This is a genomic window from Streptomyces sp. NPDC057307 (genome assembly GCF_042667665.1).
Classification (GTDB): Bacteria; Actinomycetota; Actinomycetes; order Streptomycetales; family Streptomycetaceae; genus Streptomyces.
Map to the genome: position 1 here is coordinate 1 of NZ_JBHUZM010000037.1, position 57,671 is coordinate 57,671.

The window sequence follows — 57,671 nt, forward strand, 5'->3', positions numbered from 1 at the left end:
GTCCGGGCCCGGCCGCCGTTTGTCCGGGCCGGGGTGGGATGCCCGGGTCCGTCCGGTGGCCGGTTCGTCCTCAGGCGCCGGACGGGCTGGTGGGGCCGCCGGGCGGGTCGCAGTGTGGCTGGCCGGTGCTGGGGTTGTCCTCAGGCGCCGGACGGGCTGGCAATGCCCGCCGGATGGGCTGGTGGGGCGCTGGGGTGGGTTGGGACGGGTCCCCCGGTGGGCGGGTGTCCTCAAACGCCGGACGGGCTGGCAATGCCCGCCGGGCGGGCCTGTGGGGCCCGTCCGGCGGCTGGGGGCAGGACCGCGTCGTTAGGTCGGGCGGCGGCGGGGGGACACCTCCACCGCCGCGCAGCGCCAGCGGAGGTCCGGGGACTGTTCCAGGCGGAACGCCATCGCGCGGACCTGGTCTCCCGCCGCGATGACCGCCCACGCCTCGACCACTCCCGGGCGGGGGTGGAAGCCCCGGCAGGTGCGGATCACCGGGGTCGTGTTGCGGGCGCGGAGCGGGGTTTTCGGGGCCAGGTGGACGAGTTGGTCGTACGCCTCGCCGATCGTCTGGCCCAGCATCGAGTGGACCGGGCGCAGGCCGCTGAGGACGGCGAGGAGTTGTTCCGCGAAGCGCTCGTGCGGTTGGAGCCAGGGCTGGCGGCGCTGGGAGACCACTCGGCCCGGCCTGCGCGGGTCGCGCCTGGCCGGTGGCCGGGTGGTGGCGACCGTCCGCGCCGCCGCCCTGTCGTACGTCCTGCTGGTCTCTGTGTCGCTCACGCAGATCGCCCCCGTTCCGCAGGCCCGGCCGCATTCGCATTACCGAGCGGTAACTTGTGTTGGGGATCTTCTACGGGGCATCCGCGGCGCCCGCAAGGGCCGGATCCGCCGGCGCCGCGTGTGTCGGGTGTCACCTGTCCGAGTGGCCGGGCAGGCCGGACCAGGGCAGCAGGCGTCACTCTGTGTATCCGAGTGGACGTTGAACGGCTCCGCAGTGTCACCCCGACGAGGGACCGGCCGGATACGGCGCACGTATCCTGGAACCGCTCTTCCGACTACGAAAGCGGTCATCGCATGCGCGTCTACGTCCCTCTGACCCTTCCCGGTCTCGCCGAGGCGCACAAGACGGGCGAGTTGGGTCCTGGGCCGCTGACCGCCTATGCCGTGACGCCCGGACTGCGCGAGTGGTATCTCTCCGACGACATCGAGGAGTTGGAGTACGCGGCCCTCAACCGCGCCGCCGCCGCCTCGCTCCGGCTGATCGCCGGCGATCCGTCCGCCGCGCGGCGCCGGGTCGTGGTCGCCGTCGACGTACCGGACAAGGACGCCGCCGCCGACCCCGACCGCGGGGTGGACTCCGCCGGGCTCGGCGAGGTGCGGATCGCCGCGGCCGTCCCCCTCGCCAAGGCCGCCGCCGTGCACATCGACGCGGACGACGCCGAGGGCGACGTGTCCGCCGCCGCCGCGGCGCTGGGCGCCGCCGACCACGGCGACGACGACGCGCAGTTCACGGTGGACGGCGCCGAGGACCACGAGCTGCTCTGGTTCGGGGTCCAGGAGATCCCGGGCATCGTCGCGTAAGGCGTCGCGTAACGCGCCGTCACGCAAGCCGTCGTCACGCAAGCCGTCGTCACGCAAGCCGTCGTCACGCAAGCCGTCGTCACGCAAGCCCTCGGCGCGCGGAATTCCGCGGCGCGTTGTCAGACCCGGCCGGTAACGTTTCCGGCATGGGGAAGCACGACGCACATCTGGTCTGGGACTGGAACGGGACTCTGCTCGACGACTTCAGCGCGGTCATCGGGGCCACCAACGCCTGCTTCGCGGAGATCGGTCTGGAGCCGATCACCGCCGAGCGGTACCGGGATCTGTACTGCATGCCGATCCCGGTCTTCTACGAGCGTCTGATGGGCCGCCTCCCCACGGACGCCGAATGGCTGATCATGGACGAGACCTTCCACCGGCACTACGTCGAGCGGCGCGTCGGGTGCGTGCTGACCGAGGGTGCCGAGGAGCTGCTGGCGCAGTGGACGCTGGCCGGCCGCAGCCAGTCGATTCTCAGCATGTACGAGCACGACCAACTGGTCCCTGTCGTACGGGGCTACGGGATTCACCAGCACTTCGTCCGGGTCGACGGACGGACAGGCCCCTCCGGCGGCACGAAGGCCGTGCACATGGAGCGCCATCTGGCCGCGCTCGCCAAGGAGGGCCGGATAGACCCGGCCCATACGGTGGTGATCGGTGACGCGGTCGACGACGCCCTGGCCGCCGCTCACGTCGGGGCCCGTGCGGTGCTCTACACCGGCGGATCGCACAGCCGTAAGAGCCTGGAGGAGGTGGGGGTCCCCGTCGTGGACAGTCTCACCGAGGCCGTCGATCTCGCGCAGAGCATCGCGCGCTGACCGCCGTCTCCACAGCGCCCCCGCCACGGGTCACTTGTCACTGGCCGGACCGGCAAATTTCTCGCCCTTCTTTTGTACATATGCGGTTCATGACGGGTCCGGGGTGCGGCGGGATAGCCTGGGGCCGTGATCAGTGCGATACGTCGCGGGAGCAGCGAAGCTCCCGGCCCGCGCCCGGAGTGCCACAGCGCCCCGGGCCTCGCTGATCCCCACAATCCGGCGCGGCCGTCAAGTTTGGCCAATAACGTCCCGGACATCTCTCATCGCGGCATAGCGTCGACTCAGACCGGAGACCCCGCGTCGTGGCGTTGTGTCGCTTCTTTCATCGACGTCACGCAATGGCGCGCGACAGGAGCCAGAGGACATGCAGACCAAGCTGGACGAAGCCAAGGCCGAGCTGCTCGCACGGGCGGCCCGGGTCGCTGAGAACAGCCCAGCCGGGGGGGCTGGGGGTCTGGGGGGCACCTCCCGGAACAACTCGGCCGCGACGGCGACCGACGACGAGACGTACGACGAGAAGCGCTCCGACAATCCCGACAAAGAGACGCTGCTCGCCTTTCTCCACAAGTACTACCTGCACACCGCCCCGGACGACCTCGCCGACCGCGATCCGGTCGACATCTACGGTGCGGCGCTCTCCCACTACCGGCTGGCGGAGGACCGTCCGCAGGGCACGGCCAGCGTGCGGGTCCACACGCCGTCCGTCGAGGAGAACGGCTGGACCTGCACCCACACGGTCGTCGAGGTCGTCACCGACGACATGCCGTTCCTGGTCGACTCGGTCACCAACGAACTCTCCCGGCAGAACCGCGGCATCCACGCCGTCATCCACCCGCAGATCCTGGTGCGCCGCGATATCACCGGCAAGCTCATCGAGGTCCTTCCCGAGAGCCGGGTCGACGGCGCCGAGCTGACCCACGACACCCTGATCGAGTCCTGGATCCACGTCGAGATCGACCGTGAGACCGACCGGTCCGATCTCAAGCAGATCACCTCCGACCTGCTGCGCGTCCTGTCCGACGCCCGCGAGGCCGTCGAGGACTGGGACAAGATGCGCGAGTCCGCGCTGCGCATCGCCGACGAACTGCCCAGCGAGCCGACCGCCGACGACCTGCGCGACCAGGAGGTCGAGGAGGCGCGCGAGCTGCTGCGCTGGCTCGCCGAGAACCACTTCACCTTCCTCGGCTACCGCGAGTACGAGCTGACCGGCGACGACGCCCTGACCGCCGTGCCCGGCACCGGCCTCGGCATCCTGCGCGCCGACCCGCGGCACACCGACGACGAGGCCCACCCGGTGAGCCCGTCGTTCAACCGGCTGCCGGCCGACGCGCGCGCCAAGGCCCGCGAGCACAAGCTGCTCATCCTGACGAAGGCCAACAGCCGCTCGACCGTGCACCGCCCGAGCTATCTCGACTACGTCGGCGTGAAGAAGTTCGACGACAAGGGCAACGTCGTCGGCGAGCGCCGCTTCCTGGGCCTCTTCTCCTCGGCGGCGTACACCGAGTCCGTACGCCGCGTGCCCGTCGTACGCCGCAAGGTCGCCGAGGTCCTGGAGGGCGCCGGCTTCTCGCCGAACAGCCACGACGGCCGGGACCTGATGCAGATCCTGGAGACGTACCCGCGCGACGAGCTGTTCCAGACGCCCGTCGAGCAACTGCGCTCCATCGTCACCAGCGTCCTGTACCTCCAGGAGCGGCGCCGGCTGCGCCTCTACCTCCGTCAGGACGAGTACGGGCGCTACTACTCCGCCCTCATCTACCTGCCGCGCGACCGCTACACCACCGGCGTCCGGCTGCGGCTGATCGACATCCTCAAGGAGGAACTCGGCGGCACCAGCGTCGACTTCACGGCCTGGAACACCGAATCCATCCTCTCCCGGCTCCACTTCGTCGTACGCGTGCCGCAGGGCACCGAGCTGGCCGGGCTCACCGACCCGGACGTCGACCGCATCGAGGCGCGGCTCGTCGAGGCCGCCCGCTCCTGGGCCGACGGCTTCGGTGAGGCGCTCAACGCCGAGCTGGGCGAGGAGCGCGCCGCCGAACTGCTGCGCCGCTACGGCAACGCCTTCCCCGAGGGCTACAAGGCCGACCACTCGCCGCGCGCCGCCGTCGCCGACCTCGTACGCGTCGAGGAACTGAGCCGCGAGGAGAAGGACTTCGCGCTCTCCCTCTACGAGCCGGTCGGCGCCGGCCCCGGCGAGCGCCGCTTCAAGATCTACCGCACCGGCGAGCAGGTCTCCCTGTCCGCCGTCCTGCCGGTGCTCCAGCAGCTCGGCGTCGAGGTCGTGGACGAGCGGCCGTACGAGCTGCGCTGCGCGGACCGCGCCCAAGCCTGGATCTACGACTTCGGACTGCGCATGCCGCGCGGCGAGAACGGTCACACCAAGGACGACCATCTCGCCGAGGACGCCCGCGAGCGCTTCCAGGACGCCTTCGCGGCCGTCTGGACGGGCGAGGCGGAGAACGACGGCTTCAACTCCCTCGTGCTGCGCGCCGGGCTCAACTGGCGCGAGGCGATGGTGCTGCGCGCCTACGCGAAGTACCTGCGTCAGGCCGGGGCGACCTTCAGCCAGGACTACATGGAGGACACCCTCCGTAACAACGTTCACACCACCCGGCTGCTGATCTCCCTCTTCGAGGCCCGGATGGCGCCCAACCGCCAGCGCGCCGGTACGGAGCTGATCGAAGGGCTCCTCGAAGAGCTGACCGGCGCCCTCGACCAGGTCGCCAGCCTCGACGAGGACCGCATCCTGCGGTCGTTCCTCACCGTCATCAAGGCCACGCTGCGGACCAACTTCTTCCAGAGCGCCAGCGAGGGAAGGGCCACCAGGGGCCGGAGCGCGGGCAAGGGGCACGACCGGAAGGTCGGGACGGGCCGGGAGAGCACGGTCGACAAGCACCACAGCTACGTGTCGATGAAGTTCGACCCGCAGGCCATCCCCGATCTGCCCGCGCCCCGCCCGGCGTACGAGATCTGGGTCTACTCGCCGCAGGTCGAGGGCGTGCACCTGCGCTTCGGCAAGGTCGCCCGCGGCGGTCTGCGCTGGTCCGACCGGCGCGAGGACTTCCGTACGGAGATCCTCGGCCTGGTCAAGGCGCAGATGGTCAAGAACACGGTGATCGTGCCCGTCGGCGCCAAGGGCGGCTTCGTCGCCAAGCACCTCCCCGACCCGGCCGTCGACCGTGACGCCTGGCTCGCCGAGGGCATCGCCTCCTACAAGACGTTCATCTCCGCCCTGCTCGACATCACCGACAACTTGGTGGCGGGCGAGGTCGTGCACCCGGCCGATGTGGTGCGGCACGACGAGGACGACACCTACCTGGTCGTCGCCGCCGACAAGGGCACCGCCAGCTTCTCCGACATCGCCAACGAGGTCGCGATCGCCTACGACTTCTGGCTCGGCGACGCCTTCGCCTCCGGCGGCTCCGCCGGTTACGACCACAAGGGCATGGGCATCACGGCGCGCGGCGCCTGGGAGTCCGTCAAGCGGCACTTCCGCGAGCTGGGCCACGACACCCAGACCGAGGACTTCACCGTCGCCGGGGTCGGCGACATGTCGGGCGACGTCTTCGGCAACGGCATGCTGCTCTCCGAGCACATCCGGCTGGTCGCCGCCTTCGACCACCGGCACATCTTCATCGACCCGAACCCGGACGCGGCCACCTCGTTCGCCGAGCGCCGCCGCCTCTTCGACCTGCCGCGCAGCTCCTGGGCCGACTACGACAAGTCGCTGCTGTCCCAGGGCGGCGGGATCCACCCCCGTAGCGCGAAGTCGATCCCGGTCAACGCGCACGTGCGCCAGGCACTGGGGATCGACGCGGGCGTGGCCAAGCTGACGCCGGCCGATCTGATGCGGGCGATCCTCAAGGCCCCGGTCGACCTGATGTGGAACGGCGGCATCGGTACGTACATCAAGTCGTCCGGCGAGTCGAACGCGGACGTGGGCGACAAGGCAAACGACGCCATCCGTATCAACGGCGAGGACCTGCGGGCCAAGGTCGTCGGCGAGGGCGGAAACCTGGGCGCGACGCAGCTCGGCCGTATCGAGTTCGCGCGGCGAGGGGCCGACGGCCAGGGCGGCAAGATCAACACCGACGCCATCGACAACAGCGCCGGCGTGGACACCTCCGACCACGAGGTGAACATCAAGATCCTGCTCAACAGCCTCGTGACGGAAGGCGACATGACCGTCAAGCAGCGCAACAAGCTGCTGGCGGCCATGACCGACGAGATCGGCACGCTGGTCCTGCGCAACAACTACGCGCAGAACACGGCACTCGCCAACGCGGTTCTCCAGGCCCCGTCCCTGCTCCACGCCCACCAGCGGTTCATGCGCCGCCTGGAGCGGGACGGCAACCTCGACAGGGCGCTCGAATTCCTGCCGACCGACCGCCAGATCCGGGAGCTGCTCAACTCGGGCAAGGGGCTGTCCCAGCCCGAACTCGCCGTCCTGCTCGCGTACACGAAGATCACCGTCGCCGACGAGCTGATCTCCACAGAGCTGCCCGACGACCCGTATCTGCGCAAGCTGCTGTACGCGTACTTCCCCGCGCAGCTCCGCGAGAAGTTCGCCGAGCAGATCGAGGGGCACGCGCTGCGCCGCGAGATCATCACGACGGTGCTGGTCAACGACACCGTGAACGCGGGAGGTTCGACCTTCCTGCACCGGCTGCGCGAGGAGACCGGGGCGTCGATCGAGGAGATCGTACGGGCGCAGACAGCCGCCCGGGAGATCTTCGGTCTCGGCGCGGTCTGGGACGCGGTCGAGGCGCTGGACAACACCGTCGGCGCCGACGTCCAGACCCGGATCCGGCTCCACTCGCGGCGCCTGGTCGAGCGCGGCACCCGCTGGCTGCTCGGCAACCGGCCGCAGCCGGTGGAGATCGCGGGGACGGTCGACTTCTTCGCCGAAGGCGTGGAACAGGTGTGGCAGCAGCTGCCGCAACTGCTGCGCGGCGCGGACCTGGAGTGGTACCAGAACATCGTGGAGGAGCTCTCCGCGGTGGGCGTGCCCGATGTGCTGGCGCTGCGGGTCGCCGGATTCTCCGCGGCGTTCCCGGCGCTCGACATCGTGCAGATCGCCGACCGTACGGGCAAGGAGCCGCTGGCCGTCGCCGAGGTGTACTACGACCTCGGGGACCGGCTGCGGATCACGCAGCTGATGGACCGGATCATCGAGTTGCCGAGGGCCGACCGCTGGCAGTCCATGGCCCGCGCGTCGATCCGCGAGGACCTGTACGCGGCGCACGCCGCCCTGACGTCGGACGTGCTGTCGGTCGGCAACGGCACGTCGACGCCGGAGGAGCGCTTCAAGGCGTGGGAGCAGAAGAACGCGGCGATTCTGGGGCGTTCACGCGCCACGCTGGAGGAGATCCAGAGCTCGGACTCCTTCGACCTGGCGAATCTGTCGGTGGCGATGCGGACGATGCGGACGTTGCTGCGGACGCACGCGTAGCGGGCCGGCCGGCTGGGGGCTTTGTCCTCAGGCGCCGGACGGGCTGGGGTTGTGTCCTCAAGCGCCGGACGGGCTCAGAGGCCGGGTCCTGGTGGTGAGGGCGGGTCGGTCGGCCGGGGTCCGTCCGGCGGCCGGTTCGTCCTCAAGCGTCGGACGGGCTGGAGTGGGCCGCCGGCCGGTCGGCCGGGGTCCGTCCGGCGGCCGGTTCGTCCTCAAGCGCCGGACGGGCTGGAGTGGGCCCGCCGGGCGGTTGGAACGGGGCGGGCCGGTGGTGGGGTGTCCTCAAGCGCCGGACGGGCTGGCAATGCCCGCCCGGCGGTGGCCCTCAGGCCTTGCGCTTCTTCGGGGTTGCCGTGAACTCCTCGTACGCCGCTACTACTTCCGCCGCCGGGCCGTCCATTCGGAGGGTTCCCGACTCCAGCCAGATCGCCCGGTCGCAGGTCTCGGTGATCGTCTTGTTGCTGTGGCTGACCAGGAAGACCGTGCCCGCCTCCTCGCGCAGCTCGGCGATGCGCTCCTTGCTGCGCTTCTGGAACTTGGCGTCCCCCGTGGACAGCGCCTCGTCGATGAGCAGCACGTCATGTGTCTTGGCCGCCGCGATCGAGAAGCGGAGCCGCGCGCCCATGCCGGAGGAGTACGTGCGCATCGGCAGGGTGATGAAGTCGCCCTTCTCGTTGATCCCGGAGAACTCGACGATGTCGGCGTAACGGCTCTTGACCTGTGCGCGCGTCATGCCCATCGCGAGCCCGCCGAGTATCACGTTGCGCTCGCCCGTCAGATCGCTCATCAGCGCCGCGTTGACGCCGAGGAGTGAGGGCTGGCCGCGGGTGTAGACCTTGCCCTCGCTCGGCGGCAGCAGCCCGGCGACCGCCTTGAGAAGGGTCGACTTCCCCGAGCCGTTGGAGCCGATGAGACCGATGGCCTCGCCCTTGTACGCGACGAAGCTCACGCCCCGTACGGCGTGCACTTCGCGCGCTCCCGGGCTCTGCCGGCGCGAGACGATCCGGCTGAGCGCCGAGGTGGCGCTGCCTTTGCCGCCCTTGGTGCCGTGCACCTTGTAGGTGATGTGGACGCCGTCGACGACGACGGTCGGAACACCCTCGGTCTCAGCCACGGCCGTACTTCTCCTCCGCCTGCCAGAAGAACAGGAATCCGCCGGCCCCGGCGAGCACCGCCCAGCCGGTGGCGACCAGCCAGACGTGGGGCGGGAGTTGACCGGCGGTGAAACTGTCGATGAGCGCGAAGCGCATCAGGTCGATGTAGACGGCCGCCGGATTGCATTCGAGCGCCAGCCGGACCAGGTGCGGGACGTCCTGGTTCTTGAAGACCGTGTCGAGGCTCCACATCACACCGGACGCGTACATCCAGGTGCGCAGCAGGAACGGCATCAGCTGCGCGATGTCGGGCGTCGACGCGGTCAGCCTCGCGACGATCATCGCGAGCCCGGTGTTGAACACCGTCTGGAGCGCGAGGGCGGGCACGGCCAGCAGCCAGGCGGGCCTCGGGTACTGCTCGAAGACGGTCAGGATCACGGCCAGCGCGCCCAGCGAGAACAGCAGCTGTTGCAGCTGCTGGAGGGCGAACGCGAGCGGCAGCGAGGCGCGCGGGAAGTGCAGGGCGCGTACGAGACCGAGATTGCCGGAGATGGCACGGGTCCCGGCGTTGATGGTCCCGGCGGTGAACGTCCAGATGAAGACGCCGGTGACCAGGAACGGTACGAAGTCCGGCACTCCGTGCTTGGTGTTGAGCAGGACGCCGAAGATGAAGTAGTAGACCGTCGCGTTGAGCAGCGGAGTCATGATCTGCCAGAGCTGGCCGAGCTTCGCCTTGCTGTACTGCGAGGTGAGCCGGGCGGTGGCGAAGGCCGTGACGAAGTGGCGGCGGGAGTGCAGCCCGCGCAGATACGCGGGGAGCGAGGGCCGGGCGCCGCTCTCGCTCAGACCGTGCCGGGCGGCGAAGGCACGCAGGTCCTGGGGGAGCGGGGCCGGCCTGGCCGATGGGGCTGTGTCGGGGGCCCGGACCGGGGCGGGGGGTGCGGTCGTCTGGCTCACAGAGGTCGCTTTCGACGAGGGACATCGAACGGAGGCGGCGGGGAGGTAGGGAGGTGGCGAACGACGGAACGGGACCGTTTCGTCGTAACGAAGAGGTTAGAGCGCAAAGACGTCGCAACGCAACCGTTTCGTCGTGACGTGCATGACGCTATGCTCGTCGCCATGCCCACGGACCCCCGCCTCTCACGCCGCGCCCCAGCGGGAGCCGCAGTGCTCCGTGAGGACGTGACCGACGCCATCCGCTCCGCCGTCTTCGAGGAACTGGCCGCCGTCGGCTTCGCGCGGATGTCCATCGAGGGCATCGCCCGCCGGGCCGGTGTCGGCAAGACAGCCGTCTACCGGCGCTGGAAGTCCAAACTGGCGCTGGTGCTCGACCTGGTCTCCGCCGTCGCGGCCCAGGGGCTGCCCGTACCCGCGACCGGTTCGCTGTACGGAGACGTACGCGCCCTGCTCGAAGTGGCGTCGCACGCCCTGCGTCACCCGCTGGCCTCCCGCGTCATCCCCGACCTGCTGGTGGAGGCCGCCCGGCACCCGGAGATCTCCGAGGCGATCAAGTCGGCGCTGCTCGACCGGGAGCACGGCATCGCCGCCGTGGTCGTACGCGAGGCGGTCGCCCGCGGCGAACTGCCCGAGGACGCCGATCCCGACCGTGCGCTCGACCTCATCGCGGGCCCGCTCTACTGGCGTCTCGTCGTCGTACGGGGCGACCTGCCCGCCGGCTATCTGGACGACCTCGCCGCCACGGCGGTCACCGCGCTGACCCGCGACCGCGGCGTCTGACCCGTCCGGCCGCCTCTCGGACCGAGCCGTACGCATGGGCATACACCCGTGTCCACGCGCACCGTTCCGGCTTCTCGCAGCCGCCGTACGGGTGACATGGCCCCGGTCTCCGTAGCCCTGGTGGATGAATCTTCGTTGCCCGTGTGGGGGAGACCAGGGCAGGTCCCTCCGCGAAGCCGAGCCGAAGGACGGGCGCCCCATGAGTGTCGCTTCCACACCAGATTCAGGGCGGCACCCAGGACGCGGCCGCGGCCGGGTCGTCATGCTCGTCGACAACGCCGTCAACGGCGACTCCCGCGTACAGAAGGCCGCCCGCTCCATGGCCGACGCCGGCTGGGACGTGGTGCTGCTCGGCCAGTCCCCGGACCGCGACCGGCACCGCTGGACCATCGGCGACGCCGAAGTCCGGCTGGTCCCCGTCGTGATGACCCTCGCCAAACGCCGCAGGGACTACCGCAGAGTCGTCCTGCCCCGCCTCTTCGCCTACCGGCGCGGCGGCATCGCGCACCACCGCAAGCAGTGGGTCAAAGCCTGGCGCGCCGATCTGCTGGCCCGCAGGTCCGCCGAGGGGCGGCGGTTCCTGATCCGGCGTACGGCGGCCCGTATCCTGGCCCGCTGGGTCGGCTTCCGGCACCGCCAACTCGCCCTGGTGGAGGGCAGACGCAACCCGGACTCGCTGCCCGAGCGGCTCCGTACGGCCATGTGGCGGGCCCTGCTCGGCGACCGCTGCTGGCGCAGGCTGGAGCCGTACCTGTGGGACTACGAGTTCGCCTTCGGCCCCGTCGTCGACGCCCTCGAACCCGATCTCGTCCACGCCAACGACTTCCGGATGATCGGCGTCGGCGCGCGCGCCGTGCACCGCGCGCGGGGCAGGGGCCGGAGCGTGAAGCTGGTCTGGGACGCGCACGAGTATCTGCCGGGCATCAAGCCCCGTGCCGGGTACCGGCGTTGGATGCCCGCCCATGTCGCGCACGAACGGGAGTACGGGCGGTGCGCGGACGCCGTCGTCACCGTCTCCCAGACCCTGGCCGAGCTGCTGCACAAGGAACACCGGCTGCCCCGGGTGCCCGCCGTCGTGCTCAACGCCCCCGGCGGCGGCCCGCCCGCCGACCGCGCCGACGAACCCGTCCCGGATCTGCGGCAGTTGTGCGGCATCGACGCCGCCACGCCGCTCCTCGTCTACAGCGGCGCCCTCGCCCCGCAGCGCGGGCTCGCCACGCTCATCGAGTCGCTGCCCCAACTGCCGGGCGCGCACGCGGCGCTGGTCGTTCCCGCGCCCGACGGATGGGTCGTACGCAGGGTGCTCGACCACGCCGCCGAACTCGGGGTCGCCGACCGCGTCCACCCGCTGCCGTACGTCCCGCACTGGCAGATCGTGCCCTTCCTCGCCACTGCCGACATCGGCGTCATCCCGATCCACCACTGGCCGAACCATGAACTCGCCCTGATCACCAAGTTCATGGAGTACGCGCACGCCAAGCTGCCCATCGTCGTCAGCGACGTGCGCACCATGGCGGAGAAGGTGCGCGAGACCGGGCAGGGCGAGGTGTTCCGCGCGGAGGACACGGCCGACTTCGTACGGGCGGCGCGCGCCGTCCTCGCCGATCCGGCCGCCTACCGCAAGGCGTACGACAGTCCCGGACTGCTGGAGCAGTGGACCTGGGACGCGCAGGCCGACGTCCTCGACTCGGTCTATCAGGGCCTGTTGACGGCCCCGGCGGAGGCGACCGCCGCCGCGACGGCCCCACGGGGCGAACCGGCCACCGAGGACGAGGAGCCGGAGCCTGGCGACCCGGCGGGTGCCACGGCGACCTGACCGGACAAGCGCGTGACCACGTGCGTGACCACGTGACCATACGGCCGTACGGGCGTTGATGTCCTCGAACGTCGGGAGACGTCACCGGCGTCGGGGAGCGCCGCGCCCAACGAGCCGGATTGGAAAGTGAGTCACCGTGCACAGGTCCGCGTACGAGCAGATGGAGCTCTGCGTCAAGGAGTACATGCCCGCGTCCGGCCGCCATCGGGTGGTCGACCTGGGCTCGCGCATCTCGCCCAAGCAGTCCCTCACCCATCGTGGTCTGCTCGACGGTCGCGATGTCGAGTACATCGGCGTCGATGTGCTCGACGGTCCGAACGTCGACATCGTGATGCCCAAGCCGTACCGCATTCCGGTACGGTCGCGCACCGCCGACTTCGTGCTGTCGGGGCAGGCGTTCGAGCACATCCCGTTCTTCTGGGCGTCGATGATGGAGATCGCCCGCGTCTTGCGGCCCGGTGGCCTGGCGTTCGTCACCGCCCCCTCACGCGGCCATGTGCACGACGCGCAGGACTGCTGGCGGTACTACCCCGACGGGTTCCGGGCCATGGCCGCCTTCACCGGGCTCGAACTGGCCGAGGCGTACACGGACTTCCCGCCGATGAAGGGGATCCGCTTCGACTACGCCGCCATCGACGGCAAGCGCGCCTACTGGGGCGACTCGGTCGGCGTGTTCCGCAGGCCGAGTCGGCCGCGGCGGCGGCTGTGGGAGTACGCCGTACGGGAGCTGACCGTGCGTTACGCGAACCGGGTGGGCGGCGTCGACGGCATCCCGCTGCCCGAGCCGGTCGAGGGGCGCGACCGGTGCGGCCGAGGGGCGCCCACCGCCGCGCCCGCCGCCGTACCCGCAGCACCCGCCGCCGTACCCGCCGCCGTGCCCGCCGCCCCCGTCGTGCCTGCTCCGGCCACGGAGGCACAGCCCGGAGCCGTACAGCCCGTAACAGCTGAGTTGCACACGAAAGAGGCATAAACCAACGGGAGTTGACGAAAGGTGACATCGGCGGAGTTCTCCGCGTACCGTCCGTCGGCATGGCATGGCGAAGCGCAGTGAACGGCGCACTCGAAAAGCTCACCGGATATCAGCTCAGGCGGATCCCCGTCCCCGCCCCGCGGTCGGCGACGCCGACAACGCCGGCGCCCCCCGTCGTACCGACGCCGGAACCGCCGGCCGCGGAGCCGACGCCCAAGCCCAAGCCGAAACCGAAGCCGGCGGCGCTCCCCGCCGACTACGACGACGGGGCGAAGGAGATCATCCGCGCGGTCAAGCCGTTCACGATGACCTCCCCGGAGCGGCTCAACGCCTTCATCCTGGCGACCCGCCATGTCGTACGGCACAACATCCCCGGTGACATCGTCGAGTGCGGGGTCTGGCGCGGCGGCTCGATGCAGGCGTGCGCCAAGACGCTCCTCGCGCTCGGCGAGACCGACCGCGACCTGCACCTCTTCGACACCTTCGAGGGCATGCCGCCGCCCACCGCCGAGGACCTGCGGCGCGACGGCAAGTCCGCCGAGGACCTGCTCGCGGCACAGGGCAAGGACCGGCCGATCTGGGCGATCGCCTCGCTGGAGGACGTGCAGGCGGGCTTCGAGCAGGTGCCGTACCCCGGCGAGCGGGTGCACTACGTGCAGGGCCTGGTCGAGGACACCGTGCCGCAGCAGGCACCCGAGCAGATCTCCATCCTGCGCCTCGACACCGACTGGTACGCCTCCACCAAGCACGAACTGGAGTTTCTCTACCCCCGGTTGGTGAGCGGCGGTGTGCTGCTCATCGACGACTACGGCTACTGGCAGGGCTCCCGCCAGGCCGTGGACGAGTTCCTGGAGAAGACGGGCGAACGGCTGCTCATGCTGCGCATGGACGAGGGCCGGATCGCGGTCAAGCCCTGAATCCAGCCCCGCCGTTCAGTAGTTCGGAAGTTCGGAAGTTCGGAAGTTCGGAAGGACCGTGCACCGCGCATGACCCCCCGCCTCACCGTCGTCGTGCCCATCTACAACGTGGAGGACTATCTCGACGACTGTCTCCGCTCACTGGCCGGACAGACCATGGCCGACTCCGAGATCGTCATGGTGGACGACGGTTCCACGGACGGGAGCGCACGGATCGCGAGACGGTTCGCCGATCGGGACGAGCGGTTCCGGCTGGTCGAGCAGGAGAACGCCGGGCTCGGCGCGGCACGCAACACCGGAGTCCGGTACGCCCGGGGGGAGTTCCTCACCTTCGTCGACAGTGACGACGTGGTGCCGGACGACGCGTACGAGCGGATGCTCGCCGCGCTCGACGCCTCGGGCTCCGACTTCGCCACCGGCAATGTGCTCAGGCTCGGTCCCGGCGGCGCGCTCGTGCAGGCGCCGATGTTCCGCAAGCCGATGGCGACGGAGCGCTCCGGGACCAGGATCACCCGTGACTGGGTGCTGCTCGGGGACCGTATCGCCTGCAACAAGGTCTTCCGGAAAGCCTTCTGGGACCGGCACTCCTTCGCCTTCCCGTCCGGGGTGCTGTACGAGGACATCGCCGTCGTGCTGCCCGCGTACTTCCTGGCGGGCGGCGTGGACGTGCTGTCCGGGCCCGTCTACCACTGGCGGACCAGGGACGGCTCGATCACCGCGAAGCGCGCCGTGCCGAAGGGGATCCGGGACCGGGTCACCGCCGTGTCGTCCGTCAGCGACTTCCTCGCCGAGCGACGGCTGGTTCAGGGGCAGGCGCCCGCGGGCGGCGACAGCGAGGTCAACTGGGGCGACGCACAACGCCGTTACCACCAGCACGTCCTCTCCGGCGATCTGTGGCTGTTCATCGAGGCGCTGCCCGACGGCGACGCCGACTTCCACGCCGCCTTCCTCGACCACGCCAACACCTTCGCCGCGACGGTCGACCAGGGCGTCTTCGACGCCCTGCCGCTGCATCTGCGCGTCAAGTGGCATCTCATCCGTGAGCGCCGGATGCCCGAACTCCTCGCGCTGCTGGCCCACGAGAAGGCCGACCCCGGCGCCTTCGGTGTCCGTGGACTGCGCAGGTCCCGCGCCGAGTACCCGGTGCTCACCGGCGGTCTGCCCCGGGCCGTCGCCACCCTCAAGCCCAAGGAACTGCCGGTGACCTCGCATCTCACCGAGGCCGTATGGCGTGACGGGCGACTGCACCTCAAGGGCTACGCGTACGTACGCAACGTGCCGGCCGACGCGCGCCGCAGGTCCGTCAAGACGGCGTGGCTGCGCGCCGGGAAGCGGCGTGTGCTGCCGCTGCGGACGCGCACCGTGCGGATGCCGGCGGCGACGTACGAGTCCAAGCAGGGCCTGCACATCTACGACTGGGCCGGGTTCGAGACCGTCGTCGACCCGCGTCGGCTGGTGAAGGCGCGGGGCTCCCGCTCCGTCCGTACCGTCTGGAAGCTGGAGATGGGGGTGTTCGGAGCGGGACGGCTGCGCCGGGCGCCGCTGCGGCTGACGGGCACGGCCGCGGCACCCGCCGTGCCCGCCGTGCACTACGTGGACGACACCACGCGCGTCGTCCCCACGCTCTCCGGCAACAAGCTCGAACTGCGCGTCGAGCCCGTACGCGCGCTGCTCACCGACCACTTGGGGACCGGCGGCGCCGTACGGATCGAGGGTCTGCTCCAGGCCACGGGCAGCTCCACGAGCAGCCCGCCGAGCGCGCTGGCCGTCCAGAACTGGTACACCAAGGACGTCCACGAGGTCCCCCTGAAGCTCGCGGACGGCGCCTTCAGCGCCGACATCCCCCTCACCGTCTTCGGCGACCCCACGGCGCGCCGGCGATCCACCGTGCCCTGGGGTGTCCATCTCGTACGGGCCAACGGCAGCCGCTTCGCCGTGGCGGCCCGTGGCGCGGTCCGGCCCGGACACTACGGCCTGGGCGACGGGCGGGAGTTGTACGTCACCGCCAACGCGGCGGGCGACCTGGTCCTCAGCGACCAGACCGAGCAGCCGGTGGTCGACGCGCTCGACTGGACGCCGGACGGCGAGTTGATCCTGGAGGGCAGCCAACCCGCCCTCCGGTCGGCCGAGTTGGTGTTGCGGCACAGCGGCCACCACGAGGAGAACGTCTTTCCGGTCGACACGCTCGCCGACGGCCGGTTCCGTACGGCCCTGCTGCCCGGCGCCGTCGAAGGACTGAACGGCACCCGCCAACTGGCCGAGGGCCGCTGGCTGTTGTACGTCCGCGAGCCCGGCGAGAGCGACCCGGAGCGCTACACCGCCGTACGCGTCCAGCCCTCGCGGCACCAGACGCTGCCGCTCGTACGGGCCCTGGACGAAAGGGAGTTCACCCTCGACCGGCACCGTCAGGACATGCTCCAGTTGCACTCCGGGTCCGTGCTCCCGGAGCAGGACCGCGGCGCGTACCGGCAACAGCGTCTGCGCCGCGTCTACGCGAGCGCCCGCACCGCCGGACCGCTGCGCGACGCCGTGCTCTACAACAGCTTCGACGGCAGGCAGTACTCCGACTCGCCACGCGCCGTCCACGAGGAACTCGTGCGCCGCCGGGCCCCGGTGGAGCATCTGTGGGTGGTACGCGACCGGCAGGTGACCCTGCCGCGCGGCGTCCGCGCCGTCGAACTGCACAGCGCCGACTGGTACGAGGCGCTGGCCCGCAGCCGATGCGTCGTCAGCAACACCCATCTGCCTCAGTGGTTCGAGCGGGCGGACGGGCAGTATGTCGTCCAGACCTGGCACGGCACCCCGCTCAAGCGCATCGGCCGCGACCTCACGGGCAGCGCCCACGCGGACGAGGCGTACATCGCGACCCTGCCCGGCCGGGCCGCGCAGTGGAGCGTGCTCGTCTCGCCCAACAGCTTCTCCACGCCGATCATGCGCCGCGCCTTCGGCTACGAGGGCACGGTCCTGGAGTCCGGCTATCCGCGCAACGACCTGCTGCACGCGTCCGACCGGGACAAGGTCGCCGACGCGCTGCGCGAACACCTGGAGATCCCCGAGGGCAAGCGCGTGATCCTGTATGCGCCGACCTGGCGCGAGGACCAGCCCAAGAAGGGCGGCCGCTACGGGCTCGACCTCCAACTCGACCTGGAACAGGCGGCGGAGGAGCTGGCGGACGACCATGTCCTGCTCGTCCGCCGGCACTACCTCGTCGGCGGTACGGTCCCGGGCGCCGGGCGCGGCGCGACCGGCTTCGTACGGGACGTGTCCCGCTACCCGGACGTCGCCGAGCTGATGCTGATCAGCGACGCCCTGGTCACGGACTACTCGTCGCTGATGTTCGACTTCGCGCAGACGGGCCGCCCGATGTACTTCCACGCGTACGACCTGGAGCACTACCGGGACACGCTGCGCGGCTTCTACTTCGACTTCGAGTCGGCGGCGCCCGGACCGCTCGTCACCGACACCGCCGCGCTGGTGGCGGCGCTGCGGGCGCCGAGATCCCGGGTGCCCACCCCCGCGTACGACCGGTTCCGGGAGAGCTTCTGCGACCTGGACGACGGCACCGCCGCCGGCCGGGTCGCGGACCTGATGCCCGTGGGGGGCGGCGCATGAGCGCGGTGGAGATCAGCTGCGTCGTCACCGCGGGACCGGATCCCCAGGCGCTGCGCAGGTCCGTCGAGTCCGTCGTCGCGCAGACCATGCGCGCCACCGAGGCGGTGGTGGTGCTCGGCCTGACCGTCACGAGGCCGGTCGGCAACGCGGAGTCCGTCACGGGACCCGCCGGGGCAGGACCGGCGGCCGAGGGCCGGCGGGTTGGTGAGGGCTCCGACGCCGACGCCGACGCCGACGCCGAGTCCGAGTCCGTCGCCGACGACGTACGCGCCGTGGCCGACGAACTCGCCGCGCTCGATCCGGCGCGCGTCAGGATCGTCACGTCCGGCGCCGAGACCCCCACCACGGCCCTGCTGCGCAACCACGGCCTGGACCAGGCACGCGGCCGGTACGTCATCGTCCTCGGCGAGGGCGAACGCCTCCAGCGGGACGCCTGCCGCAATCTGTGGGAGGCCGCCGAACGCTCCGGCGCCGAACTCGCCGCCGGACGCTGGACCCGCCGCGTAGGCCGCCGCGCCAAGGAGCAGCCCCCGGCCCGGCTCGTCGAGAGCGAACTGTACGCGCGCTGCCGCACCCTCGACGCGCCGGCCGAGGCCCCCGAACTCGTTGTCGCCGACGCCCTGGTGACCGGATTCTGTGTACGCACCGCCCTCCTTGAGCGGGTGGGACTGCGCTATGCCGAGGACCTGGACCGCAGCGAGATCCTGTTCGGCGCCGAACTGGCCGCCGCCGCGCGGCGGATCGCGCTCGTCCCCAACCTGATCGTCAGCGGCCGGCCCCCCGACGACCCGGCCGCCACGTTGGAGGGACAGCTCGCCGCACACGTACGGGTCGCCGAACTGCCCCTGTTCCAGGGCGATTCGGTGCTGCGCGCGGCCCGCGACCGCGCGTTCCTCGCCGACCAACTTGTTCCGCTCGCACGGCAGTTCCCGAAGCTGGACCCTGACGAGCGCGCCCGCGCCGCCGCCCTGGTCGCCGCGCTGCCCGCAGCTCGGACCGACCCGGACCTACGGCTCGACCTGCCGCCCCTGGAACGGGTCTGCCTCCAACTCCTCGTGGACGACGACGCGGAGGGCGTACTGGCCGCCGGTTACGCGCTCGGCAGGCCGGGCACCGTCGCCTCGGCGCTGACCGAGCGGGACGGCAGGGTGTACTGGCGGGCGACGCTGCCCGACGACCCGAGGGAACGGGCGGCGCTCGACGTCACGGAGCTGGGCCACCAGTACCGGTCGCCGGCGGACACCCCGTTGCTGAACCACCTCACCCACTGCGGACAGGAGGGCGACCGGCTCGTCCTCGAAGGACAGCTCCCCGCGCCGCTCCAACTGCTCGACGGCGAAGCCCCGTTGACGGCCACCCTGGAGTTTCTGGCACGCGGCAGCGACGGGCGGCTCGTCTTCCGTACCCCCGTGGACGAGGTGTGGCGCGAGGCCGACACCGTCCGCTGGCGCGCCTCCGTCGAGATCGGCGCGCTGCTGCGCGTCGGCGGCGCCCGGGACCGCGTCTGCGACCCCCGCCTCGCCCTGCACACACCCACCGGCACCACCACCGGGCCGCTGTTCCTGGAGCGGCACCGGGTCGACGCGGCGGGCAGTTACCCGGCACGGCCGCGCCGGGGCCGGCTGTTCGGCGACAGCTGGAAGCCGTACGTCACGGTGAAGCACCACCTCGCGCTCCAGTTGGAGGCGCGGCGCCGCCCCGGCCGTCTCGCGGCGGCGGCCGTCAACTACCTCACCCACTTCCGACCGGCCCGCAAGGCGAAGAGGCTGGCCAAGGGCCTGCGCCGGCGCTTCGACCGGCTCTCCGCCCGCTCCGTCAAGACGCGCGTGTACAACCGGCTGCTCATCCGGCTGCCCGTCCGCAAGGGCTCGGTGGTCTTCGAGAGCCACATGGGCAAGTGTTACGGCGACAGCCCCCGCGCCATCCACGAGGAACTGCGCGCGCAGGGCCGCCGCCGGGTGCGCAGCACCTGGTCGTACGCGACATCCGCCGACGGCTTCCCGGCGGACGCGCGGCTGGTCCGGCGGCTGTCCTGGCGCTATCTGTGGGCGCTGGCCCGCGCCCAGTACTGGGTCGACAACCAGGGCTTCCCGCTCGACCTGAAGAAGCCCCCCCGCACCACCTATCTGCAGACCTGGCACGGCTCCGCGTACAAGCGCATGGGCTTCGCCGAGAGCCGGATCAAGGCGCAGAACGCCCCCGAGCGCGACAAGTTGAGCGCCGCGCTCGCCCGCTTCGACCACTTCCTCGTACGGTCCGAACACGACGTGGCGACCCTGGCACGGGACTACCGGCAGCCCGCCGAATCCCTGGTGGCGTGCGGCTATCCGCGCAACGACCGCCTCGTGCGCGCCCGTGCCACCGACGAGAGCCAGGGGCGCTTCCCGCGCCCGGCGCTCGCGGCGGACCTCGGGATTCCCGACCACCGCAAGGTGGTGCTGTACGCGCCGACCTTCCGGGGGATGCCGAAGAAGGGCCGTACGACGCGACTGCCGCTCGACGTGAGGCAGTTCGCGGCGCGGTTCGGCGACGAGTACGTCCTGCTCGTACGGGCCCACTATCTGGAGTCCGCCGCCGTGCCCGTCTGCCCGCCCGGCACGGTGATCGATGTGTCCGGCCACCACGACGTCAGCGAACTGCTCTGCCTCGCCGACGCGTTGATCACGGACTACTCCTCCATCATGTTCGACTACGCCCTGCTGGACCGGCCGATGGTCTTCTTCACGCCGGACCTGGACGCGTACGTGGCGGAGCGCGGCAGCTACTTCGACCTGCGGGCCGAGGCGCCCGGTCCCGTGGTCGCGACCGAGGTCGAACTGCTGCGGGCCATGGACGAGTTGAAGCAGTCCGACGCCGCGCACCGGGCGGACCGCGCCCGCTTCGCCGAGAAGTTCGGCGGCTACGAGAGCGGCCAGGCCGCGCGTACCGCCGTGGACGTGCTCTTCGCAGGAAGGCCCCACCGATGACCACGATCGCACCCCCCGCCGTCGAACCCCGCGAGCTGATCCTCCTCGCCAACGCCACCGACGTCCTCGGTGGCGTCACCGCCTGGACGCACCAGATGGCCCGTCTCTTCGGCGACCACGGCCACCGGGTCCAGGTCGTCGGCATCCACGAGGCCGAGCTGAAGCTCACCCTCCCCGAACCGCCCGCCTATCCGGTGACAGCGCTCTACCCCTCCCACCCGGCGACCCCCTGGCGCGCGCGCCCGCCGTTCGGCTACTTCGACCTCGCCGCGCGGCGCCGCGAGGCGGCCAGGGTGAAGGACAAGCGGCGGGCCGTCGCGCGTCTCTCGGAGATCTTCCGGGCGGCCGGGCCCGGCGCGCTGGTGATCGTCACCCAGGTGTGGCCCATGGAGTGGGTCCTGGAGGCGGACACCACGGGGGTGCGGCTGATCGGGATGAGCCACGAGTCGTACGAGTACAGCAAGCGGTGCCACCGTTTCCGCTGGATCAAGAACAGCTATCCGCTCGTCGACCGGTGGCTCACCCTCACCCAGGAGGACGCGGACGCCTGGATCGCCGAGGGCTTCGACAACGTCGGCGCCATGCCCAACGCGCTCGGCGCCCTGCCCGAACTCCCCTCCCCCCGCACGGAGAAGACCGTGGCCAGCATCGGCCGCCTGGACGACCAGAAGGGCATCGATCTGCTCCTGGAGACCTGGTCCCTGATGACCGGTGAACGGCCCGACTGGCGGCTGCGGATCTACGGCGCCGGCCAGGACGGCGCCGCGCTGAAGAAGCGCTGCACCGCGCTGGGACTGGACGGCTCGGTCGAGTGGATGGGCCCCACCGACGACGTGGTGGGCGCGCTGGCCGACAGCTCGGTCTTCGTCCAGTCCTCGCGGGGCGAAGGGTTCCCGCTGGCCCTCATGGAGGCCATGGCGAGCGGCGTACCGTGCGCGGCGTTCGACTGCGCGCCGGGCGTCCGGGAGATCGTCACGGACGGTGAGGACGGCCTCCTCGCCCCTCCGGGCGACACGGACGCGCTGGCCGACCGGCTGCTGCGGCTGACGGGCAACCCCCGGCTGCGGGACACCCTGGGGGACCGGGCGCGGATGAACGTCCAGCGGTACTCGGAGGCCGAGATCCTGCGGCGCTGGCACGAGTTGTTCGCGCTGCTGGACCGCTGAGGGCCTCAGCGGCCGGCCAGGGCGCCGTCGAGCAGAGGGATCAGACGGTCCCAGTGGCGCCGCAGCCCGGAGGCGCTGAACGCGTCGGTGTCGGCCATGGTGAAGCCGTGGACGGTGCCGGGGTAGATCTCGGTGGTGTGGTCGACACCCGCCGCCGCTTCGAGGGCCCGGTCGAGCGTGCTGATGTCCTCGGGCGACATGTCGTTCTCCGAGAGGCCGACATGTACGCGGGCCGTGAGCGCGTCGAAGTGGCGGTGCGGGCTGTCGGGCGCGTCGGTGACCAGGAAGCCGGGGTGGAAGACGGCGACGGCGGCCACCTGACCGGGGTGGGCCGTGGCGGTACGCATCGCCCAGAGGCCGCCCATGCAGTAACCGGTCACGGCGACCGGTCCCGCGGCGACCTCGGGCCGGGCGGTGAGGAACGCGAGGTAGGCGTCGGCGTCGCGCAGGACCCGTTCGGTGGTGTGCGCGAGCATGAAGGGCATCAACCGCTCGATGATCGCGGGCCGGACGTCCTCTCCGATGTGCGCGGGGAGTTCGACCACCGGTCCCGGGCCGTGCCGGTAGTAGACGTTGGGGACGAGCACGTAGTACCCGTGCCCGGCCAGTTCGCGGGCCATCTCCTCCAGTATGGGCCGCATGCCGAAGGCGTCCATGTACAGGAGCACCCCCGGGTGCCGCTCGCCGTCGTCGGGGAAGGCGGCGAAAGCGTCGGCCTGGCCGTCCGGGGTGGGAATCCGCACTGTCGTGGTGGGAATGGTGGATCTTCCTTTCGTGGAGTTCACGCCGGTGGCGTTAGTGACGCTAACGTCCACGGCGCGAGTGAACGTACATTGTTAGTCGGACTAACGCAACAGGTGGAGGGGAAGCCATGAACAGTGACGACAGGCTGCGTCGGCGGGCGAGCCGGCTGCTGTCGCAGGTGACCACGCGGTCGGACCGGCTGATCAACGAGGGTCTCGCCCAGGCCGACGCGCGCAAGTGGCACTACGCCGTGCTCGCCTCACTGGAGGACTTCGGACCGGCCAGCCAGGCCGCTCTCAGCGAGCGCACCGGCATCTACCGCAGCGACATGGTCGGCGTGCTCAACGAACTGGCCACACGCCAACTCGTCGAGCGCACACCGGACCCCGACGACCAGCGCCGCAACATCATCACGCTCTCCACCGCGGGCCGCCGCCAACTTCGCCGCCTCGACAAGGTCCTGGACACCCTCCACGACGAACTGCTCGCCCCCCTGACCCCGACCGAACGGGCCCAGCTCGTAGGCTTGTTGACCCGCCTGCTGGACCACCTCGACGCGCCGGAGAACTGACGGGCGGGCCGGCTCAGCGGCCCGCGTCCGACATGTTCCGCCCGTGGCGCTGTTGTGGCAGCGTCAGTGGGGACGGGGCCGGGGTGCGGTCCTCCAGGGGGACCGGGGTCGGGAGGCCCGTCGTTTCGCCCAGGAAGACGCGGCGGACCACCCGCTCGGCCGCCAGGCCGTCGTCGTACGGGCAGAAGCGTGCCCGGAAGGCCGCGCGGAGTTGGGCCGAGCGGGAGCCGCGCCAGTGGTCCGTGGTGAAGATGTCGATCAGGTCGTCCTCGTCGCGCGCCACCGCGCCCGGTGGGAAGGCGCGGACGTCGAAGTAGGTGCCGCGGGCCGCCTCGTACGCGTCCCAGTCGTCGATGTGGATGACGACGGGCCGGTCCAGATTCACGTAGTCGAACATCAGCGACGAGTAGTCCGTGATGAGCGCGTCGGCGGCCAGGCACAGCGACTCGACCCGGTGGTGGCCCGAGACGTCGATGATGCGCGGGTGCGGGGTGTGCGGCAGGGGGGCCTCGTACGTGTGGTGGGCGCGGGTCAGCACCACGAAGCGCGGGCCCAGCGCCTGGGCGAGCCGTTCCAGGTCCAGCGGGACGTACGGGGTGCGCCGGTAGTCGCGCTGGGTGGGCGCGTACAGGACCGCCGTGAAGCCCTCCGGGATGCCCAGGGACTCCCGCAGCCGGGCGACGTCCGCCGAAGTGGCGCGCTGGAACACGTCGTTGCGCGGATAGCCGTATTCGAGCGCCGTGTGGCCGGCCGGATACGCCTTCTCCCAGACGAGGGTGGAGTGCCGGTTCGCGGAGAGGGAGAAGTCCCACTGGTCGACGCCCGCGAGGAGCCGGTCGAACTCGGTGCGGCGGGCGGCGGCCGGATGGTCCTGGAGGTCGAGGCCCATGGACTTGAGCGGGGTGCCGTGGTGCGTCTGGAGGAGGATCTGCTGGGGGCGCTTGACCAGGCGCCGGTCGAAGTTGACGTTGTTCACGAGGTACTTGTCGCGGGCGAGCGCCGTCCAGTAGCCGAAGCTGCCGGGGCGCAGCTTGCGGGTGGCGGTGGGCACGGTGTGGTGGTACTCGGCGCGGCCGATCCACGACGTGCCGATGTGCGGGGCGAGTTCGCGCACCTTCTCCTCGATGGCCGCCGGGTTGCAGGCGTAACCCCGGCCGTCGTACGCCGCGAAGACCGCCCTGTTCTCCCGTACCGGCAGGCACCGTTGGATCCTGTAGTGCAGCTGCAGCGCCCCGGCGCGCACGGCCCGGCCCAGGGCGGTGGCGGCCCGGCGGGCGCCGATCTGCGCGCGCTGCGCCGTCCACAGGGCGCGGTACGTGCGGTGGGCGCCGAACCGCAGCAGGGTGTGGCGCAGCCGGGCCCGCAGCAGCGGCGCGGAGCCCGGGGTGCGGTGGCGGCGGTGGTGGGCGCGGGCCCGGCGGAAGAACTCGGGGCGGCTGCGGCGCGGCAACCGCCCCCGTACGGCGACGAGTTTGGAGAAGTGGTCGAGCATCCGCCGGAACAGCACGGGCCGCCAGTCGTCCAGCGCGGGCCGTGAGTCGATGAACGCGAAGACCCGGTCGTACTGGTCGAAGATGTCGAAGTGCTTGCGGCTGGTGGTGGAGAGGATGTTGCCCTGGCGCCGCTGCCGGTAGTGCACGCAGACGCGGTCGAGCGTCGTGATCGAGTCCGCGGCCATCAGGACGGGGAAGGTCCAGGGCGTGTCCTCGTAGTAGCCGGGCGGGAAGGTGAAGTTCTGGCGGGCGATGTACTCGCGGCTGTACGCCTTGTTCCAGACGACCATCAGCACCCTCAACAGGTCGGGCCTGTCGGTGAGTCGGAAGGACGCGGGGCCGCTCTCGTCGAGCAGGTCGGCGAGGATGTTCCGCACGACCTCGCCGGACCAGTACGTACGGGCGTAGTCGTAGACCAGGACGTCGGGGCCGTCCGTCTCCTTGAGCCGGTCGGCGATGGTCTGGAGCGCGCCGGGGGTGAGGGTGTCGTCGCCGTCGAGGAAGATCAGGTAGTCACCGGTGGCTCGGGCCATTCCGGCGTTACGGGCGGGGCCGAGGCCCTCGTTCTCCGCCAGGTGCACGGCGACCACGCGCCGGTCGGTCGCGGCGACCTCGTCGATGATCGTCCCGCAGGCGTCGGGTGATCCGTCGTCCACGGCGACGAGTTCGAAATCCTCGTAGGTCTGGTCGAGCACCGACCGCAGACACTCCTGCAAGTACGCCTGGACCTTGTACGCGGGGACGATGATGCTGAACCGGGCCATGGCTCGGGAACGGCCGATGGAGTGACCGGGTTACGCCAGACGTGGCATACGGGGGACAAATGCGCCGGGCGGGCCGGTAGTTGAACCGGCCCGCCCCTTTTGGCGTACTTTCCCGTCGAACGGGTGCCCGAAACGGCCCTACTTGACCGCCCCCGCCATGACCCCCGTGACGAACTGCCGCTGGAACAGGAAGAAGACGGCCAGCGGGATGATCATCGACAGGAAGGCGCCGGGCGCCAGCACATCGATGTTGTTGCCGAACTGCCGTACCTGCTGCTGGAGCGCGACCGTGATCGGCGGATTCTCGGAGTCCGCGAAGATCAGGGCCACCAGCATGTCGTTCCAGACCCAGAGGAACTGGAAGATGCCGAGCGAGGCGATCGCGGGACCGCCGAGCGGCATCACGACCCGGGTGAACAGCCGGATCTCGCCCGCGCCGTCGAGCCGGGCCGCCTCCAGGAGTTCCCGTGGGATCTCCGCGAAGAAGTTCCTGAGAAGGAAGATCGCGAAGGGGAGTCCGAAGGCGACGTGGAACATGACCACGCCGAAGGTCGTCTCGAAGATCCCGATCTCACCGAAGAGTTCGGAGACCGGGATGAGCGCGACCTGGACCGGGACCACCAGCAGACCGACGACGAGCATGAACCACCAGTCGCGACCGGGGAAGTCCATCCACGCGAAGGCGTAACCGGCGAGCGAGCCGATCACCACGACCAGCACGGTCGACGGGACCGTGATCATCACCGTGGACCAGAGGGAGTTGGTGATGATGTCGTTGGAGAGCAGCTCCGAGTAGTTCTCGGTGGTGAGCTGCGCCGGCTTGGTGAAGACCTCCCACCAGCCGCTCGCCGCGATGTCCGCGCCGCCGCGCAGCGAGGAGATCAGCAGACCGATCGTCGGCATCATCCAGAACAGGGCGACCAGGATGAGGAAGACCTGGACGACTCCGCTGCCGGCCTTCGCCGCTATCCGGGCCGGCAGGGACTGCTTCGCCTTGACCGTCGTGTCGGCCGGCGGCGGCTGCTTCGCCTTGACCGCTGTGTCGGTGGTAGTCATCGGCGGTTCTCCTTCTGCATCCGGCGAATGTTGAAGAGCATCACCGGGATCACGAGCAGCAGGAGGAATACGGCGATCGCGCTGCCCACGCCGACGTTGGCGTCCGTGCCGAACGACGAGCGGTAGAGCTGGAGCGCCAGCACGTTCGCGTCGTCCTGGGACGAGCCTGGCGCGATGATCAGTACCAGGTCGAAGATCTTCAGCACATTGATCATCAGGGTGACCATGACGACGGCCAGGACCGGTGCGAGCAGCGGGACGGTGATCCGGCGGAACACGTCCCACTCGTTCGCGCCGTCGACCCGCGCGGCCTCCAGGAGTTCACGCGGCATGCTGGCCAGACCGGCGCCGATCAGCACCATCGCGAAGCCCGCCCACATCCACAGATAGCTGCCGATGATCGCGGGGGTGACGAGGGACGGGCCGAGCCAGTCCACGCCGTTGTACGGCTCCTTGAAGTTGCTCTCGGGCAGCTGGAGTACGGCTCCGTCGGCCGAGGCCGGCAGGGTGAACGTACCGTCGGAGGCGGCGCTGGCCGAGGCGACGACCTTGCCGTCCTTGACCGCCTCGATCTTGAGGCCGCCGAGACCCAGCTCCTTGGCGTCGACGACGTTGGGCTTGCCGCCGCCGCCCTTGGTGAAGTCCAGCCACGCGGTGCCGGTGATCTCGCCGCCGCCGCTCGGGGCCGCCTTCGCCGGTTCGGCGTCGGACGGCATCTTCCCCGGCGGTACGCCGACCAGCGGCAGCAGCACCGGAGTGCCCGCCGAGACCGGCGCCTTGGTGACGAACGAGCCCTTGGCGTCGCCCGCCTTCAGCGGATGCACCGGCAGCGGGCGTGCCTTCGGGTATCCGGCCGATTCGGAGAACGTGTCGTGCACGCCCACGGCGACGGCGTTGGCGATGCCGCGCTCCGGGGCCTGCTCGTACACGAGCCGGAAGATGATGCCCGACGCGAGCATCGAGATCGCCATCGGCATGAAGACGATCAGCTTGAACGCCGTTCCCCAGCGCACCCGTTCGGTGAGTACGGCGAAGATCAGACCGAGCGCGGTGGCGACCGTGGGGGCCACCACCACCCAGATCAAGTTGTTCTTGATCGCGGTCCGGATGGTGTCCTCGGTGAATATCTCCACGTAGTTGTCGAAGCCCGCGAAGTTGTCGCCGGACTGGTCGAGGAACGACCTGTAGACGGAGAACCCGATCGGGTAGACCACGAGCGCGCCCAGCAGGACCAGCGCGGGCAGCAGGAACGCCACCGCGAGGCCCTTGCGTGTGCCTGTCACGCTCTTGCGCTTCGTCCCCTTGGCGGGGGGCGGGGGCGCCGACACCTTGGTGCCGGTGCCCCCTGTTGTCGCCGACGTCACCGCGTCAGCTCTTGTAAGCCTTGGCGGCGTCCGACTCCAGCTGCTGCTGGGCGCCCTTGACGTCCTTCGGGTTCTTCAGGAAGTCCTGGAGGGCCTTCCACTCGCCCTTGCCGGGCGTACCGCCGAACGACTGCGGCATCTGGTCCGACATGTCGAAGCGGAAGTCGTCACCGGCGTCGATGAGCGCCTTGGCGATGTCACGCTGCACGTCGCTCGGGTACGCCTTGCCGTCCAGGGCCTTGTTCGGCGAGATGAACCCGCCGGCCTCCGCCCAGATCTGCGCGGCGTCCGTGGAGGCCAGGAAGGTCAGCAGCGCCTGGGCGCCCTTGCTGTCCGTGAGTGCCACGGCCGCGTCGCCGCCGGTGACCACGGGGGAGTCGGCGCCAACGGCCGGGAACGGGAAGATCTTCGCGTCCGTGCCGACCTTGGCACCGGCCTCGGTGACGTTCACACCGGCGAAGTCCGCGGCGAACACCATGGCGGCCTTCGGGACGTCACCACCGGTGAAGGTCTGGGTGACGGAGGCGGGGAACTCGGTCTGGAGCGCGCCGTCCGCGCCGCCGGCGACCAGGGTGGGCTTGCCCCACAGCTCGGCGAGCGTCGTCAGGGCGGTGGCCACCGACGGGTCGGTCCACTTGATCTCGTGCTTGGCCAGCTGGTCGTACTTCTCCGGACCGGCCTGCGACAGATAGACGTTCTCGAACCAGTCGGTGAGCGTCCAGCCGTCGGCGCCGCCGACGGAGACCGGGACGACGCCCGACGCCGAGATCGTCTCGGCGGTCGTCAGCAGGTCCTTCCAGGTCTTGGGCTCGGCCGCGCCGGCGTTCTCGAAGGCCGTGTTGTTGTACCAGACCAGCGACTTGTTGGCGGCCTTGAAGTACACGCCGTACTGCTCGCCGTCGACCGCGCCGAGGTCCTGCCAGCCCTTGCCGTAGTTCTTCGACAGCTGGGCCTTCGCCTCGGCGCCGACGGGCTTGGCCCACTTCTTCTCCACGGCCTGCGTGATCGCGCCGACCTGCGGGAGCATCGCCACGTCGGGCGGGCTGCCGCCGGCGATCTTCGTGCCGAGGAAGTTGACGATCGGGTCCTGCGCGGGGACGAACGTGACCGTCGCACCGGTCCGCTTCTCGAACTCGTCCAGGACCTTGGTGAAGTTGGCCTGCTCGGGGCCGGTCCACACCGCGGCGACCTGGATCTTCTCGCCGTCCAGTTTGGGCAGTTCGACCGTGGTCGCGGGCTTCTTGCTCTCGCTCCCACCGTCCGACTTGTCCTCGGAGTCGCCACCACAGCCGGTGAGCACCACGGCGCCGACGACGACGGCCGCCACCGCCGCTCTGTGTGACCCTCGTGCCGCTGAGCGTGCTCCGGCTCCAAATGCCCTGCGGCCATTAAGAGTTGTACGCATGACTGCCCCGTCTCTCCATCGAGCGTGCGGATCTTGACGCATGTTTACGCATGCGGACCGGCGCCCCGAGCGAGCTGACGACGCCGTCCTTGTCCCGTGCGGTAAGTCCTACGCGCAGTGACCGTAGGTCGCAATACTGTCTTGGGCTTCAATTCGAAGATCGTGATGGGCTCGTGACGTCGTTTACGGACGTAGGGGTAATTTCAGAGATGTGAAGGCATGGCGACCTGCCGAGGTCTGGACCAGAACACGCTCCGACCTCAGGATGTCCGCTTTCGGCCACGAGACGGCCACCGGGTGACCACGCGGCGATCGGTCGGCGATCGACCGGCGAGCGACCGGCGGCCGGCCGGGCGACGGTTACCGTCAGACACGACCCAGGGGTCCCACGGGCATCGCCGACACCGAACGGGCCGCCCTTTCCAGGGCACTTGCGAGCAGGGCCAGATCCGTCGGCCCGTTGCCCAGCTCGCGCACCGGCCGACGGGCCGGCGGATCGCCCATCCGCTCCCACTCCAGCGGGACGACCGTGGGCCGCAGCGTCGCCGTACGCGGGATACGGCCGGTGACCCGGCCGCCCTGGAACGGCGTCACACGGCCGTCCGGATGCCCGAGCCTGCCGCGGCCCGGCAGCGGATCGTCCGGGGCGGGCGCGACCGGCGGCAGGTCCAGCACCACCCGGAGACGGGTCCGGCCCGCCAGCTCCGTCTCCGACGTCCGCTCGGGGCGGGCGGACGTGGCGACCAGATGGACACCGAGCCGCTCGCCGTCGCGCGCGATCGCCTCCAGGGCCCGTACGACCGAACCGGCCGCCGGGCGGCCCGGACTGCCCAGCGCGGGCGCGACCAGGGCGTCGTAGTCGTCGACGAGGACGATGAGCCGCGGGAGGACCGGGCCCGGTCCGGGCTCGCCGCGTGTACGGGAGGAGGTCTGGCGCAGCCTGAGAGTGCTGCCGCCCGACGTGCCGCCCGCGGCGGTGCTGTTCGCGCCTGAGCCGCCCGCGCCGCCCCCGCCACCGGTGGGTTGCTGCTGCTGCTGCGCCGCGTCGGCGCCCTGCGCGGTCCCCGGTCCCGCCACCTGCTGCTCGGCGCGCTCACGACGCGCACCACGCTGCTCGGCGGGGCTCGGCGCGCGCTGGCCCACCATCCGCTCCGCGACCTCACGTCTGTTGTGCCACTCGGCGAAGTCCAGCCGCCCCAGCACCTCCGCGCGCCGCTTCAGCTCCGCCCCCAGCGCCTGCGCGAACTCCCGCATCCGGATCGGGTCCGACGCCACCAAGTGCTCGGTCACATGCGGCAGTTCCGTACAGGCCAGCAGCCCCTCGCCGCGCTCACCGCCCGCGCCGTCCACCAGGAGCAGCCCCAGCCTGTCCGGGCGGCCGCCCGCGGCCAGGGACGCCGCGACCGCGCGCAGCAGCTCCGAACGGCCGCTGCCCGGCGGCCCCTCGATCAGCAGATGCGGGCCCTCCTCCACCAGATCCACCGTCACCGGGCCGTGCGGCCCCGTGCCGAGCACCGTGGTGCTCCCCGCCGCCGACGCCCAGCGGGCCATCAGCGACGCGGGAGTCGCCCGCGCCAGTCCCAACTCGTCCAGCAGCCTGGCCGAACGCGGCAGCGCCGCGGCCTGCCGGCTCCGGCCCGAGGAGGCCGCGCTGCCGGCTTCCGTACGGAGGGGGGCCAGCGCCCGGCCGAAACGGTCGGCCCACGCCGGGGACACCGCGTCCACCGTCGCGACCGTGCCGTGCCCGGCGGGCTCTCCCACCGCCGTACGGAGCAGCCGCAGCGCCGTCGCCACATCGCCGCTCAGCAGGGCCACCGCCCCGCACTCCCGGAAGGCGAGCGAGGCCGCGCACGCCGTCTCGTACGTCGCGGCGACCGGCGAGACGGGCGAGGCCGCCTCCGTCTCGGCGAGACAGATCACATGGACACCGGCCACGGAACCGGCGCCCGCCAGCCGCGCGGTGGTCTCGCGCAGCGCGGCCGAGCCGGGATCGCCGTCCACGACCACCAGGGTGGCCGCCCCCTCGTACCGGCCGGCGGCCTCGGCGACGGACCTGCTGTCGGCCGACGCCCACCCCGTACCGAGCGGCCCGTCGTCCAGCCGGCGCGTCAGCTCGCCCAGCCGGGCGGTGGCCTGGTCCCGGTCGTAGGCGAGGAGCAGCCGGCAGTCCTGACCGTGGGCCGGCCGCACGTGCGGCAGCCAGCCGAGCCAGCCCCACTCGCGCTTGCGCTGCTCCACGTTTCTGTTCCGGTCCGCGCTGACCAGCACGATCTCCAGATCGGCGGGGGAGTGCAGCGCGGCGAGCTGCGCCACGGCCGACCTGGCGAGGCCGGTCAGCCGCTCCCTGGGGCCCGCGAGACCGAGCGAACCGGCCTCACGCAGGCTCACGGTCACGGGGACCGACGGCAGCGGACCGGACCCGTCGGGCGACGGGCGCTCCGTCGTGCCCAGCCGTAGGACGAGCGATTCGGGGTGGCCGGGGCCGCGCTCCCAGAGCCGGGGGCCGGGGCCGAGAGCCGTCATCAGTACGGAGGCGGGGTCGGGCCAGGTCTCGTCGCGGGGCGTGTGACTCCGGGGGCGCGAGGCGGCCGCCGGGACGCCCTCGTCGCCTTCGGGGAACTCCTCGTCGCGTGTGCCGGCCAGCCGGCGGGCCCAGGCGCCTATGCCACCGCGCCGTCTGCCGGGTCCTTCGGGCAGCTCCGTGCCGCGCATGGGCGTGCCCTGGCGGCGGGAGCCCGGCGTACGGCTGTGTCCCTGCGGGCCGTCGTCGGCCGCGCCGAGTGCGTCGTCACGGTCGGCCCGGTCGTGCGCGGGACGCCCGCCGCCGCCGGGCACCGGCGCGTACAGGGCGTCGCCGTACCGGGTGTCGGCGTCCGAGCGGGGGGTGCGCGGATCGGGCACGCGCGGTGTGACGGCGGGGCCGCCGTGACCGCCCTGGGTGTACGCGTGGACCGTCCGGCCGCCGGGGGTGCCCGACCCGTACGCCCCGGAGTCCTGGCCGGACCGCGGGCCGCTGTACGTCCCCGGTCCCGCCGCCGCGCCGGACGCCGCGTCGGCCCCCGCGCCTTCGCCCGTGGCGCCCCTGCCGCTTCCTGCCCGGCCGCTTCCCGCCGTACCGCCCGTACCGTCTCCGCGCGTGATCCGCAGATGCCCCTCGCCGTCCGGCGCGGTCGCCAGGGTCTCCGTCCGGCCGCCGGAGGTGAGCCGCAGCGCGGACTCGCCGAGCCGCAGCAGGGCGCCCGCCGGGAGCGGGACCGGCCGGGACCCGACCCGTACGCCTTCGAGCGTCGTGCCGTTCGTGGAATGCAGGTCCGCCACCGAGACATGACCGTCATCGGCCACCGTCACCGAGCAGTGCAGCCGCGAGACGTCCGGATCGTCGAGCGGTACGTCGGCGTCGGCCGAGCGGCCGATCCTGACCTGTCCGCCGTGCAGCAGATGCACCCCGCCCGCGTCCGGACCCGCGACCACATGGAGCTGGGCCGGGACGTCGTCGGTGGGCGCGTCGTCCTCGCCGGGGACCTGGAGGGAGAGCACGGCGCCGTCCACCAGCGGTGGCTCGCCCAGGGTGCGGCGCTGCGCGTCCAGCCGCTCCCGTCCCGCGTACAGCACGACGGCGCCCGAGACGTCGGGGCCGGCGACGGCCGTGGCCAGGGCGGAGGCGACGGTGGCGAGCGCCGTCCCCGCCGGGGCGGTGACGAGCACGTCGCACGCGCGCCCCGCGGGATGGCCGCTGCGCGGCGCGAGGACGGTCAGCCGGATCTGCATCGCCGTCAGCGGTCCCTTCTGCGCGGGGTGCCCGGCAGGGGTGCTGCCCTGTGTCAATCCCCCCACCCGGCACCGACACATCGTCCGGTACAGGTCGGCACGGACGGTGAGCGAACGACCCCACACACCGAGTGCTGGATGGCATCTTCGCACCTGCCACCGACAACACGCCCACGGACCACGGGTAAGTGATCTTGAATGGTCGGCTGTGGGTGCAAAAGTGCATGGTTGGGAGCGGGTTGGGATCATCCGTGGACCCCGTGGGTACACGTGGTTGGCAACCATCCGTAAGAGGCGCGCGTCTTCCTCTCGAACATGACCGCGACGGGAACCGGCGCGCGGCCTCTAAAGTAGGTCGGACACCCGGGCAGTCCCGGGGGCCATGCAAGGACCACCAGCAGCAGGGAGCGCATGACGTGCGGCCGGTAGGCAGCAAGTACCTCCTGGAGGAGCCCATCGGGCGCGGTGCCACGGGCACCGTCTGGCGCGCCCGTCAGCGGGAGACCGCCGGTGCCGAGGCCGCGGTGGCCGGGCAGCCCGGCGAGACCGTCGCGATCAAGGTCCTCAAGGAGGAGCTGGCGAACGACGCGGACGTGGTGATGCGCTTCCTGCGCGAGCGTTCCGTCCTGCTCCGCCTCACGCACCCCAACATCGTGCGGACCCGTGACCTGGTCGTCGAGGGTGACCTCCTCGCCCTCGTCATGGATCTCGTCGAGGGCCCCGACCTGCACCACTACCTGCGGCAGAACGGCCCCTTCAGCCCGGTCGCGGCCTCCCTGCTCACGGCCCAGATCGCGGACGCGCTGGCCGCCAGCCACGCCGACGGCGTCGTACACCGTGACCTGAAGCCCGCCAACGTCCTCCTGAAGGACGACGGCGACCAGCTGCACCCGATGCTGACGGACTTCGGCATCGCCCGGCTCGCCGACTCCCCGGGACTGACACGGACACACGAGTTCGTCGGCACGCCCGCCTACGTGGCGCCGGAGTCCGCCGAAGGACGCCCGCAGACCTCCGCCGTCGACATCTACGGCGCCGGCATCCTGCTGTACGAACTGGTCACCGGCCGCCCGCCGTTCGCGGGCGGAACGGCCCTCGAAGTGCTCCACCGCCATCTCAGCGAGGAGCCCCGCCGCCCGTCCAACGTCCCCGAACCGCTGTGGACGGTCATGGAGCGCTGCCTCCGTAAGGAGCCGGCCGAGCGGCCCAGCGCCGTGAATCTCGCGCGCGGCCTGCGCACCGTCGCCTCCGGCATCGGCGTGCACTCGAACTCCGCCCAGGTCAACGCGGCGATGGGGGTGGGCGCCCTGCTGGCGCCCGACCCGTCGCCCACCACCGTGCCCGGTGAGCCCGGCGCCGCCGACCCGACCCAGGTCCTGCCGAGCAACGCGGGATCGTACGACCCGGGCGCCGCCACCAGCGTCCTGCCGACGAACGCGCCGCACCCGCCCGGCTCGGCCGACCCGACGTCGGTCATGCCGGTCGGCGCCGGCGGTCCGGGCGGTCCCGGCCCCGACGGCGGTCCCCGGCCCGAGGACCCGCACCCCTGGCAGAACCAGCTCAGGGCCGCGCGCGACCGCAACGAGCAGACCCAGGTCCAGTATCTGGACCCGAGCCAGGACCCGCTCAGGCGCAGGCCCCAGCGGCCCCAGGGCCAGCAGCCCCCGCCGCCCCAGCAGCAGCGCCGGCAGCAGGCCCCGCCGCCGCAGCCGTACCCGCCTCAGCCCCACCAGCCCCAGCAGCAGCGGTACGCGCCGCCCCCGCAGCAGCAACAGCAGCGGTACGCGCCGGCCCCCCAGCAGCCGCAGCAGCCCCAGCCACCCGCACCGCGCCAGCCCCGGCAGGGCAGCGCCAACCCGATGCGGATCCCCGGCCTCGGCTGTCTCAAGGGCTGTCTCTTCACGATCGTCCTGCTCGTCGTCGCCAGCTGGCTCATCTGGGAGCTGACCCCGCTCCAGGACTGGATCGGCGAGGGCAAGAGCTACTGGAGCGCGATCAAGGACACGTACAACACCGTGTCGGACTGGGTCTCGGACCTCGGCGGTTCGGACTCCGGAACGAACCCCGGATCCGGCACCGGAAACAACTGACACCGACTGACACCGACGGCCGATGGGGGCTCGTACCGGCGTCGGTGCTGATCAGTCGCTTCTGTCGCTTTGTCGATTCCTGCGGGACCAATTCCCCCGCAGAAGTGAACGTCGCCGCGGTATCGGGCATTGAACACCCCGATACGCGCGTACTTTGATGGGCAAAGCCAGCCGCTGAGGGAGCAGTCTTGGCACGGAATATCGGCAGCCGGTACACCGCCCATCAGATCCTGGGGCGGGGCAGCGCCGGCACGGTGTGGCTCGGCGAGGGGCCCGAGGGGCCCGTCGCCATCAAGCTGCTGCGCGAGGACCTCGCCTCCGACCAGGAACTGGTCGGGCGCTTCGTGCAGGAGCGCACCGCACTGCTCGGACTCGACCACCCGCGGGTGGTCGCCGTCCGCGACCTCGTCGTGGACGGCAACGACCTGGCACTCGTCATGGAGCTGGTGCGCGGCACCGACCTGCGGACCCGTCTCGACCGCGAGCGCAGGCTCGCCCCCGAGGCCGCGGTCGCCGTCGTCGCCGATGTCGCCGACGGCCTCGCCGCCGCGCACGCCGCCGGAGTCGTCCACCGCGACGTCAAGCCGGAGAACATCCTGCTCGACATGGAGGGCCCGATCGGCCCCGGCGGCTCGCACCCCGCGCTGCTCACCGACTTCGGCGTCGCCAAGCTGATCGACACCCCCCGCCGTACGAAGGCGACCCGGATCATCGGCACCCCCGACTATCTGGCGCCCGAGATCGTCGAGGGCCTGCCGCCGCGCGCCGCCGTCGACATCTACGCGCTCGCGACGGTCCTGTACGAGCTCCTCGCCGGCTTCACGCCCTTCGGCGGCGGCCACCCCGGAGCCGTCCTGCGCCGCCATGTCACCGAGACCGTCGTCCCGCTGCCCGGCATCCCCGACGAGCTGTGGCAGCTCCTCGTCCAGTGCCTGGCCAAGGCCCCGGCCTCCCGGCTGCGCGCCTCCGAGCTGGCCGCCCGGCTCCGCGAGCAGCTTCCGCAGCTCGCCGGCATCCCCTCCCTGGAGGTGGACGAGCCCGACGCCGAGGTCACCGAGGAGGAGCGGTCGTACGGCGACGCCGACGCCCCCCAGTCGCAGGAGGCCGAGCAGCCGCGCCGCCGGGGCGCCGTCCCGCTGGTCCCCGGAGCGGCCCCCGACTCCAACCGCGACACCCACACGAGCATGCGTGTCCCGGCCCCCGACGAACTGGCGGGCGGTGCGCGCGGCACGGCCAGGGCGCCCCGCGCGGCCGGCCAGCGCAGGCCCGGATCGGCCCGGCACAAGGCGGAGGCGGTGCGCAAACGCCGTATCACGCTGGGTGTGACGGCCGCCCTGCTGATCGCCGTCCTCGGCGTCGGCGGCTGGCTGGCGACGAGCAGCGACGGCGCGGAGGTCGACCCCGGGGGCGGCACGACGCGGTCGGCGGCGCCGGTTCCGTAGGCCGGGCCGGTTTCACCGAGGTCGGCCCGGTGGACGAACGGCGGCCCATGAGCCGCGCGACTCGGCCGACGCTCCCGCCGCCCTCCCGTCTACCTCGGGCCGACAACCGCGGCGGCGGGGTTTCACCGGTCAGCCGTTAGGCTGGGTCCGTGGCAGTCGTCGATGTATCCGAAGAGCTGAAGTCCCTTTCCTCGACCATGGGGTCGATCGAGGCCGTCCTTGACCTCGACAAGATGAGGGCCGAGATCGCCGTCCTGGAGGACCAGGCGGCGGCACCGTCCCTCTGGGACGACCCGGAGGCGGCGCAGAAGATCACCAGCAAGCTGTCGCACCTCCAGGCCGAGCTGCGCAAGACCGAGGCGCTCAGGAGCCGGATCGACGACGTCGAGGTGATGTTCGAGCTGGCCGAGAGCGAGGACGACGCCGACGCCCGTCACGAGGCCGAGGCCGAACTCGTCGCGGTGAAGAAGGCGCTGGACGAGATGGAGGTCCGTACCCTCCTCTCCGGTGAGTACGACGAGCGGCAGGCGCTCGTCAACATCCGGGCCGAGGCCGGCGGCGTGGACGCGGCGGACTTCGCCGAGCAGCTCCAGCGCATGTACGTCCGCTGGGCCGAGCGGCACAACTACCCGACCGAGGTCTACGAGACGTCGTACGCGGAAGAGGCCGGCATCAAGTCGACCACCTTCGTCGTCAAGGCGCCGTACGCCTACGGCACGCTCTCCGTCGAGCAGGGCACCCACCGGCTGGTCCGTATCTCGCCGTTCGACAACCAGGGGCGCCGCCAGACCTCGTTCGCGGGCGTCGAGGTGCTTCCCGTCGTCGAGTCCAGCGACCACGTCGAGATCGACGAGACCGAGCTGCGCGTCGACGTCTACCGCGCGTCGGGCCCCGGCGGCCAGGGCGTCAACACCACGGACTCCGCGGTCCGGATCACCCACATCCCCACCGGCATCGTCGTCTCGTGCCAGAACGAACGCTCGCAGATCCAGAACAAGGCGAGCGCGATGAACGTGCTCCAGGCGAAGCTGCTCGAACGCCGCCGCCAGGAGGAGCAGGCCAAGATGGACGCCCTCAAGGGCGACGGCGGCAACTCGTGGGGCAACCAGATGCGTTCGTACGTCCTGCACCCGTACCAGATGGTCAAGGACCTCCGTACGGAGTTCGAGGTGGGTAATCCCCAGGGCGTGCTCGACGGCGAGATCGACGGCTTCCTGGAGGCCGGAATTCGCTGGCGCAAGCAGCAGGAACGCTAGGTCACCACTCGGCGGTTCCGTCCCTTGTCAGAGCCCAACCAAGGGCTTTGGCAAGGGACTCGCTTTGTCGACAAAGGAACTGCCGTTCGGGAGGCGGAAGTTCCCGTTTATGTCACAGTTACCCTTCGCCCGGCGGACAACTGGCTTTAATCCGGGCATCGCACGCGCAACGACCTTGACGCGTATGTGAAAACTCGGAATGGTGACGCGCGGCATGCGTATTTCCGGGGCGCGTGTGATCGGGGGACCTGTGCACGCGGACCTCCAACTGGCCGGCCCCGGACGCTGCACCACTCACGATTAGCTACTGGGGGTAGCAAGCACATGACCAAGAAGACGCGGATCCGCGTAGCGCGGATAGCCGCCGGCGCCGTGATCGCCGCCGGTGCTTCGCTGACCGCCGCGGGCGCCGCTTCGGCCGTCGGCATCGATGTCAATGTCGGTGGCCTCAGCGCCAACGCGGACGTCAACGAGGACGGCCTGGACGTCGGCCTCGGCCTCGGTGACACCGAGGGCGCCACGGAGGGCACCACCGACGGCGCCGACGGCGGCAACACCGTCGTCGGCACGACCGAGGGTACGTCGGAGGGCACCTCCGAGGGGACCAGCGAGGGTACGTCCGAGGGCACGAGCGAAGGCACCTCGGAAGGTACGTCCGAGGGCACCTCGGAGGGCACCAGCGAGGGTACGTCCGAGGGCACGAGCGAAGGCACCTCGGAAGGTACGTCCGAGGGCACCTCCGTCGGTACGTCGGAAGGTACGTCCGAAGGCACCAGCGAGGGTACGTCGGAGGGCACCTCCGAGGGGACCAGCGAGGGTACGTCCGAGGGCACGAGCGAAGGCACCTCGGAAGGCACGTCCGAGGGCACCTCCGAGGGCACCAGCGACGGCAGCGCGTCCGAGGGCGCCACCGAGGGCCAGAGCGGTGGCACCGACGAGGGTCAGACCGGCGGCACCGACGCCGGCAGCACCAGCGCGGGCACCACGGGCGGCACCGACACCGACAACGCCGGCTCGCAGCCGGTCCAGCAGGGCGAGGCCAAGGAGGAGCTGGCGGAGACCGGCGCCGCCGAGACCACGTTCCTGATCATCGGCGCCGCGACCATGATCGCCGGCGGTATCGGCTTCCGGATGCTCCCGCGTCTGGTCGGCAGCCGCGCCACGGCCGCCTGAGCCATCCCGTACACACGGAAGGGCCCGGACACTGATTCAGTGTCCGGGCCCTTCCGGCTGCTCAGGGGTCACACGCCCAGGGACGGCTCAGGCCGTCTGATGACCCACCGCCACCAGCGCCACCGCCGCTATCAGCACCACCAGCAGGGTCAGCAGCGCCATCGGGCTCAGGCCGCCGAAGGGGCCCTCCTGCTCCAGCCGCTGCCTGTTCGCACGGCACACATGGCACCGGCCCTCACTGACGGGTCCCGCGCAGTTGGCGCACACCAGCCGATCAAAGGTCATGCGCTCTCCTCCTCCCGCGCCGCGGAGCCGCGGGCACTGTCTCTGCGCTCAACGCTCCGGGAAACGCGACCGTTCCCCGTACCACTGTGCCAGCTCCCGCTCGATTCGGCGCGCCCCGTCGGATTACACCGGGTCTGTCCCCGGTGGCGAGCGGCCGGCATCCGTGATAAATCACCCAAGCCCGGACCAACCCCGGCGGCCGACTGCGCGGCCCCGGCCGGTTCGCGTAAGGTCTCGCTCACCTACTCCCGGCCGACCGTGGTGCACCCGTGATCCGATTCGACAACGTCTCCAAGACCTATCCGAAGCAGAACCGACCCGCCCTGCGCGATGTGTCCCTCGACATCGAGAAGGGGGAATTCGTCTTCCTGGTGGGCTCGTCGGGCTCCGGCAAATCGACCTTCCTGCGTCTCGTCCTCCGTGAGGAGCGCGCCAGCCACGGCATGGTGCATGTCCTCGGCAAGGACCTCGCGCGGCTGTCGAACTGGAAAGTGCCGAGCATGCGCCGTCAACTCGGCACGGTCTTCCAGGACTTCCGCCTCCTGCCGAACAAGACCGTCATGCAGAACGTCGCCTTCGCGCAGGAGGTCATCGGCAAGTCCCGCGGCGAGACCAACAAGTCCGTCCCCCAGGTCCTCGATCTCGTCGGACTGGGCGGCAAGGAGGACCGGATGCCCGGTGAACTCTCCGGTGGTGAGCAGCAACGCGTCGCGATCGCACGGGCCTTCGTCAACCGCCCCATGCTGCTGATCGCGGACGAGCCGACGGGCAACCTCGACCCGCAGACCTCCGTGGGCATCATGAAGCTGCTGGACCGCATCAACCGCACCGGCACGACTGTCGTGATGGCGACGCACGACCAGAACATCGTCGACCAGATGCGCAAGCGTGTGATCGAGCTCGAAAAGGGCCGTCTCGTGCGAGACCAGGCGCGAGGCGTCTACGGCTACCAGCACTGAGCAACGCGAAGAGCATCGAAAGCTGAAAGGACGCCATGCGCGCCCAGTTCGTCCTGTCGGAGATCGGCGTCGGTCTCCGCCGAAATCTGACGATGACGTTCGCCGTCATCATTTCCGTAGCCCTCTCGCTCGCGCTGTTCGGCGGCGCACTGCTCATGCGCGAGCAGGTCAGCGTGATGAAGGACTTCTGGTACGACAAGGTCAACGTCTCGATCTTCCTGTGCAACAAGGGTGACGCCGAGACCACCGAGAAGTGCGAGAAGGGCCCGGCCACCGCCGACCAGCGGAAGTCGATCGAGTCCGATCTCAAGAAGATGGACATCGTCGACGACGTCTATCACGAGACGGCCGACGAGGCGTACAAGCACTACCGCGAGCAGTACGGCGAGACGCCCATCGCCGGGATGATCACCCCGGACCAGATGCAGGAGTCGCTCCGGGTCAAGCTCAAGGACCCGGAGAAGTACAAGGTGGTGGCGACCGCCTTCGAGGGCCGGGACGGTGTGCAGTCCGTCGCGGACCAGCGCAACATCCTGGAGAACCTCTTCAATCTGATGTCGGGCATGAATGTCGCCGCGCTCGGAGTGATGGCGCTGATGCTCGTCATTGCCCTGATGCTGATCGTGAACACCGTCCGGGTGTCCGCGTTCAGCAGACGCAGGGAGACCGGCATCATGCGGCTGGTGGGCGCGTCGAGCTTCTACATCCAGATGCCGTTCATCATGGAGGCCGCGTTCGCCGGACTGATCGGTGGCGTCGTCGCCTGCGTCCTGCTCCTCGCCGGGCGTTACTTCCTGATCGACGGCGGAATCGCCCTTGAGGAGAAGATGCAACTCATCAACTTCATCGGCTGGGACGCCGTACTGGCCGTCCTCCCGCTGGTGTTGGTGATCGGTCTGCTCATGCCGGCCGTTGCCGCTTCGATCGTGTTGCGCAAGTACCTCAAGGTGTGACAATCGCCCCTGGCGTCGTCTCGCCAAGCCGCTTTGCGGCGCCGGGGGTTGTCCTAGACTCGTCGCCATGCCGGGCCACGAAAATCGCCTCAGGCCCCACGGGTTCTACCGCGGGGCGGCCCTGACCTTGCTCTTCGCGAGCGTGCTCGCCACCGCCGCGGCCACCGACTCGCTGCCTCGCGCCGACGAGGAAGCCGCCCGGATAAGCACCCGCTCCGTCGCCTCCACGGCCGACAAGGACGAGGTCGCGCGGGCCGCCGCCGAGGCCATGGCCGACGGCAAGTCCGCCACCGAGGCCGCCGAGGACGTCGTCAGCCGCAGCGGTGACCGCTGGGGCGCCGTCTACGACAAGGGTGAGTACGAGGAGTTCGAGCAGGCCCTCGACGGCAAGTACACCGGGGTGGGTCTCTCGGCCAAGCGCCTGGCCGACGGCCGGATCGCGGCGAGCAAGGTCCAGCCGGGCGGCCCCGCCGCCCTGGCCGGGATCAGGGCCGGCGACATACTCCGTACGATCGACGGCGAGCCGGTGGGCCGACGCCCCGTGACGGAGGTCGTCGCGCTGCTGCGCGGTGACGGTACGGGCCGGGACGCCGGCGGGTCGCACGACGCCTCGGCGGGCACCACCGTCGTCCTCGGGCTGGCGCGCGACGGACATGAGTGGACCGAGACGCTGCGCCGGGCCAGCGTCAGTACGGACGCCGTCACGCTCGAAACCGGCGCGGACGGCGCGCTCGTGATCAAGGTCGCCGCCTTCACCAAGGGCAGCGGCAAGCAGATCAGGGACGCCGTCCTGGAAGCGCCCCGGGGCACCGGCGTCCTGCTCGACCTCCGGGGGAACGCGGGCGGGCTGGTCACCGAGGCCGTCCAGGCGGCCTCCGCCTTCCTCGACGGCGGCCTGGTCGCCACGTACGACATACGGGGCGAGCAGCGCTCCCTGTACGCCGACCCGGGCGGTGACACCGAGCGCCCCGTGGTGGCGCTCGTCGACGGCGGCACCATGAGCGCGGCCGAGCTGGTCACCGGCGCCCTCCAGGACCGTGGCCGGGCGATCACGGTCGGTTCGCCCACTTTCGGCAAGGGTTCCGTACAGATGCCGAGCCGGCTGCCGGACGGTTCCGTGGCCGAGCTGACGGTCGGGCACTACCGCACACCGGCAGGTCACAAGGTCGACGACAAGGGCATCACACCCGACCTGGTGGTGGACGAACGGGCCCAGGAGCGGGCCCGCACAGTATTGAGTGGCCTCGGGGGTGGGTCGTAGTGCGAAAATGAACGCACTATGGCAAAGGAAAAGGACACAGGGCGCAAGCTGGTCGCGCAGAACAAGAAGGCGCGGCACGACTACCTCATTCTCGACACCTACGAGTGCGGTCTCGTGCTGACAGGTACCGAGGTCAAGTCGCTGCGCCAGGGACGCGCCTCCCTGGCGGACGGCTTCGTACAGATCGACGACCACGAGGCGTGGCTGCACAACGTCCACGTGCCCGAGTACACCCAGGGCACCTGGACCAACCACTCCGCGCGGCGCAAGCGGAAGCTGCTGATGCACCGCGTGGAGATCGACAAGCTGGAGCAGAAGTCGAACGAGTCCGGTCACACGATCGTGCCGCTGGCCCTCTACTTCAAGGGCGGCCGGGCCAAGATCGAGATCGCGCTGGCGAAGGGCAAGAAGGAGTACGACAAGCGTCAGACGCTCCGCGAGAAGCAGGACCGGCGGGAGACGGACCGCGCGGTGTCGGCCGTGCGCCGGCGTCAGCGGGCCTCGTCGGTCTGATACGCCCCGCGAGGGAATGAGGTGGCCGCGCCCCGCGTTGGTCACGTACGATGGGTGTTGTCCCGCACAGCAGGGGCAGCGTTTGATAAATCAACATGGGGATGATCGGTTTCGACAGCGGATGTCGAGGCAGGGGAAGCGAGTCGAGGAAGCGGCAATGATCTCGTTAACCATATGTCGCAAACTATAATCGCCAATTCAAAGCGCGATTCCTCCACCTTCGCTCTCGCTGCTTAATTAGCAGCTAGCGAAGACTCCGTGGAGTGTCAGCCCGGGAGTGTTCCCGACCCGGATCCTGGCATCACTTAGGGAACTAAACCATCGCGTCCGGTCACGGGACACGGTGGGAAATCAAACAGTGACTGGGCCTGTCGGAGGCTTGTTCGCGTGACCTCCGGGGCCGAGTAAAAACGTAGCGGACTGCACTCGGAGAAGCCCTGGTTCCGCACCGTTGGACGCGGGTTCGATTCCCGCCATCTCCACCACCCCATGTGAGGCGAAGGCCCCGCTGCTCCGGCAGCGGGGCCTTCGTCGTGGTGATGTCGGACACAGCGTTCCGTCGGCGGCACGGACCGTTGTCGGCCGCGCGGTCGGCGGCTTTCCGGGGTCGGCGGGAAACGCTCTGGAACAAGGGCAGTTCAGGGCACCGTGACCGGGTCGTGCGAACGGGACGGGTGGCCGGAATGATTCCATCAAGATCTACCGTTCGGCAACGAAGTCGTACACATGCCTATCAACTGGTGAAGCGTGGGCACGCGTCCGGTCGCCGTGCGCTACATTCTGGGTCCGGGTGCAAGTGGTGGGGGCGTTCGGTTCGGGTGGGGGCCCGGCCGACGGCCGTATTCCGGCCAGTTTCATGCACGCACCCAGTGATTCTGTGGGGGATGTGCGTACAGCAGTGGACAATTGGCGAGAAGATGCCCAAAAAGGGCACACGCATGAGCCGATGGACGTCACCGTCGAGCTCGACGGTCTGGGGCGGCAGCTCTCCGAGCTGCCCGGCCGGACCACAGAGACCACCGGCATACCCGCGGCACGCGCCGCGGACAGCTCGGACGGTCCCGTCTTCGTCGATGCCAGCGGCCGGCGGAGCAAGAAACTCCGGCGTCTCGGCTGGGTGTTGGCCATCGCCAGCGCCTGTTACGCCGTCGCCCTGGTCGCGGCCCTGATCGGCGGCAGCTCCAGCGCGCCCTGGCTCCAGATACCCGGCGTCAGTGACAAGCGCGACGCGCAGAAGGTCGAGATACAGCCGCCCCCGTCGGACCGGCCCACCGCGGTGGCCACGCCGGGCGCGGGAGGCGTCGAGCCCAGCGCGTCGGACTCCGCCTCCGGCTCGCCGTCCGCGCCCGACGCGAGCACCGGGGCCTCGGACGAACCGGAAGCGTCCGCATCGGCCTCCGGCAAGACCGACCCCGACCCGGAATCGGGCAAGCCCGATCCGAAGCCCGACCCCGGTGACCCCGACCCGGGACCGGGGGAGCCCAACCCCGAGCCCGGTACCGGTGACCCCGACCCCGGGGGACCCGTCGACCCCGATCCGGGGACCGACCCGGAACCCTCTCCGTCGGACACGGCACCACCTGTCGACACACCTGTGGACGGCCAGCAGGCAGTCGCGGAAGGCGCCGAGTAACCATGACCTCTTCCGGCAGACGGGCCCCGTCGCACAAGCACGGTCAGCACAAGCAGAAGCAGGGGCGCGTCGCCAGACGCAGACTGCCCATGCGCTATCTGCTGCCCTCGCTGCTCCTCGTGGCCCTGCTCGCGATGCTGATGCTGCGCGGCTATGTGCACAGCGAGATCCTCGCGGACCATCGGGTACGCCCCCCGGCCGCCACCGACCAGGTGCCGGACCGGATCCTCAAGGGCGGCCCGGTCATAGACGCACGCGGGACGACCACGCCCAAGGCGCTCAAGGTCCCCGACCACAAGCTCGTGCTGACCTTCGACGACGGGCCCGACCCGGAGTGGACGCCGAAGGTCCTCGACAAGCTGAAGGAGTACGACGCGCACGCCGTCTTCTTCGTCACCGGCACGATGGCCTCACGCCATCCCGAACTGGTGCGGCGAATGGTCGACGAGGGCCACGAGATCGGCCTGCACACCTTCAACCACCCGGACCTCGCGTACCAGACCAGGTCCCGTATCGACTGGGAACTGACCCAGAACCAACTGGTGCTGGCCGGCGCGGCGGGCATCCGAACGTCCCTGTTCCGGCCGCCGTACTCCTCCTTCGCCGACGCGATGGACGACAAGTCCTGGCCCGTCACCGAGTACATCGGCAGCCTCGGCTACATCACCGTCCTCAACAACACCGACAGCGAGGACTGGAAGCGCCCCGGTGTCACCGAGATCGTCAAGCGGGCCACACCCAAGGGCACCCGCGGCTCGATCGTCCTGATGCACGACTCCGGCGGCGACCGCTCGCAGACCGTCACCGCGCTGGGCCGGTTCCTGCCGAGGATGCAGGACCGGGGGTACGAGTTCGCCAACCTCACCGAGGCGCTGGGCGCCCCGAGCGCCCACACGCCCGTCTCCGGCGTCGAACTGATCCAGGGCAAGGCATTCGTCGGGGCCGTCGCCGTCTCGGAGGGCACCACCACCGTGCTGGTGGGCGGGCTCGCCGTGATCGGTGTGCTGGTCATCGGGCGGTTCGGGCTGATGCTGGTGCTGTCCTTCGCGCACGCGCGGAAGGTGCGCAGGCGCGGTTTCCGTTGGGGCGAGCCGGTCACCGAACCGGTGACGGTGCTCGTACCCGCGTACAACGAACGCGAGTGCATAGCCAACACCGTCCGCTCCCTGATGGAGAGCGACCATCCGATCGAGGTCATCGTCATCGACGACGGCTCGACGGACGGCACGGCGGACATCGTCGAGGCGATGTGGCTGCCGAACGTCTTCGTCGTACGGCAGGTCAACGGCGGCAAGCCGGCCGCGCTCAACAACGGCATCGCGCACGCCAGTCACGACCTCGTCGTGATGATGGACGGCGACACCGTCTTCGAGCCGTCCACCGTGCGTGAGCTGGTCCAGCCGTTCGGCGACCCGAACGTGGGGGCCGTCGCGGGCAACGCCAAGGTCGGCAACCGTGACACCCTCATCGGCGCCTGGCAGCACATCGAGTACGTGATGGGCTTCAACCTGGACCGCCGCATGTACGACCTGCTGCGCTGCATGCCCACCATCCCCGGCGCGGTCGGCGCCTTCCGCCGCTCGGCCCTGGAGCGGGTCGGCGGGATGAGCGAGGACACCCTCGCCGAGGACACCGACATCACCATGGCCATGCACCGCGACGGCTGGCGGGTCGTGTACGCGGAGCGGGCCCGCGCCTGGACCGAGGCGCCGGAGTCCGTACAGCAGCTGTGGTCCCAGCGGTACCGCTGGAGTTACGGCACGATGCAGGCGATCTGGAAGCACCGCCGCGCGGTGATCGAACGCGGCCCCTCCGGGCGCTTCGGCCGGGTCGGACTGCCGCTGGTCTCGCTGTTCATGGTGCTGTTCCCGCTGCTGGCACCGCTCATCGACGTCTTTCTGCTGTACGGCCTGGTCTTCGGCCCGACGCGGAACACGGTCATCGCGTGGCTGGGTGTGCTGGCCGTACAGGCGGTCTGCGCCGCGTACGCCTTCCGGCTCGACGGCGAACGCATGATCCATCTGATCTCGCTCCCCCTCCAGCAGGTCCTCTACCGACAGCTCATGTACGTCGTACTGCTCCAGTCCTGGATAACCGCCCTCACCGGCGGCCGGCTGCGCTGGCAGAAGCTGCGCCGCACGGGCGCGGTGGAGGCGCCCGGGGCCATGGCGGGCCGGCGGAGCGACGACATCCGGAGGCCGGTGGCATGAGCGGTCCTCCTGTCGGCACCGCCGGCGTTCCGCGGGCCAGGCACAAGGCGCAGGCACCCGCCGCGGGCGGTGCCCGTCCGCCCGGCCGGGACCGTTATCTCGACCTCCTGCGCACGATCGCGCTGGGGCGGGTGGTGATCTACCACATCTTCGGCTGGGCCTGGCTGACGATCCTCTTCCCGTCCATGGGCGTGATGTTCGCGCTGGCGGGCTCGCTGATGGCGCGCTCCCTCAAACGCCCGGCGCTGGGCGTCATCCGGGGCCGGATGCGGCGGCTGCTGCCGCCGATGTGGGCGTTCGCGGTGGTCGTCGTCCCGCTGATGTTCGCGATGGGCTGGAAGCCGGTGAGGGAGGAGGGCCTGTGGTGGTTCCTCAAGCTGGCCAACTATCTGTTCCCGGTCGGGGCGCCGCCGTATCCGTGGGAGAGCGGCTCGGCGAGCGGCTGGCTCGACCAGTCCTGGGCCGACCAGGCGGCGGGTCCGCTCTGGTACATCCGCGCCTATCTGTGGTTCGTACTCGCCTCCCCGCTGCTGCTGTGGGCCTTCCGGCGGGTGCCGTGGGCGACACTGCTCGCGCCGCTCGCGCTGACGGCGGTCGTCGGCACCGGCCTGGTGGAGATCCCCGGCGACACGGGCGAGGCGGTCAAGGACTTCGCGGTCTACGGCGGGTGCTGGATCCTCGGCTTCGCCCACAACGACGGCCTGTTCAAGAAGGTGCCGCGCTACATCACGGTGTCGCTGGCCACGTTCACGATGGCCTTCGGGCTCTGGTGGGCCTCCGGGCATCTCACGGAGGAGGGCTGGAATCTGGACGAGATTCCGCTGGCCCAGGCGACCTGGTCGCTCGGCTTCTGCGCGATCCTGCTCCAGTACGCGCCGTCGTGGCGCGAACTCCCCGGGAAACTGGCGCAGTTCGACTCCACCATCACGCTCGCCAACAACCGCGCCGTGACGATCTATCTCTGGCACAACCTGCTGATCATGGCGACGTTCCCGATCATCGACCTGCTCTACGAGGTCCCCGTGCTCTCCGAGCACAGCGACCTGGTCGACCAGGCGTACGAGGTGCTGCCGCTGATCCTGATCTGGCCGCTGATAGCGGTCGCGATCCTGGCCTTCGGATGGGTCGAGGACGTCGCGGCGAAGCGGCGGCCGAGGCTCTGGCCGAACGGCGCCGGTCCCACCAAGGACTCCGAGGAGTCCGGCGGCGCCACGGGTCCTAGGCCGCCCAGGGGCTCAGCTCCGCCCGCGCACGCAGGCTCGCCAGACCGTCGCTGATCGCCGGCTGGGTCCCGCTGCCGCGCCGTACGCAGGTCAGGACCCGCCGGAAGGGCGGCGGGTCGCCGGTGACACAGAGCCGCACCAGCTCCGGGTGGGTGGTGAGGGGGACCAGCCGAGGCACCAGGCAGATGCCCAGGCCGTGGCTGATCAGTGAGAGCACCGCCGACCACTCGTCGGCGTGGTGGACCATCCGCGGGGCGAAGCCGGCGGCGGCGCAGAGCGCCTCGATGAGGCGTCGCTGGTCGTGGTGCGGCGCCACCCAGTCCTCGTCGGCCGTCTCGCACAGCTCGACGCGCTCGCAGCCGGCCAGCGGGTGTTTCGCCGGGACGACCAGGTCCAGGTAGTCGTCCATCAGCGGGTGCTGGTCGAACCGGGGATCGTCCATGGTGGGGCTGCCCGGCAGCGGCGTGAGGACCGCGATGTCGAGCTTCCCGGCCAGCAGGTGCTCGTAGCAGTGGCGGGTGTCGATGTCCGCGACCGTCGTGCGCGTCGACGGGGACGCGTCCCGCAGCCGCTGGGCGACGGGCGCGAGGAGCGGGCCGATGCTGGTCGCGAAGCCGCCGATGCGCAGCGTCCGGTACGAGCCGCCGCCGTGGTCGGCGAGGTCGGCCCTGGCCCGTTCCCACTGGGCGCTGAGCAGGTCCGCGTGGTGCAGCAGGACGCAGCCCGCCGTGGTGAGGCGGATGCGGCGGCCGTCCGGCTCCCACAGCTCGGCGCCGACCTCGCGGGAGAGCTGCCGCAGTTGCTGGGAGACGGCGGAGGGCGAGAGGTTCAGCGCGCGGGCGGTGGCCGCGACGGTGCCCTGCGCGTTCATGACGCGCAGCGTCTGGAGGAGGCGCAGATTGATCACGCCGTCCATCGTCCGTCCACCGCCCCTCATTCGTACAGCGTTTCGGCATGGATCCATGCCGAAAGATGCGATGGACGCGCACGGTCCGAGGACGGACGCTGGCCGTATGGAAGCTGATCCTGATCCGACAGACATCCGCCCGGAGGACGTCGCCGTCTGCGCCGACTGCGGCTGGCCCGTGGAGGACCCGCTGCAGGAGGCGTCGCGCCACGCCGTCGCCGAGGGGACGGTGGTCTACACGCGGTGCGCCTGCGGGCGCGTACGGGTCTGGCTGGAGCCGTGCGGCGGGGGCGGGCCGAGGCTGGTGGTGGGCGCCGGTAGTGTCATGTACGCGCCAAAGGCGGAGTGCCACGCCGGTCCCTGAGATGCCCCCCGGCGGCGAGAAACAAGGCCGGGACCCCCTTCCGCTTCTCCCCGGCGGGAGGGGATTCTCGTTCCCGTCCGGCCGGTCCGCCGCTGTACGCGGCCCGGCCGGTACGCCGTCCCGTACATGACCGATACGGGACAGGGACGAGCCGCTCAGGAGCGACACATGACCGACACCACGGATGACAACCCCACCGCCCCCGGCTGGCACGTGGACGCCCGCTGCACCGACTGCGACGTCGCCCGCCAGCTCGCGCCCGGCCTGATCGACCAGGTCGACGGCCGGTCCGTCGTCGTACGCCAGCCGCGCGACGCCGGGGAGGAACAACGGCTCCACGCCGCCGCGTTCGCCTGCCACACCCGCTCCGTCCGCCCGCCCGCCGGCCGGCGGCTCGATCCGGCGCTCGACCCCTACCCGATGCCTCTCGACGCCACCGTGTCCCTCTGCGGGCACAACGCCCCCATGACCGCCGCCGCCAACTCCTACCTCGTCCGCCGCCCGTCCGGGAGCCAGGTCATGGTGGACACCCCGCGCTGGAGCGAGGCGCTGGCCGTCCGCTTCGAGGTGCTCGGCCCCGTCACCGACGTCCTGCTCACCCACCGGGACCACGCGGCGCACGGCCGCGCGTACGCCGACCGGTTCGGCGCCCGGCTCTGGATCCACGAGGGCGACCTCGACGCCGCTCCCGACGCGGACCAGGTGCTGCGCGGCACCGACGCCGTCGAGATCACCGAGGGGGTCGTCGCCCACCCGCTGCCCGGCCACACGCGCGGCAGCGTGGTGTACGTCGCCGACGAGCGGTACTGCTTCAGCGGCGACAGCTTCTACTGGTCCCGCACCACCGGTGACATCGAGGTGGTCGACAACGTCACCTGGTACTCCATCGAGGAGTTGGCCGCCTCCCTCGCCCGCATCGTGGACACCCTCCGCTTCGAGTGGCTGCTCCCCGGCCACGGCGACCGCAACCACCTCCCGCCCGCCGAGTCCCACCGCCGCATGCGCTCCCTTGCGACCCGCACCGCCGCGCTGTGCCCCCGCCCGGTCGACTTCACGGCGACGCGCTGGTGAAGGCGCCCGCGCTCACAGCCACGCCCGCCCCTCCGTGAGAGCAAGGTTGCGCGCCGGTCATCTCGGGGTACCCCGGCGAAACGCGGTGTCTCTACCGTCGGGGGTCACCGAACCGCACCGTCTGTGGAGGCGCGATGACTGGCCCGACGATCACCGATGCGGCACGTGACGCCGGAAGGGGGCGATGGATCGAGCGGTGGGATCCCGAGGACCCCGGCTTCTGGGAGCGGACGGGGCGCCGGACCGCGCGGCGGAATCTGGTCTTCTCCGTACTCTCCGAGCACATCGGGTTCTCCATCTGGACCCTCTGGTCGGTGATGGTCCTGTTCATGGGGCCCGAGTACGGCGTCGACCCGGCCGGGAAGTTCTTCCTCATCGGCATGGCCACCTTCGTCGGCGCCCTCGTACGGATCCCCTACACCTTCGCCGTCGCCCGCTTCGGCGGCCGCAACTGGACCGTCGTCAGCGCCCTGTTGCTGCTCCTGCCGACCGGCGCCGCCTATGAGGTGATGGAGCCGGGGACCTCGTACACCACGTTCCTGGCCGTCGCCGCGCTCACCGGCCTCGGCGGCGGGAACTTCGCGTCGTCCATGACCAACATCAACTCCTTCTTCCCGCTGCGCGAGAAGGGCTGGGCGCTCGGGCTCAACGCGGGCGGCGGCAACGTCGGCGTACCGGTCGTGCAGCTCGTCGGGCTGCTGGTGATCGGGACCGCGGGCGCCGCGCACCCCCGGATCGTGCTCGCGGTGTACCTCCCGCTGATCGTCGCCGCCGCCGTCTGCGCCGCGCTGTTCATGGACAACCTGGCGCCCGTGCGCAACGACACCGGGGCGGCAGGGGAGGCCGTACGCGACCGGCACACCTGGATCATGGCCGTGCTCTACATAGGGACGTTCGGCTCCTTCATCGGCTACAGCTTCGCCTTCGGGCTGGTGCTCCAGACGCAGTTCGGGCGTACGCCCCTGGAGGCCGCCTCGCTGACCTTCGTGGGACCGCTGCTCGGTTCGCTGGTACGGCCGCTCGGCGGCAGGCTCGCCGACCGGCACGGCGGCGCCCGCATCACCCTCTGGAACTTCGCCGGGATGGCCGCCGCGACCGTCGTGGTGATCTTCGCCTCCGTCACCGAGTCGCTGCCCGTCTTCCTCGTCGGCTTCACCGCGCTGTTCCTGCTCAGCGGTGTCGGCAACGGCTCCACGTACAAGATGATCCCCGGCATCTTCCGTACGAAGGCCCTGGCCGCCGGGCTGACGGGCGAGGCGGCGGCGCGGTACGGGCGCCGGCTCTCCGGCGCGTCCATGGGGCTCATCGGGGCCGTCGGGGCGCTCGGCGGGCTCGGGGTCAACCTCGCCTTCCGGCAGTCCTTCCAGGGGGCGGCGGGGACGGGCACGGCCGCGTTCGTCGCCTTCCTCGGCTTCTACGCCGTGTGCTCGGCGCTCACCTGGGCGGTATACCTTCGGAAGCAGGCGGCCGGACCGGCGACGGAGGCGGACACGGGAGCCGGGGCGGACGTACGGCGCCGACTCGACTACGCCGAAGTGTGACGTCGGCGTGTGACGCCGAGCAGTGACGTCGAGGTGCGACGTCGGGGTGTGAGCCGGTACGTCGAGGTGCCGGCCGGGAGCTGTGCCGGGCCCGGCCCCGCCTCGGAGCCGTACGGACGAAGAGAGCGGGACGGAAGACCATGTCCGATCAGCAGCAGCACGGCCCCCTCGCCGGATTCACGGTCGGCGTCACCGCCGCCCGGCGCGCCGACGAGCTGGGGGCGTTGCTCACCCGGCGCGGCGCCGCCGTCGTGCACGCCCCCGCCCTGCGTATCGTGCCGGTCTCCGACGACACCGAACTCCTCGAAGCCACCAAGGAGTTGATCGGCGACCCGCCCCATGTGGTGATCGCGACGACGGCGATCGGCTTCCGCGGCTGGGTCGAGGCGGCCGACGGCTGGGGCCACGGCCAGGACCTGCTCGACTGTCTGCGCGGCACTGAACTGCTGGCGCGCGGGCCGAAGGTGAAGGGCGCGATCCGCGCCGCCGGGCTGACCGAGGAGTGGTCGCCGGACTCCGAGTCCATGGCCGAGGTGCTGGACCGGCTGCTGACCGAGGGCGTCGAGGGCCGCCGGGTCGCGCTCCAGCTGCACGGCGAGCCGCTGCCCGGTTTCGTGGAGGCGCTGCGGGCCGGGGGCGCCGAGGTCGTCGTCGTACCCGTCTACCGCTGGATGCCGCCGGAGGACATCGCGCCCGTCGACCGGCTCATCGAGGCGACCGTGGCGCGCACCCTGGACGCCGTCACGTTCACCAGCGCGCCCGCCGCCGCCTCGCTGCTCTCCCGGGCCCGTGAGCGCGGTCTGCTGGACGAGCTGGTCGAGGCCATGCACCACGACGTGCTCGCCGTCTGCGTCGGGCCCGTCACCGCCCTGCCGCTGCAGGAGCACGGCATCGACACGGTCCAGCCCGAACGCTTCAGGCTGGGCCCGCTCGTTCAGGTTCTCTGTCTCGAACTGCCCGGCCGTACGCGGACGTTGACGGTCGCGGGCCGCCGCTTCGAGGTCCGTGGCCACGCGGTGCTGCTGGAGGGCGAGTTGCGGCCCGTACCGCCCGCCGGGATGGCCCTGGTGAACGCGCTCGCCAAGCGGCCCGGCTGGGTCGTCTCGCGGGCCGATCTGCTGCGGGCCCTGCCGGGCGCGGGCAGTGACGAGCACGCCGTCGAGACGGCCATGACCCGGCTCCGTACGGCGCTGGGGGCGCCGGAGCTGATCCAGACGGTCGTCAAGCGCGGCTACCGGCTGGCACTGGACCCGGCGGCCGGCTCGAAGTACGGCGACGGGTGAACCGAACGTAAGGGGCGGGTGAACGTACGGCGGTGGGTGACCAGCGGCGGGTGACCGTCCGTCGATCGGGGTCACCGCTGCGGTACCGAACCGGAACCAGGCCGTCTATTTTAATCGGATGGTCAACGACTCCCTCCCGTTCCGGCCCGCGCGAGCGGCGGACGCCGGCCCTCTCGCCGAGGCGCTCCTGCGTAACAGGGACCACATGGGCCCCTCGTCTCCGCACCGCACGGCCGACTACTACACCCCGGAGGCGCAGGCCCATCTGCTGTCCGACCCCGCCCGCCTGCGCTGGCACTTCGTCGACGGGCGCGAGGTCGTCGGCCAGGCCACGCTCTCCACACTCGTCCTCGGGCCGTTCCGCAGCGCCAGCCTCGGCTACTGGATCGACGCCGCGTACACCGGCCGGGGACTGGCCACCCGCGCCGTCGACGAGGTCTGCCGGGCGGCGCTGGAGGATCTGGGACTGCACCGGATCGAGGCGAGCACGATGCCGTCCAACGCCGCCTCGGAGCGCGTCCTGCGCAAGTGCGGCTTCGAGCTGATCGGGACGGCGCCGCGCTATCTGCACATCGACGGCGCGTGGCGCGACCACCACCTCTTCCAGCGGATCCTGCACGACGGGCCGCCGAACACCGCGCCGTAGAACCGTAAGAGGGCATTCCGGTGGCCGGGGTTCCCTCCCGGGCGGAGAATTCACCGGCCGCGGTTGAAGTGAGGGCCCGCAGGAGGGGTTCCGGACGCGTTCCGGGGCATGCACTCTGGGAAGAACGCGGCAGGACGGTGACCGAGGCGGTGACAGGCACATGACTACGGGCGTGGGCTCGTACGAATGGCGATTCGACTCCGGGCGCGTCTGCCTGGATCTGGTCGCCACCGGGGAACCGGCCCCGAAGGGGTTCGACGAAGAGCCGCGGGGCGACGACGCCGGACTCCTCGGCCGGTGGCTCACCGGCTCCGGCCTGGTACCCCCGGATACCCCGCTGACCGGCGTCGACACCGGCTGGGTCCAGCGCTTCGCCGAACTGCGCGACTGCGTGGGCCAGTTGGTGCGCGCCGAGATCGACGGGCGGTACGCGGCGGCCGCGCTGGAGCGGGTCAACGCGCTCGCCGCCGACGCCCCGCCGGGCATCAGGGCCGTACGCGAGCCCGGCGGCGGCCTCGTCCGGACGCTGAGCGACGAGCCGGAGTGCGGCGCGCTCCTCGCGGTCGTGGCCAGGGACACCGTGGACCTGCTGACCGACCCGGTCGCGCGGGCGCGGCTGCGCCAGTGCGAGGGCGACAGCTGCCGGCGTGTGTATTTGGACACCTCGCGCGGGCGCCGGCGGCGCTGGTGCTCCAGCGAGGTGTGCGGCAACAGGGAGCGGGTCGCGAGACACCGGCGCCGGGCGGCGGTCGCCCGCGCCTGACCCCCGGCCGGGCCCGCGCCTGATCAGGCCCCGGGTCCGCCCCCGGCGCCCTCCCGTAAAAGATCTTGAAAGATTTCCGCTGCGCCGTTGAGTGCATCTCCCCACCGGTCCGTAAGTCACCAGTGATGGGAACAAGCAGCCGTCTCAAGGTCTCGACCCGGGAGGTTCAGGTGCGCAAGGATGCGGCCGTGGCCGACGACCGACCTCACCGGGCCCGGCACCGGAGCGAGGCACAGCGCACCAACGTCTCAGTCCCCGACGAGGAGTTGATGCGAGCCCTCTACCGGGAACATGCCGGACCCCTGCTCGCCTATGTCCTGCGCCTCGTCGCGGGCGACCGCCAACGGGCCGAGGACGTCGTGCAGGAGACGCTCATCCGTGCCTGGAAGAACGCCGGTCAGCTCAATCGGGCGACCGGCTCTGTCCGACCCTGGCTGGTGACGGTCGCCCGACGCATCGTCATCGACGGTCACCGCAGCCGGCAGGCCCGGCCGCAGGAGGTCGACCCGTCGCCGCTGGAGGTCATGCCCGCGGAGGACGAGATCGACAAGGCGTTGTGGCTGATGACGCTCTCTGATGCCCTCGATGATTTGACCCCCGCCCACCGGGAAGTTCTGGTGGAGACGTACTTCAAGGGACGCACGGTCAACGAGGCCGCCGAGACGCTCGGCATACCCAGTGGCACCGTGCGGTCGCGTGTGTTCTACGCGCTGCGTTCCATGAAGCTCGCTCTGGAGGAGAGGGGGGTCTCGGCATGACGACGTACGAGCAGTCCGGGCAGGGCGACGGCACGACCGCGCACGACGCGGCGGCGGCGTACGTGCTCGGCATTCTGGACGAAGCCGACGCCACCGCCTTCGAGGCGCACCTCGCCGGCTGCCACATCTGCGCGCTCCATCTGGAGGAGTTCGCGGGGATGGAGCCGATGCTGGCCATGCTGGCGGACAACCCGGACCCGTTCGGGCAGTCGTCGCCTTATCGCCGGTCCGACCCCTTCGCCGCCCAGCCGGCCGCACCCCCGACGGCGTCCCCGTTCGGGCGCGCCGCCACACCCGCGCCACCACCGTCGCCCGCCGTCGCCGTACAGCCCAGCCCGCGGCTCCTCGACCGGCTCGTCGACGAGGTCGCGGTCAAGCGCGCCAAGCGCAGACGCCGCTCGATGTATCTGGTCGCCGCGGCCGCCGCGCTCGTCATCGGCGGTCCCGCCGTCGCGGTCGTCGCCACCTCCGGTGACGGTGGCACGAGCAATCAGGCCGCGGACCCGCACCCCACCAGTCCCGCCGAGGACGCCTTCATGGAGCACATGCCGGAGAAGGTCGAGGCGACGGACCCGGTCACCAAGGTCAGCGCCACCGTCGGCATGGAGCCCAAGGGCTGGGGGACCCACGCGGCCCTGGAGCTGAAGAACGTCAAGGGACCGCTCAAGTGCAGCCTCATCGCCGTGTCCAAGACCGGTGAGGAGGAGGTCGTCACCTCGTGGGCCGTGCCGAAGTGGGGTTACGGCCTCCCGGACAGCACGCACGAGGTCGCGAAGAACCCGCTGTACGTGCACGGCGGCGCGGCCATGGACCGGAACGACATCGACCACTTCGAGGTCCGGACATTCGACGGGAAACGTCTGGTGGAGGTCGACGCCTGACATACCGGCCCCCTTCGCGTACGGTTGACGGCTGCCCAGTGCACGTCAGAAGGGGGCCTCGGTGGCCGCGCAGGATGCCGCTGTTGAATCCGCCGGATCGGTTGTCGATCCCGTACGGGACAAGGGAAACGACGCCATAAGCGACCCCGTGAACGGGACGGGGAAGGACCCCGCGCGCGCCGCGGGGCCCGACTCCGTCCGTGACCGCGAGATCGGTGTCGAGCAAGAACATCTCGACCAGGTCTACCGCCGTCTCGAAGAGAAGATCCACGAGGCGGAGTTCCTCATGAACGACGCCGCCAAACGCGGCCAGGTCGGCACACCCGGCGCGCTCGCCGAACGCGACGCGCAGGTGTTCCGGGCCGGAATCCATCTCAACCGGCTCAACAACGAGTTCGAGGACTTCCTCTTCGGCCGGGTCGACCTGCTGCCCGGCAAGGACGGCAAGAAGGGCCCCGACGGCGCGTACACCTCCGTCGAGCCCGCCGACGACGCCGTACGCGCCGACGACACCGCCGACATCGCCGAGACGCTGCACATCGGCCGGATCGGGGTCCTGGACTCCGACTACTCGCCGCTGGTCATCGACTGGCGCGCGCCGGCCGCCGCGCCGTTCTACCGCTCGACACCCGTCGACCCCGGCCGGGTCGTACGGCGCCGGGTCATCCGCTCCAAGGGCCGCAAGGTCCTCGGCGTCGAGGACGACCTGATGCGCCCGGAGCTGACCGCCACGCTGAACGGCGAGACGCTTCCCGTCATCGGCGACGGCGCGCTCATGGCGGCCCTCGGCCAGGCCCGCAGCCACACCATGCGGGACATCGTCTCCTCCATCCAGGCCGAGCAGGACCTGGTGATCAGGGCGCCCGCCGCGTCCGTCACCGAGGTGTCCGGCGGTCCCGGCACCGGCAAGACCGCCGTCGCGCTGCACCGCGCCGCCTATCTGCTGTACCAGGACCGGCGGCGGTACGCGGGCGGCATCCTCGTCGTCTCGCCTACGCCGCTGCTCGTCGCGTACACCGAAGGCGTGCTGCCGTCGCTCGGCGAGGAGGGGCAGGTCGCGATCCGCGCGGTCGGGTCGCTCGTGGACGGCGCGGAGGCCCTCGCCCACGACGAGCCCGCCGTGTCCCGCGTCAAGGGCTCGGCACGCATGCTGAAGGTGCTGCGCAAGGCGGCCCGC

General features: G+C 70.9%; 42 protein-coding genes and 1 other RNA gene (1 of these 43 running past the window's edge). 32 read left to right on the forward strand and 11 right to left on the reverse strand.

The genetic code is table 11. The annotated features are described in order from the left end of the window. Positions 1 to 309 precede the first annotated feature (309 nt). On the reverse strand, positions 310 to 765 hold the full coding sequence (locus tag ACFUN8_RS16095; protein ID WP_383636933.1) for an Rv3235 family protein: 456 nt from the start codon (positions 763 to 765) through the stop codon (positions 310 to 312). Positions 766 to 1,059: 294 nt separating this feature from the next. Here ACFUN8_RS16095 and ACFUN8_RS16100 point away from each other — a divergent pair, with 294 nt between their 5' ends. The 3 genes from ACFUN8_RS16100 (at position 1,060) to ACFUN8_RS16110 (ending at position 7,839) form a co-directional block, all read left to right on the forward strand. Beyond that, positions 1,060 to 1,566: a DUF6912 family protein gene (locus ACFUN8_RS16100; RefSeq protein WP_383636936.1), complete on the forward strand. Its 507-nt coding sequence runs from the start codon at positions 1,060 to 1,062 to the stop codon at positions 1,564 to 1,566. A gap of 146 nt (positions 1,567 to 1,712) precedes the next feature. Continuing rightward, complete coding sequence (locus ACFUN8_RS16105; protein WP_383636939.1) at positions 1,713 to 2,384, forward strand: HAD family hydrolase; 672 nt, start codon at positions 1,713 to 1,715, stop codon at positions 2,382 to 2,384. Positions 2,385 to 2,748: 364 nt separating this feature from the next. Beyond that, positions 2,749 to 7,839: an NAD-glutamate dehydrogenase gene (locus ACFUN8_RS16110; protein ID WP_383636942.1), complete on the forward strand. Its 5,091-nt coding sequence runs from the start codon at positions 2,749 to 2,751 to the stop codon at positions 7,837 to 7,839. Positions 7,840 to 8,164: 325 nt separating this feature from the next. Here ACFUN8_RS16110 and ACFUN8_RS16115 read toward each other — a convergent pair whose 3' ends face one another. Both ACFUN8_RS16115 and ACFUN8_RS16120 read right to left on the reverse strand, forming a co-directional pair. Then, the gene (locus ACFUN8_RS16115) at positions 8,165 to 8,953 is read right to left on the reverse strand and encodes an ABC transporter ATP-binding protein (RefSeq protein WP_383636945.1); all 789 of its coding nucleotides are present in this window, start codon (positions 8,951 to 8,953) and stop codon (positions 8,165 to 8,167) included. Then, positions 8,946 to 9,890: an ABC transporter permease gene (locus tag ACFUN8_RS16120; RefSeq protein ID WP_383636948.1), complete on the reverse strand. Its 945-nt coding sequence runs from the start codon at positions 9,888 to 9,890 to the stop codon at positions 8,946 to 8,948. Before ACFUN8_RS16120 ends, ACFUN8_RS16115 begins: the two co-directional genes overlap by 8 nt. A 150-nt stretch (positions 9,891 to 10,040) precedes the next feature. On the opposite strand from ACFUN8_RS16120, the gene ACFUN8_RS16125 reads away from it, so the two are divergent. The 7 genes from ACFUN8_RS16125 (at position 10,041) to ACFUN8_RS16155 (ending at position 22,117) form a co-directional block, all read left to right on the forward strand. Then, positions 10,041 to 10,670 (forward strand): TetR/AcrR family transcriptional regulator, encoded by a 630-nt coding sequence (locus ACFUN8_RS16125; protein WP_383637040.1) that lies wholly within the window; start codon positions 10,041 to 10,043, stop codon positions 10,668 to 10,670. Positions 10,671 to 10,869: 199 nt separating this feature from the next. Beyond that, positions 10,870 to 12,486 (forward strand): glycosyltransferase family 4 protein, encoded by a 1,617-nt coding sequence (locus ACFUN8_RS16130; protein ID WP_383636951.1) that lies wholly within the window; start codon positions 10,870 to 10,872, stop codon positions 12,484 to 12,486. Positions 12,487 to 12,622: 136 nt separating this feature from the next. After that, positions 12,623 to 13,456 (forward strand): methyltransferase domain-containing protein, encoded by an 834-nt coding sequence (locus ACFUN8_RS16135; protein ID WP_383636954.1) that lies wholly within the window; start codon positions 12,623 to 12,625, stop codon positions 13,454 to 13,456. 59 nt (positions 13,457 to 13,515) lie between these two features. Then, entirely contained in the window at positions 13,516 to 14,373 is an 858-nt protein-coding gene (locus ACFUN8_RS16140) for a TylF/MycF/NovP-related O-methyltransferase (RefSeq protein ID WP_383636957.1), read from the forward strand. 69 nt (positions 14,374 to 14,442) lie between these two features. After that, a complete protein-coding gene (locus ACFUN8_RS16145; protein ID WP_383636960.1) occupies positions 14,443 to 17,985 on the forward strand; it encodes a CDP-glycerol glycerophosphotransferase family protein in 3,543 nt (1,180 codons plus the stop codon). Further along, complete coding sequence (locus ACFUN8_RS16150) at positions 17,982 to 20,951, forward strand: CDP-glycerol glycerophosphotransferase family protein (RefSeq protein ID WP_383636963.1); 2,970 nt, start codon at positions 17,982 to 17,984, stop codon at positions 20,949 to 20,951. Before ACFUN8_RS16145 ends, ACFUN8_RS16150 begins: the two co-directional genes overlap by 4 nt. After that, positions 20,948 to 22,117 carry a glycosyltransferase gene (locus tag ACFUN8_RS16155; protein WP_383636966.1) on the forward strand — a complete coding sequence of 390 codons (1,170 nt, stop codon included), beginning with the start codon at positions 20,948 to 20,950 and terminating at the stop codon, positions 22,115 to 22,117. The genes ACFUN8_RS16150 and ACFUN8_RS16155 overlap by 4 nt, the downstream gene beginning before the upstream one ends. Before the next feature lie 5 nt (positions 22,118 to 22,122). Here the strand turns inward: ACFUN8_RS16155 and ACFUN8_RS16160 are convergent, their stop codons facing one another. Further along, positions 22,123 to 22,875: a dienelactone hydrolase family protein gene (locus ACFUN8_RS16160; protein WP_383637043.1), complete on the reverse strand. Its 753-nt coding sequence runs from the start codon at positions 22,873 to 22,875 to the stop codon at positions 22,123 to 22,125. Between the two features lie 113 nt (positions 22,876 to 22,988). On the opposite strand from ACFUN8_RS16160, the gene ACFUN8_RS16165 reads away from it, so the two are divergent. Continuing rightward, positions 22,989 to 23,432, forward strand: a complete 444-nt coding sequence (locus ACFUN8_RS16165) for a MarR family winged helix-turn-helix transcriptional regulator (RefSeq protein WP_383636969.1) — start codon at positions 22,989 to 22,991, stop codon at positions 23,430 to 23,432. Positions 23,433 to 23,445: 13 nt separating this feature from the next. Here ACFUN8_RS16165 and ACFUN8_RS16170 read toward each other — a convergent pair whose 3' ends face one another. The 5 genes from ACFUN8_RS16170 to ACFUN8_RS16190 all read right to left on the reverse strand — a co-directional run bounded on the left by ACFUN8_RS16170 (position 23,446) and on the right by ACFUN8_RS16190 (position 33,282). Then, the gene (locus tag ACFUN8_RS16170) at positions 23,446 to 25,689 is read right to left on the reverse strand and encodes a CDP-glycerol glycerophosphotransferase family protein (RefSeq protein ID WP_383636972.1); all 2,244 of its coding nucleotides are present in this window, start codon (positions 25,687 to 25,689) and stop codon (positions 23,446 to 23,448) included. A 138-nt stretch (positions 25,690 to 25,827) separates the two neighbouring features. Further along, entirely contained in the window at positions 25,828 to 26,745 is a 918-nt protein-coding gene (locus tag ACFUN8_RS16175; protein WP_383636975.1) for a carbohydrate ABC transporter permease, read from the reverse strand. Continuing rightward, complete coding sequence (locus tag ACFUN8_RS16180; RefSeq protein WP_383636978.1) at positions 26,742 to 28,109, reverse strand: carbohydrate ABC transporter permease; 1,368 nt, start codon at positions 28,107 to 28,109, stop codon at positions 26,742 to 26,744. The genes ACFUN8_RS16175 and ACFUN8_RS16180 overlap by 4 nt, the downstream gene beginning before the upstream one ends. Positions 28,110 to 28,113: 4 nt before the next feature. Beyond that, positions 28,114 to 29,514: an ABC transporter substrate-binding protein gene (locus ACFUN8_RS16185; RefSeq protein WP_383636981.1), complete on the reverse strand. Its 1,401-nt coding sequence runs from the start codon at positions 29,512 to 29,514 to the stop codon at positions 28,114 to 28,116. 366 nt (positions 29,515 to 29,880) lie between these two features. After that, complete coding sequence (locus ACFUN8_RS16190; protein ID WP_383637046.1) at positions 29,881 to 33,282, reverse strand: FHA domain-containing protein; 3,402 nt, start codon at positions 33,280 to 33,282, stop codon at positions 29,881 to 29,883. Positions 33,283 to 33,698: 416 nt separating this feature from the next. Here ACFUN8_RS16190 and ACFUN8_RS16195 point away from each other — a divergent pair, with 416 nt between their 5' ends. The 4 genes from ACFUN8_RS16195 to ACFUN8_RS16210 all read left to right on the forward strand — a co-directional run bounded on the left by ACFUN8_RS16195 (position 33,699) and on the right by ACFUN8_RS16210 (position 39,243). After that, complete coding sequence (locus tag ACFUN8_RS16195) at positions 33,699 to 35,372, forward strand: serine/threonine-protein kinase (protein WP_383636984.1); 1,674 nt, start codon at positions 33,699 to 33,701, stop codon at positions 35,370 to 35,372. A gap of 188 nt (positions 35,373 to 35,560) precedes the next feature. Continuing rightward, positions 35,561 to 36,814 carry a serine/threonine-protein kinase gene (locus ACFUN8_RS16200; protein WP_383636986.1) on the forward strand — a complete coding sequence of 418 codons (1,254 nt, stop codon included), beginning with the start codon at positions 35,561 to 35,563 and terminating at the stop codon, positions 36,812 to 36,814. Positions 36,815 to 36,963: 149 nt separating this feature from the next. Next, entirely contained in the window at positions 36,964 to 38,070 is a 1,107-nt protein-coding gene (prfB, locus tag ACFUN8_RS16205; protein ID WP_383636989.1) for a peptide chain release factor 2, read from the forward strand. 324 nt (positions 38,071 to 38,394) lie between these two features. Beyond that, positions 38,395 to 39,243, forward strand: a complete 849-nt coding sequence (locus tag ACFUN8_RS16210) for a hypothetical protein (protein WP_383636992.1) — start codon at positions 38,395 to 38,397, stop codon at positions 39,241 to 39,243. Between the two features lie 87 nt (positions 39,244 to 39,330). Here ACFUN8_RS16210 and ACFUN8_RS16215 read toward each other — a convergent pair whose 3' ends face one another. Further along, complete coding sequence (locus tag ACFUN8_RS16215) at positions 39,331 to 39,528, reverse strand: hypothetical protein (RefSeq protein WP_382567797.1); 198 nt, start codon at positions 39,526 to 39,528, stop codon at positions 39,331 to 39,333. A gap of 269 nt (positions 39,529 to 39,797) precedes the next feature. On the opposite strand from ACFUN8_RS16215, the gene ftsE reads away from it, so the two are divergent. The 8 genes from ftsE to ACFUN8_RS16255 all read left to right on the forward strand — a co-directional run bounded on the left by ftsE (position 39,798) and on the right by ACFUN8_RS16255 (position 48,334). Further along, positions 39,798 to 40,487, forward strand: a complete 690-nt coding sequence (gene ftsE, locus ACFUN8_RS16220) for a cell division ATP-binding protein FtsE (RefSeq protein WP_354603741.1) — start codon at positions 39,798 to 39,800, stop codon at positions 40,485 to 40,487. Between the two features lie 35 nt (positions 40,488 to 40,522). Further along, the gene (gene ftsX, locus ACFUN8_RS16225; RefSeq protein ID WP_383636996.1) at positions 40,523 to 41,440 is read left to right on the forward strand and encodes a permease-like cell division protein FtsX; all 918 of its coding nucleotides are present in this window, start codon (positions 40,523 to 40,525) and stop codon (positions 41,438 to 41,440) included. A gap of 67 nt (positions 41,441 to 41,507) precedes the next feature. Further along, complete coding sequence (locus ACFUN8_RS16230; protein WP_383636999.1) at positions 41,508 to 42,701, forward strand: S41 family peptidase; 1,194 nt, start codon at positions 41,508 to 41,510, stop codon at positions 42,699 to 42,701. An 18-nt stretch (positions 42,702 to 42,719) separates the two neighbouring features. Beyond that, positions 42,720 to 43,214, forward strand: a complete 495-nt coding sequence (smpB, locus tag ACFUN8_RS16235) for an SsrA-binding protein SmpB (RefSeq protein ID WP_383637001.1) — start codon at positions 42,720 to 42,722, stop codon at positions 43,212 to 43,214. 97 nt (positions 43,215 to 43,311) lie between these two features. Beyond that, positions 43,312 to 43,699: a transfer-messenger RNA gene (gene ssrA / locus ACFUN8_RS16240) on the forward strand. 461 nt (positions 43,700 to 44,160) lie between these two features. Then, positions 44,161 to 44,847 (forward strand): hypothetical protein, encoded by a 687-nt coding sequence (locus tag ACFUN8_RS16245; RefSeq protein ID WP_383637004.1) that lies wholly within the window; start codon positions 44,161 to 44,163, stop codon positions 44,845 to 44,847. An 89-nt stretch (positions 44,848 to 44,936) separates the two neighbouring features. Beyond that, on the forward strand, positions 44,937 to 47,057 hold the full coding sequence (locus tag ACFUN8_RS16250) for a glycosyltransferase (protein ID WP_383637049.1): 2,121 nt from the start codon (positions 44,937 to 44,939) through the stop codon (positions 47,055 to 47,057). Further along, positions 47,054 to 48,334: an acyltransferase gene (locus tag ACFUN8_RS16255; RefSeq protein ID WP_383637007.1), complete on the forward strand. Its 1,281-nt coding sequence runs from the start codon at positions 47,054 to 47,056 to the stop codon at positions 48,332 to 48,334. Before ACFUN8_RS16250 ends, ACFUN8_RS16255 begins: the two co-directional genes overlap by 4 nt. Here the strand turns inward: ACFUN8_RS16255 and ACFUN8_RS16260 are convergent. Beyond that, the gene (locus ACFUN8_RS16260; RefSeq protein WP_383637010.1) at positions 48,276 to 49,187 is read right to left on the reverse strand and encodes a LysR family transcriptional regulator; all 912 of its coding nucleotides are present in this window, start codon (positions 49,185 to 49,187) and stop codon (positions 48,276 to 48,278) included. The two genes, ACFUN8_RS16255 and ACFUN8_RS16260, sit on opposite strands and share 59 nt — an antisense overlap. 106 nt (positions 49,188 to 49,293) lie before the next feature. Here ACFUN8_RS16260 and ACFUN8_RS16265 point away from each other — a divergent pair, with 106 nt between their 5' ends. From ACFUN8_RS16265 to ACFUN8_RS16305, 9 genes are all read left to right on the forward strand, one after another. Beyond that, a complete protein-coding gene (locus ACFUN8_RS16265) occupies positions 49,294 to 49,551 on the forward strand; it encodes a hypothetical protein (RefSeq protein ID WP_383637013.1) in 258 nt (85 codons plus the stop codon). Between the two features lie 168 nt (positions 49,552 to 49,719). Next, the gene (locus ACFUN8_RS16270; RefSeq protein WP_383637016.1) at positions 49,720 to 50,622 is read left to right on the forward strand and encodes an MBL fold metallo-hydrolase; all 903 of its coding nucleotides are present in this window, start codon (positions 49,720 to 49,722) and stop codon (positions 50,620 to 50,622) included. Between the two features lie 134 nt (positions 50,623 to 50,756). Further along, complete coding sequence (locus ACFUN8_RS16275) at positions 50,757 to 52,163, forward strand: nitrate/nitrite transporter (protein WP_383637019.1); 1,407 nt, start codon at positions 50,757 to 50,759, stop codon at positions 52,161 to 52,163. Between the two features lie 140 nt (positions 52,164 to 52,303). Beyond that, positions 52,304 to 53,446, forward strand: a complete 1,143-nt coding sequence (locus ACFUN8_RS16280; protein WP_383637022.1) for a uroporphyrinogen-III synthase — start codon at positions 52,304 to 52,306, stop codon at positions 53,444 to 53,446. 118 nt (positions 53,447 to 53,564) lie between these two features. Beyond that, the gene (locus ACFUN8_RS16285; RefSeq protein ID WP_383637025.1) at positions 53,565 to 54,092 is read left to right on the forward strand and encodes a GNAT family N-acetyltransferase; all 528 of its coding nucleotides are present in this window, start codon (positions 53,565 to 53,567) and stop codon (positions 54,090 to 54,092) included. A 160-nt stretch (positions 54,093 to 54,252) separates the two neighbouring features. Beyond that, entirely contained in the window at positions 54,253 to 54,855 is a 603-nt protein-coding gene (locus ACFUN8_RS16290; RefSeq protein ID WP_383637028.1) for a CGNR zinc finger domain-containing protein, read from the forward strand. A gap of 125 nt (positions 54,856 to 54,980) precedes the next feature. Further along, positions 54,981 to 55,613 (forward strand): sigma-70 family RNA polymerase sigma factor, encoded by a 633-nt coding sequence (locus tag ACFUN8_RS16295; RefSeq protein WP_383637052.1) that lies wholly within the window; start codon positions 54,981 to 54,983, stop codon positions 55,611 to 55,613. Next, positions 55,610 to 56,494 carry a zf-HC2 domain-containing protein gene (locus ACFUN8_RS16300; protein WP_383637031.1) on the forward strand — a complete coding sequence of 295 codons (885 nt, stop codon included), beginning with the start codon at positions 55,610 to 55,612 and terminating at the stop codon, positions 56,492 to 56,494. Before ACFUN8_RS16295 ends, ACFUN8_RS16300 begins: the two co-directional genes overlap by 4 nt. 61 nt (positions 56,495 to 56,555) lie before the next feature. After that, a protein-coding gene (locus ACFUN8_RS16305) for a HelD family protein (protein ID WP_383637034.1) crosses the window boundary here: on the forward strand, positions 56,556 to 57,671 show its 5' portion. 1,479 nt of this gene lie beyond the right edge of the window; only the first 1,116 of its 2,595 coding nucleotides appear in the window; the start codon lies at positions 56,556 to 56,558; its stop codon lies beyond the right edge, outside the window.

Bases quoted from the DNA above. Each gene is read 5' to 3' on its own strand.
- ACFUN8_RS16100 (WP_383636936.1), top strand. From the start codon at position 1,060: ATGCGCGTCTACGTCCCTCTGACCCTTCCCGGTCTCGCCGAGGCGCAC.
- ACFUN8_RS16105 (WP_383636939.1), top strand. From the start codon at position 1,713: ATGGGGAAGCACGACGCACATCTGGTCTGGGACTGGAACGGGACTCTG.
- ACFUN8_RS16110 (WP_383636942.1), top strand. From the start codon at position 2,749: ATGCAGACCAAGCTGGACGAAGCCAAGGCCGAGCTGCTCGCACGGGCG.
- ACFUN8_RS16125 (WP_383637040.1), top strand. From the start codon at position 10,041: ATGCTCGTCGCCATGCCCACGGACCCCCGCCTCTCACGCCGCGCCCCA.
- ACFUN8_RS16130 (WP_383636951.1), top strand. From the start codon at position 10,870: ATGAGTGTCGCTTCCACACCAGATTCAGGGCGGCACCCAGGACGCGGC.
- ACFUN8_RS16140 (WP_383636957.1), top strand. From the start codon at position 13,516: ATGGCATGGCGAAGCGCAGTGAACGGCGCACTCGAAAAGCTCACCGGA.
- ACFUN8_RS16145 (WP_383636960.1), top strand. From the start codon at position 14,443: ATGACCCCCCGCCTCACCGTCGTCGTGCCCATCTACAACGTGGAGGAC.
- ACFUN8_RS16150 (WP_383636963.1), top strand. From the start codon at position 17,982: ATGAGCGCGGTGGAGATCAGCTGCGTCGTCACCGCGGGACCGGATCCC.
- ACFUN8_RS16155 (WP_383636966.1), top strand. From the start codon at position 20,948: ATGACCACGATCGCACCCCCCGCCGTCGAACCCCGCGAGCTGATCCTC.
- ACFUN8_RS16165 (WP_383636969.1), top strand. From the start codon at position 22,989: ATGAACAGTGACGACAGGCTGCGTCGGCGGGCGAGCCGGCTGCTGTCG.
- ACFUN8_RS16170 (WP_383636972.1), bottom strand. From the start codon at position 25,689: ATGGCCCGGTTCAGCATCATCGTCCCCGCGTACAAGGTCCAGGCGTAC.
- ACFUN8_RS16175 (WP_383636975.1), bottom strand. From the start codon at position 26,745: ATGACTACCACCGACACAGCGGTCAAGGCGAAGCAGCCGCCGCCGGCC.
- ACFUN8_RS16185 (WP_383636981.1), bottom strand. From the start codon at position 29,514: ATGCGTACAACTCTTAATGGCCGCAGGGCATTTGGAGCCGGAGCACGC.
- ACFUN8_RS16190 (WP_383637046.1), bottom strand. From the start codon at position 33,282: ATGCAGATCCGGCTGACCGTCCTCGCGCCGCGCAGCGGCCATCCCGCG.
- ACFUN8_RS16210 (WP_383636992.1), top strand. From the start codon at position 38,395: ATGACCAAGAAGACGCGGATCCGCGTAGCGCGGATAGCCGCCGGCGCC.
- ACFUN8_RS16215 (WP_382567797.1), bottom strand. From the start codon at position 39,528: ATGACCTTTGATCGGCTGGTGTGCGCCAACTGCGCGGGACCCGTCAGT.
- ftsX (WP_383636996.1), top strand. From the start codon at position 40,523: ATGCGCGCCCAGTTCGTCCTGTCGGAGATCGGCGTCGGTCTCCGCCGA.
- ACFUN8_RS16230 (WP_383636999.1), top strand. From the start codon at position 41,508: ATGCCGGGCCACGAAAATCGCCTCAGGCCCCACGGGTTCTACCGCGGG.
- smpB (WP_383637001.1), top strand. From the start codon at position 42,720: ATGGCAAAGGAAAAGGACACAGGGCGCAAGCTGGTCGCGCAGAACAAG.
- ACFUN8_RS16245 (WP_383637004.1), top strand. From the start codon at position 44,161: ATGGACGTCACCGTCGAGCTCGACGGTCTGGGGCGGCAGCTCTCCGAG.
- ACFUN8_RS16250 (WP_383637049.1), top strand. From the start codon at position 44,937: ATGCGCTATCTGCTGCCCTCGCTGCTCCTCGTGGCCCTGCTCGCGATG.
- ACFUN8_RS16255 (WP_383637007.1), top strand. From the start codon at position 47,054: ATGAGCGGTCCTCCTGTCGGCACCGCCGGCGTTCCGCGGGCCAGGCAC.
- ACFUN8_RS16265 (WP_383637013.1), top strand. From the start codon at position 49,294: ATGGAAGCTGATCCTGATCCGACAGACATCCGCCCGGAGGACGTCGCC.
- ACFUN8_RS16270 (WP_383637016.1), top strand. From the start codon at position 49,720: ATGACCGACACCACGGATGACAACCCCACCGCCCCCGGCTGGCACGTG.
- ACFUN8_RS16275 (WP_383637019.1), top strand. From the start codon at position 50,757: ATGACTGGCCCGACGATCACCGATGCGGCACGTGACGCCGGAAGGGGG.
- ACFUN8_RS16280 (WP_383637022.1), top strand. From the start codon at position 52,304: ATGTCCGATCAGCAGCAGCACGGCCCCCTCGCCGGATTCACGGTCGGC.
- ACFUN8_RS16285 (WP_383637025.1), top strand. From the start codon at position 53,565: ATGGTCAACGACTCCCTCCCGTTCCGGCCCGCGCGAGCGGCGGACGCC.
- ACFUN8_RS16290 (WP_383637028.1), top strand. From the start codon at position 54,253: ATGACTACGGGCGTGGGCTCGTACGAATGGCGATTCGACTCCGGGCGC.
- ACFUN8_RS16295 (WP_383637052.1), top strand. From the start codon at position 54,981: ATGGGAACAAGCAGCCGTCTCAAGGTCTCGACCCGGGAGGTTCAGGTG.
- ACFUN8_RS16300 (WP_383637031.1), top strand. From the start codon at position 55,610: ATGACGACGTACGAGCAGTCCGGGCAGGGCGACGGCACGACCGCGCAC.